At 69.6% G+C, this 55,896-nt stretch carries 50 protein-coding genes, 1 tRNA gene, 1 other RNA gene and 1 pseudogene; 29 read left to right on the top strand and 24 right to left on the bottom strand.

Going from position 1 to position 55,896, the window contains the following annotated elements; all coding sequences use genetic code 11:
• Positions 1–9 precede the first annotated feature (9 nt).
• The 3 genes from ABD269_RS28875 to ABD269_RS28865 all read right to left on the bottom strand — a co-directional run bounded on the left by ABD269_RS28875 (position 10) and on the right by ABD269_RS28865 (position 8,177).
• On the bottom strand, positions 10–519 hold the full coding sequence (locus tag ABD269_RS28875; protein ID WP_344122601.1) for a plasmid mobilization protein: 510 nt from the start codon (positions 517–519) through the stop codon (positions 10–12).
• 746 nt (positions 520–1,265) lie between these two features.
• Positions 1,266–3,260: an ATP-binding protein gene (locus ABD269_RS28870; RefSeq protein WP_344122599.1), complete on the bottom strand. Its 1,995-nt coding sequence runs from the start codon at positions 3,258–3,260 to the stop codon at positions 1,266–1,268.
• Positions 3,261–3,353: 93 nt separating this feature from the next.
• Entirely contained in the window at positions 3,354–8,177 is a 4,824-nt protein-coding gene (locus tag ABD269_RS28865; RefSeq protein ID WP_344122597.1) for a DEAD/DEAH box helicase, read from the bottom strand.
• A gap of 599 nt (positions 8,178–8,776) precedes the next feature.
• Between ABD269_RS28865 and ABD269_RS28860 the strand changes: the two genes are divergently transcribed.
• On the top strand, positions 8,777–11,176 hold the full coding sequence (locus ABD269_RS28860) for a 2OG-Fe(II) oxygenase (protein ID WP_344122595.1): 2,400 nt from the start codon (positions 8,777–8,779) through the stop codon (positions 11,174–11,176).
• Positions 11,177–11,316: 140 nt separating this feature from the next.
• On the opposite strand, the gene ABD269_RS28855 is transcribed toward ABD269_RS28860, so the two are convergent.
• The 3 genes from ABD269_RS28855 to ABD269_RS28845 all read right to left on the bottom strand — a co-directional run bounded on the left by ABD269_RS28855 (position 11,317) and on the right by ABD269_RS28845 (position 15,816).
• Positions 11,317–12,831: an AAA family ATPase gene (locus ABD269_RS28855; RefSeq protein ID WP_344122593.1), complete on the bottom strand. Its 1,515-nt coding sequence runs from the start codon at positions 12,829–12,831 to the stop codon at positions 11,317–11,319.
• 376 nt (positions 12,832–13,207) lie between these two features.
• Positions 13,208–13,981, bottom strand: coding sequence for a DUF2637 domain-containing protein (locus ABD269_RS28850; RefSeq protein WP_425573003.1), 774 nt, complete (start codon positions 13,979–13,981; stop codon positions 13,208–13,210).
• A gap of 299 nt (positions 13,982–14,280) precedes the next feature.
• Positions 14,281–15,816, bottom strand: coding sequence for a DnaB-like helicase N-terminal domain-containing protein (locus tag ABD269_RS28845; protein ID WP_344122589.1), 1,536 nt, complete (start codon positions 15,814–15,816; stop codon positions 14,281–14,283).
• A 277-nt stretch (positions 15,817–16,093) separates the two neighbouring features.
• On the opposite strand from ABD269_RS28845, the gene ABD269_RS28840 reads away from it, so the two are divergent.
• The 3 genes from ABD269_RS28840 to ABD269_RS28830 all read left to right on the top strand — a co-directional run bounded on the left by ABD269_RS28840 (position 16,094) and on the right by ABD269_RS28830 (position 18,305).
• The gene (locus tag ABD269_RS28840; RefSeq protein WP_344122587.1) at positions 16,094–16,639 is read left to right on the top strand and encodes a helix-turn-helix transcriptional regulator; all 546 of its coding nucleotides are present in this window, start codon (positions 16,094–16,096) and stop codon (positions 16,637–16,639) included.
• Between the two features lie 131 nt (positions 16,640–16,770).
• Positions 16,771–17,070, top strand: a complete 300-nt coding sequence (locus ABD269_RS28835; protein ID WP_229328444.1) for a helix-turn-helix domain-containing protein — start codon at positions 16,771–16,773, stop codon at positions 17,068–17,070.
• A gap of 11 nt (positions 17,071–17,081) precedes the next feature.
• On the top strand, positions 17,082–18,305 hold the full coding sequence (locus tag ABD269_RS28830) for a tyrosine-type recombinase/integrase (protein WP_344122584.1): 1,224 nt from the start codon (positions 17,082–17,084) through the stop codon (positions 18,303–18,305).
• A 379-nt stretch (positions 18,306–18,684) separates the two neighbouring features.
• On the opposite strand, the gene merB is transcribed toward ABD269_RS28830, so the two are convergent.
• Complete coding sequence (gene merB, locus ABD269_RS28825; protein ID WP_344122582.1) at positions 18,685–19,674, bottom strand: organomercurial lyase; 990 nt, start codon at positions 19,672–19,674, stop codon at positions 18,685–18,687.
• Positions 19,675–19,758: 84 nt separating this feature from the next.
• Here merB and ABD269_RS28820 point away from each other — a divergent pair, with 84 nt between their 5' ends.
• Positions 19,759–20,157, top strand: a complete 399-nt coding sequence (locus ABD269_RS28820) for a heavy metal-responsive transcriptional regulator (RefSeq protein ID WP_344122580.1) — start codon at positions 19,759–19,761, stop codon at positions 20,155–20,157.
• An 83-nt stretch (positions 20,158–20,240) separates the two neighbouring features.
• Here ABD269_RS28820 and ABD269_RS28815 read toward each other — a convergent pair whose 3' ends face one another.
• Genes ABD269_RS28815 through ABD269_RS28805 form a run of 3 tightly spaced genes read right to left on the bottom strand, consistent with a single transcriptional unit; the run spans position 20,241 to position 22,136 of the window.
• Entirely contained in the window at positions 20,241–20,651 is a 411-nt protein-coding gene (locus ABD269_RS28815) for an arsenate reductase ArsC (protein WP_229328448.1), read from the bottom strand.
• On the bottom strand, positions 20,644–21,750 hold the full coding sequence (gene arsB, locus ABD269_RS28810; protein ID WP_344122577.1) for an ACR3 family arsenite efflux transporter: 1,107 nt from the start codon (positions 21,748–21,750) through the stop codon (positions 20,644–20,646). The genes ABD269_RS28815 and arsB overlap by 8 nt, the downstream gene beginning before the upstream one ends.
• Complete coding sequence (locus ABD269_RS28805; RefSeq protein ID WP_229328449.1) at positions 21,747–22,136, bottom strand: ArsR/SmtB family transcription factor; 390 nt, start codon at positions 22,134–22,136, stop codon at positions 21,747–21,749. The genes arsB and ABD269_RS28805 overlap by 4 nt, the downstream gene beginning before the upstream one ends.
• A gap of 101 nt (positions 22,137–22,237) precedes the next feature.
• Between ABD269_RS28805 and arsM the strand changes: the two genes are divergently transcribed.
• The gene (gene arsM / locus ABD269_RS28800; RefSeq protein WP_344122572.1) at positions 22,238–23,113 is read left to right on the top strand and encodes an arsenite methyltransferase; all 876 of its coding nucleotides are present in this window, start codon (positions 22,238–22,240) and stop codon (positions 23,111–23,113) included.
• Positions 23,114–23,275: 162 nt separating this feature from the next.
• Here arsM and ABD269_RS28795 read toward each other — a convergent pair.
• Positions 23,276–23,363 (bottom strand) — tRNA-Ser (locus ABD269_RS28795).
• A gap of 110 nt (positions 23,364–23,473) precedes the next feature.
• Between ABD269_RS28795 and ffs the strand changes: the two genes are divergently transcribed.
• The 5 genes from ffs (at position 23,474) to ABD269_RS28770 (ending at position 27,748) form a co-directional block, all read left to right on the top strand.
• An RNA gene (gene ffs / locus ABD269_RS28790) (signal recognition particle sRNA small type) lies at positions 23,474–23,568 on the top strand.
• A 76-nt stretch (positions 23,569–23,644) separates the two neighbouring features.
• Complete coding sequence (locus tag ABD269_RS28785; RefSeq protein WP_344122570.1) at positions 23,645–25,882, top strand: DNA polymerase III subunit gamma and tau; 2,238 nt, start codon at positions 23,645–23,647, stop codon at positions 25,880–25,882.
• A gap of 181 nt (positions 25,883–26,063) precedes the next feature.
• A complete protein-coding gene (locus ABD269_RS28780; RefSeq protein WP_344122568.1) occupies positions 26,064–26,402 on the top strand; it encodes a YbaB/EbfC family nucleoid-associated protein in 339 nt (112 codons plus the stop codon).
• 97 nt (positions 26,403–26,499) lie between these two features.
• A complete protein-coding gene (gene recR, locus ABD269_RS28775) occupies positions 26,500–27,099 on the top strand; it encodes a recombination mediator RecR (RefSeq protein ID WP_301893753.1) in 600 nt (199 codons plus the stop codon).
• Complete coding sequence (locus ABD269_RS28770) at positions 27,092–27,748, top strand: DUF5063 domain-containing protein (RefSeq protein WP_301893752.1); 657 nt, start codon at positions 27,092–27,094, stop codon at positions 27,746–27,748. The genes recR and ABD269_RS28770 overlap by 8 nt, the downstream gene beginning before the upstream one ends.
• Before the next feature lie 7 nt (positions 27,749–27,755).
• On the opposite strand, the gene ABD269_RS28765 is transcribed toward ABD269_RS28770, so the two are convergent.
• Entirely contained in the window at positions 27,756–28,526 is a 771-nt protein-coding gene (locus ABD269_RS28765) for a hypothetical protein (protein ID WP_344122565.1), read from the bottom strand.
• Between the two features lie 295 nt (positions 28,527–28,821).
• On the opposite strand from ABD269_RS28765, the gene ABD269_RS28760 reads away from it, so the two are divergent.
• The 5 genes from ABD269_RS28760 (at position 28,822) to ABD269_RS28740 (ending at position 34,267) form a co-directional block, all read left to right on the top strand.
• Positions 28,822–30,093 carry an aspartate kinase gene (locus ABD269_RS28760; RefSeq protein ID WP_116213049.1) on the top strand — a complete coding sequence of 424 codons (1,272 nt, stop codon included), beginning with the start codon at positions 28,822–28,824 and terminating at the stop codon, positions 30,091–30,093.
• The gene (locus ABD269_RS28755) at positions 30,090–31,190 is read left to right on the top strand and encodes an aspartate-semialdehyde dehydrogenase (protein WP_301893749.1); all 1,101 of its coding nucleotides are present in this window, start codon (positions 30,090–30,092) and stop codon (positions 31,188–31,190) included. The genes ABD269_RS28760 and ABD269_RS28755 overlap by 4 nt, the downstream gene beginning before the upstream one ends.
• Positions 31,191–31,564: 374 nt before the next feature.
• On the top strand, positions 31,565–32,143 hold the full coding sequence (locus ABD269_RS28750) for a SigE family RNA polymerase sigma factor (RefSeq protein ID WP_301893747.1): 579 nt from the start codon (positions 31,565–31,567) through the stop codon (positions 32,141–32,143).
• Entirely contained in the window at positions 32,140–33,270 is a 1,131-nt protein-coding gene (locus tag ABD269_RS28745; RefSeq protein WP_344122561.1) for a hypothetical protein, read from the top strand. Before ABD269_RS28750 ends, ABD269_RS28745 begins: the two co-directional genes overlap by 4 nt.
• A gap of 109 nt (positions 33,271–33,379) precedes the next feature.
• Positions 33,380–34,267, top strand: coding sequence for an SURF1 family protein (locus tag ABD269_RS28740; RefSeq protein ID WP_344122559.1), 888 nt, complete (start codon positions 33,380–33,382; stop codon positions 34,265–34,267).
• Here the strand turns inward: ABD269_RS28740 and ABD269_RS28735 are convergent.
• Both ABD269_RS28735 and ABD269_RS28730 read right to left on the bottom strand, forming a co-directional pair.
• Positions 34,194–35,996 (bottom strand): S9 family peptidase, encoded by a 1,803-nt coding sequence (locus tag ABD269_RS28735; protein WP_344122720.1) that lies wholly within the window; start codon positions 35,994–35,996, stop codon positions 34,194–34,196. The genes ABD269_RS28740 and ABD269_RS28735 overlap by 74 nt on opposite strands.
• Positions 35,997–36,079: 83 nt before the next feature.
• The gene (locus tag ABD269_RS28730) at positions 36,080–37,018 is read right to left on the bottom strand and encodes a phenylalanine 4-monooxygenase (protein ID WP_344122557.1); all 939 of its coding nucleotides are present in this window, start codon (positions 37,016–37,018) and stop codon (positions 36,080–36,082) included.
• A 465-nt stretch (positions 37,019–37,483) separates the two neighbouring features.
• On the opposite strand from ABD269_RS28730, the gene ABD269_RS28725 reads away from it, so the two are divergent.
• From ABD269_RS28725 to ABD269_RS28715, 3 genes are all read left to right on the top strand, one after another.
• A complete protein-coding gene (locus tag ABD269_RS28725; protein WP_301893741.1) occupies positions 37,484–38,362 on the top strand; it encodes a DUF4190 domain-containing protein in 879 nt (292 codons plus the stop codon).
• A gap of 204 nt (positions 38,363–38,566) precedes the next feature.
• Entirely contained in the window at positions 38,567–39,931 is a 1,365-nt protein-coding gene (locus tag ABD269_RS28720; protein ID WP_344122554.1) for a sugar porter family MFS transporter, read from the top strand.
• Positions 39,928–40,911 carry an aldo/keto reductase gene (locus ABD269_RS28715; RefSeq protein WP_344122552.1) on the top strand — a complete coding sequence of 328 codons (984 nt, stop codon included), beginning with the start codon at positions 39,928–39,930 and terminating at the stop codon, positions 40,909–40,911. The genes ABD269_RS28720 and ABD269_RS28715 overlap by 4 nt, the downstream gene beginning before the upstream one ends.
• A gap of 13 nt (positions 40,912–40,924) precedes the next feature.
• Here ABD269_RS28715 and ABD269_RS28710 read toward each other — a convergent pair whose 3' ends face one another.
• Both ABD269_RS28710 and ABD269_RS28705 read right to left on the bottom strand, forming a co-directional pair.
• Positions 40,925–41,179 (bottom strand): hypothetical protein, encoded by a 255-nt coding sequence (locus ABD269_RS28710; protein ID WP_301893738.1) that lies wholly within the window; start codon positions 41,177–41,179, stop codon positions 40,925–40,927.
• Positions 41,180–41,256: 77 nt separating this feature from the next.
• Complete coding sequence (locus ABD269_RS28705) at positions 41,257–41,523, bottom strand: hypothetical protein (RefSeq protein ID WP_344122550.1); 267 nt, start codon at positions 41,521–41,523, stop codon at positions 41,257–41,259.
• 236 nt (positions 41,524–41,759) lie between these two features.
• Between ABD269_RS28705 and ABD269_RS28700 the strand changes: the two genes are divergently transcribed.
• On the top strand, positions 41,760–42,227 hold the full coding sequence (locus ABD269_RS28700) for a DUF5994 family protein (protein ID WP_344122548.1): 468 nt from the start codon (positions 41,760–41,762) through the stop codon (positions 42,225–42,227).
• 54 nt (positions 42,228–42,281) lie between these two features.
• A complete protein-coding gene (locus ABD269_RS28695; protein WP_344122546.1) occupies positions 42,282–42,704 on the top strand; it encodes a YjbQ family protein in 423 nt (140 codons plus the stop codon).
• Here the strand turns inward: ABD269_RS28695 and ABD269_RS28690 are convergent.
• The 4 genes from ABD269_RS28690 to ABD269_RS28675 form a co-directional block, all read right to left on the bottom strand.
• On the bottom strand, positions 42,697–43,695 hold the full coding sequence (locus tag ABD269_RS28690; protein WP_344122718.1) for a PP2C family protein-serine/threonine phosphatase: 999 nt from the start codon (positions 43,693–43,695) through the stop codon (positions 42,697–42,699). The genes ABD269_RS28695 and ABD269_RS28690 overlap by 8 nt on opposite strands.
• 246 nt (positions 43,696–43,941) lie before the next feature.
• Positions 43,942–44,943: a dihydrouridine synthase gene (locus ABD269_RS28685; protein ID WP_301893734.1), complete on the bottom strand. Its 1,002-nt coding sequence runs from the start codon at positions 44,941–44,943 to the stop codon at positions 43,942–43,944.
• A 164-nt stretch (positions 44,944–45,107) separates the two neighbouring features.
• Entirely contained in the window at positions 45,108–46,016 is a 909-nt protein-coding gene (locus ABD269_RS28680) for a hypothetical protein (RefSeq protein WP_301893733.1), read from the bottom strand.
• A gap of 65 nt (positions 46,017–46,081) precedes the next feature.
• Complete coding sequence (locus ABD269_RS28675; RefSeq protein WP_344122542.1) at positions 46,082–46,963, bottom strand: GntR family transcriptional regulator; 882 nt, start codon at positions 46,961–46,963, stop codon at positions 46,082–46,084.
• Between the two features lie 105 nt (positions 46,964–47,068).
• Between ABD269_RS28675 and ABD269_RS28670 the strand changes: the two genes are divergently transcribed.
• Complete coding sequence (locus ABD269_RS28670) at positions 47,069–47,335, top strand: hypothetical protein (RefSeq protein ID WP_344122540.1); 267 nt, start codon at positions 47,069–47,071, stop codon at positions 47,333–47,335.
• The gene (gene dapF / locus ABD269_RS28665) at positions 47,332–48,339 is read left to right on the top strand and encodes a diaminopimelate epimerase (protein WP_344122538.1); all 1,008 of its coding nucleotides are present in this window, start codon (positions 47,332–47,334) and stop codon (positions 48,337–48,339) included. Before ABD269_RS28670 ends, dapF begins: the two co-directional genes overlap by 4 nt.
• Here dapF and ABD269_RS28660 read toward each other — a convergent pair.
• Positions 48,297–48,668, bottom strand: a complete 372-nt coding sequence (locus ABD269_RS28660; RefSeq protein WP_344122536.1) for a hypothetical protein — start codon at positions 48,666–48,668, stop codon at positions 48,297–48,299. The genes dapF and ABD269_RS28660 overlap by 43 nt on opposite strands.
• A gap of 79 nt (positions 48,669–48,747) precedes the next feature.
• On the opposite strand from ABD269_RS28660, the gene ABD269_RS28655 reads away from it, so the two are divergent.
• Together ABD269_RS28655 and ABD269_RS28650 are read left to right on the top strand one after the other, a co-directional pair.
• Positions 48,748–49,422, top strand: a complete 675-nt coding sequence (locus ABD269_RS28655; protein WP_344122534.1) for a hypothetical protein — start codon at positions 48,748–48,750, stop codon at positions 49,420–49,422.
• A gap of 639 nt (positions 49,423–50,061) precedes the next feature.
• Positions 50,062–50,361, top strand: coding sequence for a hypothetical protein (locus ABD269_RS28650; protein ID WP_344122532.1), 300 nt, complete (start codon positions 50,062–50,064; stop codon positions 50,359–50,361).
• 131 nt (positions 50,362–50,492) lie between these two features.
• On the opposite strand, the gene ABD269_RS28645 is transcribed toward ABD269_RS28650, so the two are convergent.
• Positions 50,493–50,663: a hypothetical protein gene (locus ABD269_RS28645; protein WP_344122530.1), complete on the bottom strand. Its 171-nt coding sequence runs from the start codon at positions 50,661–50,663 to the stop codon at positions 50,493–50,495.
• A gap of 312 nt (positions 50,664–50,975) precedes the next feature.
• Here ABD269_RS28645 and ABD269_RS28640 point away from each other — a divergent pair, with 312 nt between their 5' ends.
• The gene (locus ABD269_RS28640; RefSeq protein ID WP_344122528.1) at positions 50,976–51,299 is read left to right on the top strand and encodes a Tn3 family transposase; all 324 of its coding nucleotides are present in this window, start codon (positions 50,976–50,978) and stop codon (positions 51,297–51,299) included.
• 162 nt (positions 51,300–51,461) lie between these two features.
• On the opposite strand, the gene ABD269_RS28635 is transcribed toward ABD269_RS28640, so the two are convergent.
• Entirely contained in the window at positions 51,462–51,899 is a 438-nt protein-coding gene (locus ABD269_RS28635; protein WP_301893709.1) for a hypothetical protein, read from the bottom strand.
• 151 nt (positions 51,900–52,050) lie between these two features.
• Here ABD269_RS28635 and ABD269_RS28630 point away from each other — a divergent pair, with 151 nt between their 5' ends.
• The 3 genes and pseudogenes from ABD269_RS28630 to ABD269_RS35450 all read left to right on the top strand — a co-directional run.
• Positions 52,051–53,310, top strand: a complete 1,260-nt coding sequence (locus tag ABD269_RS28630) for a sensor histidine kinase (protein ID WP_344122524.1) — start codon at positions 52,051–52,053, stop codon at positions 53,308–53,310.
• The gene (locus tag ABD269_RS28625; protein ID WP_344122522.1) at positions 53,295–53,942 is read left to right on the top strand and encodes a response regulator transcription factor; all 648 of its coding nucleotides are present in this window, start codon (positions 53,295–53,297) and stop codon (positions 53,940–53,942) included. The genes ABD269_RS28630 and ABD269_RS28625 overlap by 16 nt, the downstream gene beginning before the upstream one ends.
• Before the next feature lie 121 nt (positions 53,943–54,063).
• A pseudogene (locus ABD269_RS35450) lies at positions 54,064–54,438 on the top strand (LacI family transcriptional regulator); the annotation flags it as partial.
• Between the two features lie 533 nt (positions 54,439–54,971).
• Here the strand turns inward: ABD269_RS35450 and ABD269_RS28615 are convergent.
• Positions 54,972–55,790, bottom strand: coding sequence for a GIY-YIG nuclease family protein (locus tag ABD269_RS28615; protein ID WP_344122520.1), 819 nt, complete (start codon positions 55,788–55,790; stop codon positions 54,972–54,974).
• Positions 55,791–55,896 lie beyond the last annotated feature (106 nt).

The following is a 55,896-nucleotide window of genomic DNA, read 5'->3' as shown; positions in this document are numbered from 1 at the left end:
GCCGGCGGCTCAGCCTCCGACGAGATGTTGGACGGCGGCGTCGATACGCGCTATTGCCTGGCGCGCAGACGATAGACCGGTTTCCGCCTGCGGGGCATCACTGCCTGAATTCAGCACCTTGGCCACCTGGTTGAGGTTATTGCCCATGTAGCTGAGGTGGCGCCGCGCGGCGAAGAGCTCGATGACGATCTCGCGTCGGCTCGCGATCTCGGCGGTGGTGTGTTCGAGGTCGCGGGCGGCTGCCAGAGCGGCGTGGGCGAGGAAGGCGGCGACGGTGATGCCGGCGGCGTTCGCGCCCGCGGTGATCAGCGCGATTTCCTCGTCGTTGAAGCGGGCGGTACGGCCGTGGAGGCGTCTGCCGCGCTGGTAGGGGCGGCGGCGGATGCGCGGCTTGGCACGCTCGGCGAGGTGCCCGCACGAGGTCGCGTGACAGGTGTGCTCGTCCCCCTGTGGCTGCGGTCCGCCTTCGGCTGCGGCCTCTCCGGCTGGCGCCCCCTGGCGCCGGTCGGCCTCCGCCACCCCTGGGGCGGAGGTTCCTTTGTGCACTCCTCCCTGGGAGGAGTGCACAAAGCTCCAACTTGCTCGCCCTCGGGCGGCCCGGCGAAGAGTGTCTTCGCCGATAACTTGCTCCGCCTGGGGCAGCGGGGTGGTCATTTGCTGCTGGTCGACGGCGGGTTCGTGATGCTGGTCGTGCATGCGAGTGTGCTCCGTGAAACGTTCGTGAGGCGAGGTGGTGCCAGGGAGGATGGGACCGCGTACTCGCCGACTGTCCGGCCTGGGGGCGCGGCGCGGCGTTCGGTCCGCTGATCTGCTGGTCGGGTCTCCGCGGTCCCGGGGACGGTGAGCAGAGTTGGTCTGCCTTCCGTCTCGGAGCGCGGGCCGGTTGTCCGCTCGGAAGTCGGTTCGCCGACGGGCTTGGTCCTAGGAGAGTCGAACCCAAAACTGAGACCCATCTCACCTGCGGTTTTGCGGAAAACCCGGACTTTTCCGTCCTCCTCGATCCGCCCGAATCCGGCTCGATCCGCCTCCGCCGGAGAAGTGTGCCCACTCGTGGGCACACCCGCCCCCTCCGTTGCTAAAGCGATCACAGGAAGCGCAGAAGCATAGAAATTCGGGGCTTCTCGGCACGACTCCACTACATTTGCGCAAAGTCCGGGTGATCCGAACAGGGTATCGACTGCGCGGCTCTTGGGACGTGAGCAACAGACTGGGCACAGTAGACGCAATCGCGCCGCCGACCGCCGTGCCCCTGAGGCCAAGAGCGATCACTGCGTGGTAGCAGGGGCACTCGGGCTGGTGCCTTCCGTTCTGGCAACTGGCACTGTGCCGTCACCTACCAAGTCCACAACGGCATCGGCGTGCTCTCGGATCAGGTAGTCCATGGCGTGCTCAGTCGTGGACTGGTACTCCAGCTGTTCGCTGTAGAAACGGAGTCGCTCCTGGCAATCCTCAATAATCTCGCCCCAGGTACGCACCCAGATCCGGAAGTTCGGCTGCGAGACGGCACATCCAGGCATCCGATCCGGCTGATGGGCAAGCTGGCGGAGGCTCTCGTCCATGGCGTTACCCACCAGCCAGAAGTCCCAGGTCACCTTGGGGTCCCGGAACCTGTCATCGTTCATGACAGCTTGGGCATAGCTGCTCACCTGTGCGAACTCGGTCATGCCGAGAACAACACTCGACCTCTTGAGTTCGATCACGAGATGATGACGCTCGCCCTTCCTGTGCCGGGCGGCACGAGACAGCATCAAGTCGACGATGCCTCGCCGTCCGTCCTCCCGCAGGACAGGGTCTGGCGCTGGCGTCTCCCGCCCGAGGAGGCGGCAGTGCTGGTTCAGCACTTCGTTCAGGCTGCGGTCGCTGACATGTAGTCCGTACTCCTCACCGAAGATCCAGCACTCGTTCTCCAGGATGCGGTGCAGTTCGGTGCGCTCCTTGACCCGGCCCCTGGCCTCAGGATCGAAGACGAGGTGCTCCAGCGCAGACAGGAAGTCCAGACGCCCGGTCGTGGCCGTCGAAGCCTTGATCAGGGCCGACAGTGGGGTGCGGTCCAGGAGTCGGCTGAGATCTTCCTGCTCCTGCTTGGAGAGAGCAAAGAGCTCTTCAGCGATACGGAGCACATCACCGGGTTCATGGGTCAGGACAGAGCGCAGAAGCGCGAAGGACACCTTCTGCGCACGTTTACTCGCCGGCAGGTGCCGGAAGACCGCAGTCGCTACTGCGTCGAAAGTCTCCCGCTCCGCGCGTTCCTGATCATTGACCGGGTCACCCACATAGGGGTAGAAGCCCTCCGCCCGCCATGCGTTGACGAGTTCCTGGCGCCGCTGATCAGCTCGGGAGCGGAAGTGCCCACGCATGCGCTCGCGAGCCGCTGCCAGCACATCGCCAGCAGGCCCGTCCGGCGTCCAGTCGGCGAAAGCGAGATCGCCGACCGAGTCGTCCTCGAACCCAGCCCAGGACAGGTACGCCGTGAAGTGGAAGCCCGGGGCCTGGATCTCCGGCTTGAGCTGGGCCAATGACATACCTCGGCCGTCACATAGGATCAACGCCCGGGAGAACGGCCGCGACCACTCGATGATCTTGAGTTGGGCGGGGGGGTGCGCGCTGCCAGGCGGGCCAGCCACCTCGTATGTATCGACGTGGAGTTGCTCCGATGATGGGTCGAGCAGAGTCCCGTCATAAGTGATGCGAATATCCGGGTAGGCCTCCAGGTGCAGGGCGAAGGCGGCGGTGAGTGTCGAGCGGGCTGCGTCCTCGGTCAGCTTCTGTAGGTCCTCGCCGCCGAACGCCTCGAAGACCGTTCCCGACGGGTCCGTCGTCGGTTCGGGGTCGCTGACGTCGAACTCGTCCATGGAACTGCGGTCAGACTCGATGACCACGCGACGACGACTCCGCGGGCCCCCACTCACGCTGGTCCAGCGCACCTCGCTGCCGAGGGCGAAGGCCCGTACCCGGCCTCGCCCGTTCTTTCCGTGCAGTACGCGCTTCTTGACCGCGCTCGTCTGCGCGCGCTTCTTCCAGGATGTGCCGATCTGCTCGAAGTAGTCACCACACTGCTCCGCAGCGATCCCTGTGCCGTCGTCGATGACCGCGACCCGGTCGACACCGCCGAGGTCATTGCGTTCCAGTTCGACGGTGACGTTCTCGGCATCTGCATCCAGAGAGTTCCAGATCAGTTCCTCCAGGGCGCCGACAGGATGGCGCAGCCGTGCGAGCTCTTCAACATGTCCCCGCCCTACCGTCAGCCGAAGCTTCGCCATGAGCCCGCGCCTTTCCCACTGTGTCTCTGAGAATTCTGGCGGGAAGACCAAGGGCCTTCCCGCCCATGCTTTAACTCGGTTGTCTGAACGAAGTCACTCGATGATGTCGAGGGGCGGGAGCCCATCCACGATCTTCATCGTCTCCAGGCTCACGGTCACGATCTTCAGGAGGAGGTCGACGATGTAGCGCGGATTGTCCGACCAGTCGTTGGGGTCGTTGACGATGCCGCTGGCCTTGTCGACCTTCACCTGATATCGGTCGATGATCCACTCGATCGCAGAGCGCGCACCGAGCTGGTAGCGGTACGCCTCCCCCGGGATGTTGGAGAGGGTGACACGGCTGTTGTAGACGATCGTCGACTTGTCCGCTTCGCCGCCCTTCTTTGGAATCTTCATCTTCGTCACCCGGAACAACTCCGAGGGCGGGGTGTCCGCGCTGCTGCCGCTGATCTGCTCCACGATCCCGGCGTACGGGGCCGCCGACTCGTAGTTGATGTGCAGGTCGGCGAGCGCGCGGCCAGCGGATGCGAAGCCGTGGAAGTCGCGCACCTTGGGGATGCGGGGCAGCGACTTCTTCAAGTCTGCGGCAAATTGAGCGCAGTACTGCGGGGAGTGCAGCAGGCCGTAGGCGTGGTAGAAGATGTCATCCTTGGTGATCGCAGAGTCGACGTACGTCTTGCGGTAGTCGCGGAGAGCGGCGTCGGTGATGTTGTCTACGCGTTCGTAGGCGTCGCCGTCACCTCCGGGGGTGGTACTGAACAGGTCATCGCCGGTGGAGAGCTCGCGGTAGGTGTAGCGGGCGAAGAGTTGACCATTCGTCTGTGCGCCGAAAGTGGATAGATCTGGCACTGAGTCGACTGCAAGTACGGAGAATTCCATAGCTGCACCAACACCCGTCACGTAGAAGCCGAGGTTCTCGTGCTCCGGCGTCGGGAACAGGCGGGGTAGCTGAGAACGCTCGTGGTTCATGTGACGGTCGTAGTAGACGGACTCCTTCATGAACGGCCTGTATATGGAGCGTCCTACCCGGTCTGCGCCGAAGGTAGTGCTCTCCCCCTTGGCGAGGTACGCCTTGAGACTGCGCGACCAACTGATCTTCGTAGAGTCCAGATCGATGAAGTCATCGACATGGTCACGAGGGGACACGACTGCCCGCTCCTCGCAGTACCTCTTGAAGTCGACAACCTGCGAGTTATAGAAGTTGATCATTGACTTGACGTTCTCACGTACCCGATCAGTCGAGTAGTTGTAGACCCAGGCATCGCGGTTGGTCTGGAGTCCTGCCGAGTAGATGCCAAAAAGCGTGGTGGAACCACTCTTGTCAGACTTGTCACCGATGGCTCGGAAATTCGCGAACCGCTCGTCCCGCTGGTTGATCCAGTCCCCCTCGGGGCTCGGGTTGATCTGCTGCCACTGCACCGTGTCGAGGTCCTGGCCTGCCACGAGGCGGAGCTTGTCCTCGCGGGTGAGGTAGTCGCCGATGTCCCGGTATCGGAGCTGGCAGCCCGGACCCGCACCGGCGGCTCCCCCCTTGACCAGGATCAGGACGGCGACGGTGCTGCGGCTTCCCGAGCCGAAGACCTTGCCGCCTTCCTTGCGGGAGAGTTCTCCGGCTGTGCGCTGGTTGCCCCGGAAGTTGTAGCAGTAGATCGCGTCGAACTCGTCCACCAGGGACAGCCTCAGGCCGTCTGCGGTGTTGCTGTCGATGTAACCGCCGTTGGAGACGTAGGCGATGATGCCCTCATCTTTGATGCGGTCGGAGGCCCAGCGGATCGCACGGATGTAGGAGTCGTACAGCGAGTTTTTGTTAGTGGCCGTGGACCTGGCCGCATAGGTGGCCTGAATGCGCTGGTCCAGGGCCTCGTACTTCACGTTCTGGTTGTCATCGTTCTGGCTGTCCTGTTTCGCCGAGTACGGCGGGTTGCCGATGATGACGCGGATGTCCTGCTCCCGCTGTTTCGCGACGCGTTCGCTGTTGCCCTCCAGTCCGCCGAAGAGGCGGTCCGCGTTGCCCTCGGCGAGTTGGAAGGTGTCGGTCAGGACGATGCCCTCGAAGGGCTCGTAGCCCTCGCCGCGTACGTCTTCGAAGGCTGCCTCGATGTTGACGGCGGCGATGTAGTAGGCGAGCAGCACGATCTCGTTGGCGTGGAGTTCGCTGACGTACTTTCGCAGCAGGTCTTCGGGTTTGATGAGGCCGGACTGAAGGAGGCGGACGATGAAGGTGCCGGTACCGGTGAAGGGGTCCAGGATGTGGACGCCTTCGTCGGACAGGGAGGTGCCGAAGTGCTTGGCGAGGGCCTGATCGGTGGAACGGAGGATGAAGTCGACGACCTCGACAGGGGTGTAGACGATTCCGAGAGCGTCGGCGGTCTTGGGCAGGGCGGTCTTGAAGAACTTGTCGTACAGCTCGATGATGACGCGCTGACGCCCCTCATGGTTGTCGATGCCCTCGGCCCGGACCCGTACGGAGTCGTAGAAGCCCTGGAGGGTTTTCGCTTCGTCGTCGAGGCTCTGGTCGTCCAGGACGTCGAGCATGCGCTGCATGGCCAGGGAGACCGGGTTGCGCTCGGCGAACGCGTAGCCCTTGAAGAGAGCGTCGAAGACGGGCTTGGTGACGATGTGCTGGGTGAGCATGTCGAGGGCGTCGGCTTCGGTGACGCCTGGGTTTATGCTCGCGCGCAGCTCGCCGAGGAAGGTGTCGAAGGCGGCCTTCTTGTCCGGGAGGTCGAGGGCGGCCTGGATGCGGGTCTTGTGGCGTTCGGCGATCTGGGCGATGTCTTTGGCCCAGTCCTCCCAGTACTGGCGCTGGCCGACCTTCTTGACGATCTGGGCGTAGATCGCGTCGCGCCAGTCTTCCATGTGGAGCATGGTCTGGACGTACTGGGCTGCGTTGGCTTCGCCCTGTCCATCGCCGCCGCCTTCTCCTTCGGTGGAGAGGGATTCACGGTCGTCCGTGGCATCGGCGACCATGATGTTGTCGGGGCGGCGGTTGTTCAGGTCGAGCTGGTTGACGGTGGCGTTGAAGCGGTCGTCGTGGGCGCGTAGGGCCTGGAGGACCTGCCATACGGTGCGGAAGCGCCGGTTGTCGGCCAGAGCCCGTTCCGGGGGCATGCCGGCTGGCACAGCGACGGGCAGGATTATGTAGCCGTACTTCTTCCCCTCAGCCAGGCGCATGACGCGGCCGACGGACTGGACGACGTCGACGACGGAGTTGCGGGGGTGGAGGAAGAGGACGGCGTCCAGGCTGGGGACATCAACGCCCTCGGACAGGCAGCGGGCGTTGGAGAGGATGCGGGCCTTGCTCGGGCCGGGGTCCTGCTTGAGCCAGTCGAGGAGGTCGTTGCGACGCAGGGTGTTGAAGGTGCCGTCGACATGGTCGACGTCGCACTGCAGGATCTCTTCGTCGGCACCGTCGTACGCCTGGACGACCTCGCGGAAGCGCTTGGCGAGTTCCTTGGATTCGTTGATGTTGCGGGCGAAGGCAACGGCTCGCCGCATGGGCGCTTCGCCAGGTTCGAAGCCTGAGCCGTCGGCGAGTTTGCCGGTGCGCTTGGCCAGTCCGTTCCAGCAGCCGACGATCTTCGCGGCGTCGTCGAGGGAGAGCTCGTTGTTGTCGTCGGCGAGCTGCTGCTGAAGGGACTCGGCAACCTTGCCCTCGTCGATGGTGAGGATGAGGACCTTGTAGTCGGTCAGCAGGCCCTGCTTGACGGCCTTGCCGAAGCCGAGGCGGTGGAATTCCGGGCCGTAGAGACTCTCGTCGTCCATCGAGCACAGGACGGTCTCGGTGTTCCGGGCGTCGGTCTTGGCCTCTTCGCTGAAAAGCCGCGGGGTGGCCGTCATGTACAGGCGGCGGGTGGACTGGATGTAGTCGTTGTCGTGGACCTTGACGAAGTTCGACTCGTCGCCGACGGTGAGTGTGGCACCGGTGGTGCGATGTGCCTCGTCACACAGGATGAGGTCGAACTCGGGCAGTCCGGTCTTCTGCGCCTGGGCGATGGTGTCGATGGACTGGTAGGTCGAGAAGACCACGGTCAGTCCGGCGCCGGCTTCCACGCTCGCGACCTGCTCGATGAGCTTGGCGGGGCTGGTGGTGGCGGGCAAGGCCAAGTCGTGCGTCGACATGTCCGTGCTGTCGGCGTCGGCCTTCTTCTGCTTGCCGACCTTGATATCGGAGCAGACGGCGAAGCGCCTCATCGGCGTCTCGGTTTCGTACGACCACTCCCGCAGGGTCTGTGAGAGCAGCGCGATGGAGGGCACAAGGAAGAGCACGTTGGTGTGCTCGCCCTCGCCGCGCTTCGCGCGTTCCTGCTGAAGCCGCTCGACGATCTTCAGGCCGGTGAAGGTCTTACCCGTGCCGCAGGCCATGATCAGTTTGCCGCGCGGGTGGGAACCAAAGCCTTCGAAGACCGCCTCGATAGCTTCGCGCTGATGCGGACGCGGAGTCTTCTTACCGCGTAGACGGAGCTCGACCGGATGCTCGGGAGCAGCGGGAACGTGCCACTCGACCGGGCTGGCCTCGATGTCGGCCAGCCCGATACGGGTGACGGGGATCTGCTGGTTGTCCAGGGCGGACTCGGCGTTCGGGCCCCACTTCTCCGTCGTCGAAATGATCATCCGGCGGGTGAAGCCGCCCTTGCCGGAGGCCGTGAAGAAGGAGTCGAGGTCAGCTTTCTGGACGGTGTGGTCCGGCTCGTAGAACTTGCACTGGATCGCGCAGAAGCCGCCCGTCTCACGGTCCTGTGCCACCAGGTCAATGCCGACATCCCGCTTGTCGCTCTCCGCGCCGGGCCAGTCGTGGTACATCCATACCCGGGTGAACTGCTCGGACCAGTCCGGGTCCGCCCCCAGGTACCGCACCATGAGTTCCTCGAAGCGCGTGCCCCGGTCACGGTTCGTGGCCGACTCGTTGCGGATCATTCTGAGGACGTCATGTACCGAAGTGGCCACTGCGAGTCGCTTCTCTCTACTTCACGGACGGTCGGCTGTATGAGCGCTGCCCGATCACTTTAGTCAGGCGATACCACAGCCGGAGGCGCATCGCCCATTGACGCCACAAATCCGTTCTCGCGTTCCGGGCGTCCTCTTCTGAGCCTCCGGCCCACGGCAACGGTCATGGCTGCCGCTACTCACATGGTCGGCATTCCGACTGATCCAGACGCTCTCCTCGCACTCCCGCAGCGAGAACGGTGGCTCAGCGGGCCTCGCTCGGAACGAAGAGGTTCAAGTCCTGCTTTCTCTCTGCGGGGCACGACCCGCAGCGGCGAGCATGGCGGGGTAGTCGAGATCCAGGGTTTGGATGGCATCGAGCTGCCCGACGTGCTCCGCTCGAATGCGACCGAACGTGCCGGGCCTGCGTGCACACGATCGTCCGTGACGCCCACGCCCCGCACTCCCTGTCGCTGCGCGTGTCCCGGGTGTCAAGTCCGTTCTGCCATCCGTGTGCAGGGACTTCCCGCAGTACTAGGGTTTTTGGGACAGCCGGAATGGCACGCTGCCGACCAGGGAGACGGAACACCATGGGGCAAGGGGCACGGAAGCAACTGGCGGAGCTGCTCGACGACTCGGAGCGGCGCGGGGACTTCAGTACGCGCGTCGAGATGCCCGCCCACGCGCTGCGTATCGAGGTCGACGGCGTCGGCGAACTGCCCCTGCCGTTGCGCGCCCCGGTCACCAGGAAGCTGATCGCCCAGGCCCGGCAGGCCCGCTTCGGCCTCGGTGAGCAGACTCTGGCCGACACCAGCGTGCGCGACACCTGGGAGATCACTCCGGACCGGATCACCCTGGGCGGCCCCGACTGGCAGCGAACCCTGAGCGGCGTCCTCGACGCTGTCCGTACCGCGCTCGGCCTGCCGCCCACCACCGTCCTGCGCGCAGAGCCGCACGCGCTGCTCGTCTACGGCAAGGGCCAGTTCTTCCTGCCGCACCAGGACTCCGAGAAGGACGACTCCATGGTGGGCACCCTCGTGGTCTCGCTGCCCTCGCACCACACCGGCGGCGAACTCGTCGTCGAACACGCCGGGCGCAGCATCACCTACCGGGCGTCCCGGGAGCGGCTGACCTTCGCCGCCTTCTACGCGGACTGCCGTCACGAGGTCAAGCCCGTCACCTCCGGGTACCGCATCACCCTCACCATGAACCTGCTCGCCGAGCGCGTCCGGCCGGCCGACGAGACCGGCGGCGGCCCGGTGGCCGATCTGTCCCACTGCCTCACCGAGCACTTCGCCCAGTCGGCCGAGCAGCGCTACAGCTACGGCCACCCCAAGGCCACGCCGCCCAACCGGCTCGTCTACCTCCTCGACCACGAGTACACCCAGCGCGGCCTGGGCTGGGACCTCCTCAAGGGGGCCGACGCCACCCGCGCCGCGCTGCTCCGCCAGGCCGCCGGGCAGGCAGGCTGCGAGGCGGTCCTCGCGCTGGCGGAGGTGAGGGAGACGTGGGACGCCGTACCGCCCTACGACCGCTACGACTACTACGGCGACGTCGAGCACTTCGACGACTGCGAGGACGAGGAATGCGAGGGTGAGTGCCTCCTCGACCCCGACGGCGAGCCCGGAGCCGAGCGCCGCCGCAGTGGCGACTTCTCCGACTACGAGCTGGGCGACCTGATCGACGACGAGATCACCCTCGGCTGGTGGACCCGCCCCGACGGCAACGGCGGTGAGCAGATCTCCCTGCCCGTCCCGTATGCCGAGGTGTGCGCCAGCACCGACAACAAGGACCTCACGCCCTACCAGTCCGAGTACGAGGGCTACATGGGCAACTACGGCAACACCCTGGACCGCTGGTACCGGCGGGCCGCAGTGGTGCTCTGGCCCCGGCAGCGTTCGTTCGCGGCACGTGCCGAGGCAGGCTCCGAGGGAGCCCTGCGGGAGCTCCAGGGCCACCTGGACACCGGTGAGTTGGAGCTGGCGCGTACGCGCGCCCGCTCCCTCGCCCCGTTCTGGAAGCACCAGGGTTCGGGTGCGGCGGCCGCTCCGCTCTTCACCGCCGCCCTGCGCGTGGCGGTGGGGCTGGGGGAAGCCGATACCGCCGCGATGCTCCTCGCGCCTTTCGGGGTGGAGACCCTGAGTGAGCGGCACGCCCCCGATCTCGCGGAAGTGGCCGCACAGTACGGGCGGACGTGGGCGCGCGGGGCCGTCGGCAACTGGTTCGGCCCGGTCGGCGCCTACACCGGGGCCGACCGCGCGACATGGCTCGAATCCTTGCCCGGCCTCTGTGCCGTGCTGCGGGCCGCCGACGGCGACGGGGACGCGGTGGCCACACCGCTGGTCGAGGAGGCCTGGCAAGCGACCGAGGAACGGCTCACCGGCTGGCTCGGCATAGGCCGGGAGCCGGAACGCCGCGCGGGCATGGAGCGGCTCGGCACCACACTGGCCCACATCCTGCGGGCAGCAGGCCCCGAGACCGCCGACACCCTCACCACCGCCCTGCGCGGGTTGCCGGACACCGCCCTGGAATGCCTGCTCCCGGCCTTGCGCACCGCGGCCCGCCGACCGGCGGCCGTACGCGACGGCACGCCTGTGGGCCGCGCCTTCCGGTCGCTCGCCGACCACTGCGAGGCCCGGCTGACCGCAGCCGTCGCCCGTCCCGTAAGGGCGGCGGACGACTGGTCACTCGCCCCGGCCGGTACCTGCCGGTCCGGCTGCGACCTCTGCCCCGACCTCGACGCCTTCCTCACGTCCCGCACCCGCCGGGACATGGAGTGGCCGCTCGCGAAGGACAGGCGCCACCACATCCACAGCCGTATCGACCTGGCCGACCTGCCTGTGTCCCACACCACCCGGCGTCAGGGACGCCCCTACACCCTGGTCCTGACCAAAACGAACGCGGTGTTCACGGGTGAGCAGGCGACCCGGGTCCGCGCCGAGACCGACCTGGCGTGGCTCCGGGAGAAATGGCCCCGGCCCCGCGGCTGAGAGGTGACAGGCGAGCCCGCAGTCGGCACGCCTGGAAGATGCCGTCTACAGCTGGGGCGCGGATGTTGTCGCGTCCCGGCCCCTGTCTGGCTGCCTGGCCGACAACTGTGCCGGAACCCTGGAGCACCGACGCTCTCATCTCACGATGTCGTCGCCCCGTAGAGAGTGGGCAAGTCGACCAGAAGAAGGTCATCACGCTGGTCGGCGAGCTCGACCAGGTCGGGGTAGAAGCCGTGCAGGGAGTACAGGGCCAGGGTGGTGCCGGTGGTGTCATAGCCCTGGTCGGTGAGCAGGGCGCGGATGTGTTCCAGGCGTTGCAGGTCGCCGGTGCCGCGGCGGGCGGCGGTCGCCTTGGCCTCGCCGATGAGCGCGATCTTGGCGCGGGGGGCTTGCGGGCGCTCGCCGCCGGCCAGGGCGATGACGTCGACCTCGTGCTTCGTACGAGCCTGCGGGTCGGCGACCTCGGTGGTGCCGACCGGCCCGGGAAGCCCACCGGGCAGCAGGGTGTGGGCGTAGCGGCGGGTGAAGGTACGGGCCAGGTCCTCGAAGTGCGGGCCGAGGATCTTGGAGTTGAAGGTCGGGGCGGCCTGCTGCCACACCTGCTCGGCGAAACCCTGCTCCACGGCGGCCGCCTGCGGCAGCGTGATCAGCTGGTTGAAACGGATGACCGGGTCCGCGAGCGTGATGACCGGATGCCGGGTCCGCAGGATGTCCTGCTCGCGCCGGATATAGCCGGTCGACTCCAGCACGCCGAGCGGGTGGGCGACAGCATTACGCGGGCGCTCCAGGGCGGCGCCGATCTTGCTCGGGGTGGTGGCGCCCTGGGCAATCGCGGTGAGGATGTCGTAGTACAGGGTGTGCTGCGTGATCCGCGGGTCCTCCCGCAACAGGTACTCGGTCTCCATACGGGAGTAGACGGCACGGCCCGGGTCGAGGAGGGTGCGGGCCAGCCAGACGTCGAAGCCGTCGTCGGGGTGCGGGCGGGCGGCCACCGGCCGGTATCCGGGCGCGCCGCCGAGGACCGCGTGCACCTTCAGCGCGGTCAGCGGGTCGGCGATCTGCCAGAAGGTGCGGCTGCCCCGGTAGTCGAACGGGCCCAGCCGTAGATCGACCACGGCCCGGCCGCGCAGCGGCTTCGTCCCCGACAGCAGCTCGTGCATGACACTCATCGCGGAACCGCACAGGATCAGCCGCGGTCCCGGCCCGGACCCGGGCCGCGTACCGCGCTGGCGCTCGTCGTAAAGCTGCTGGAGCAGGCCCGGGATCTCGGGCGAATGCTGGAGCAGGTACGGCAGCTCGTCAATCACCAGGAGCGGGTGCGGTGAACGGGCCGTCACATCAAGGGCGTTGGACAGCACATCGCGCCAGTCCGTCAGACGCAGACTCCCCGGGCGCAGACCAGCGTGGGCGGCGACAGCGTCACTGAACCGCTGGATCGCGGGCAGCCGCCCCTCCTCCCGGACCGCCGTGACATACAGGCCGCCAACCTGCTCGGACAGCGCCTGCAGAAGGTACGACTTCCCGTGCCGCCGACGCCCCGACACGATGCCCAGCCGCATCGCCGGATCCGGATCGGCCAGGAACTCCGCAAGCAGATCCCACTCCCGGTCCCGGTCGACCACGTCCCCCGGCTTGGCCAGCAGACCTTCCTTCACCGGACCTCCCACAGGCCGACTACGGCGGATTCCGTCTAAGTCTACTTCGACACAATCTGCGGCACTGGGTTTCACCACGACCGCTGCAGCAGTAGGGCCTAGGGGATCGACCAGGAGAGGACACGATCGAGCAAACCCCCGGACTCACGGGCCTCTGCCGCTCCCGATGGGCACGGACGTGCCCACTGATGGGCACAAAAAATGCCCTCTGAAACCGCGTTTCCGCAGGTCAGAGGGCATTTACGGAGTGGAGCCTAGGGGAGTCGAACCCCTGGGATCGTCCGGCGGGCCGTGGGGACCGGTCCGCAAGGTCGGTCCCCGGTTCCGGTCGGTCCCCGGGACGGTCCGGTGGGCGGTGACCTGCGAAGACTTCCGGTCAGTCGGTGGCGAGCGCTCCGGTCGGTGCTGAGGCCGGCGGACGGAGGACGTTCATGACCTGGGTGAGCCGGTCCTGGCTGATGCGGTGGCCGGCGGTTCGTATCGTCTGGCGGACGGCATCGCGGGTGGGGGGTTCGTCCGCTGTGAACAGGGGCCGTGCGAGCTCAACCAGATCGTCCAGATCGGCAGTGGTCGGTCGGCCGATACGGCGTGGGCGGTTGGGCAAGGTGTCGTCGCTGAACAGTTCCCCCTGACCCCGCTGCTGAAGATCGTCTCGATCCGTCTCGACAACGGAGTCCTCGTCGGCGTCTTCCCGTGGCTCGGGGTGCGCTTGACCACCCGCGTGGTCGCCGTGGTGGGGAAGCGCCCGGATGGTGTGGCGCGCGATGAGGATATGGAGGTGGACGGCTCCGGCGAGGGCGAGCGGGGCAAGGGTGGAGAGGATGCCGACGGCGGCGTCGCCGAGGTGCAGACCGTCCGGTACGGCTTGCTGGTTGAGGCGTACGGCGTGCAGTGCGTTGGCCCAGATGCTGGTGGCGGTGGCGGTGCCGAAGAGCGTCCATACGTAGAGGCGGGCGCCGAAGGACGCGGTCCGGAGGACGAGCAGGGCGCGGACGCCGTAGGCGATGAAGCCGTCGATGACGAGGGGGAAGAGGTAGGTGAGCAGTCCGCGGACGTGGATGGCGATGGCCATCTGCTGAAGGGCGTCGTAGGAGAGGGCGCATCCGGCGGTGGCGAGGGCCGTGATGGCGGCGCGGTCCCAGCCGGTCACCTGACGGCTGGAGGTGTGCGTGCTGAGGGCGAGTGAGGTCACGAGGTGGTGCTCCGGGCCCGGTTGGGGCGGTCGTGGGGTGTTGGCAGCGGCGTTCACGGAGGGGCGTACACGCGAGCCCCCTTCTAAAGGGGGGCTCGCGCGTGATCGCTCGGCGCGTGTACGCCGTGTGCGGTGGCGTGATCGTCTGACCTGCGGTTTTGTCGCGAGCGTGATCGGTGTGAACGGATTTCGGTCCGTTGCTCCATGAGGGGCGCGTGTACGGTCCCGTGAACGGTCAGCCCGCTCGCCCAGTGAGGTCAGCAGACGGCGGCGATGTGGCGTGCGGACGCGTAATAGCGGGCTTGCTGTCCGCCGCCGCTGCCGCCCGCGAGTCCGTCCGCCTTGGTGGCCAGTCCCGCCTTGACCAGGCTGTCCAGGGCTCGGCGCGCCTTCTCGACGGCAGCTCGGCCCGGGTTGCCCTCGCCGGTCTGGGCGGTGGCGAGATCACGGACGCTGAGGCCGCCGGGGGCGGCGCGCAGGATGGTGATCGGGTCCAGGGCGGGGTCGAGGGTGGTGGTGCCGTGCACATGGTCGTGGATCAGCTGCAGCGGGCCGATCTCGCCGGTGGGCGTCTTGAGGTGATGCAGGGTGACGGCGGGGTCGCCCGCCTCCCCGGAGACGAACAGGACGCTGCCCGCGCCGGAGGTGATCCAGGTGGAGCCATAGACGCGGTCGAGGGAAGGCCGAGTGTCCTTCGCGGTCCCTTCCTGGGACTTGCGCTGATGGTGCAGCTCCATGACCTCGACGCCATTGCGGATGGCGCGCTGGCGGGCGTTGTTGAAGGCCACGGCGAGGGCGTCGTCGACGAGGGTGCTCACGGCGTCCTTCAGGCTGTCGATCACGATCGTGTCGGCCTGGTGGGCGGCGGCGAGATCCATGAGGAGGTCGGGCTCCCTGTCGAGGCTCGCGGGCAGCGGGCCCTGCCACACCACGAGCCGGTCACGCAGGATCGCCTCGTCGTGCGGGCCGATACGGCGGGCCATGGCCTTGGCGATCTGCTGCGGACGGTCCATGGCCAGGTAGAGCACCCTCTTGCTGGGTGCGACCGGCATGTCGAGCACGGTGCCCTGGAAGCCGATGCGGGCGAGGATGACCTGGTGGGCCAGGGTGGTCTTGCCGACGCCGGGAGCTCCGACGATCATCAGGCTTTCGCCGGAAGCCCATGCGGTTTTCTCGCGGGTGCCCCACAGCGGCTCTTTGTCCGCGCCGGTCTCGGTCACGAACCGCCAGCCGTCGACGAGGTAGCGGGAGAGGCGCCCGCCGCCGGAGGCGAGTGCCCGCTCCCGCTCGGCGCCGAGATCTGTCTCGATCTCCGAGCGGATCTCGTCGGGGTCGGCTCCCGGTTCCTGGGCACGCTGCACGGTGCGGATGCCGTGTTCGCGCAGGCGGCGGAGGGCGGCTGTCCGGCGCACGATGTCCGCGTAGTAGGCGGCATGGCTGGCCGAGGGCGGGGCGCCGTAGAGCTGGTGGACGTAGGCCACTCCGCCGACCCGGGTGATGTCGCCCTGGCGCGTGAGGAAATCGCTCACGGTGATCGGGTCGGTTGGTTTGTCCTCGCCCCGGAGAGCCAGCAGCGCTCGCCAGATCGTCTCGTGCTGTGGCCGGTAGAAGTCGGCCGCGTCCAGCATGGGGCGGACTTCGTCGATCACGTCGGGGCCATGCATGCAGGAGCCGAGGACGGCCTGCTCAGCGACCGCGTCATGCGGAGGCTGAACGGTCATGTCGGTCGGCGACACGGGCCCTGCTGCCCGCCGGGATGGCATCTCCGGCGGCTGGGCCGTACCCTTTGGCAAGGAAACTCCTCACCCGGCAGGCCATATGGGGCGGCAACCCCGGCCAGGCCGGTCTGGATCGTTCAGGGATGGGCGGTCATGAGGTTTTCTTCTTCGGCCCCCGGTGTTCGTAGCACCGGGGGTTTCTTTATGTCCGACGCCGTTCAGCGGCGGCCGCGACCACATTACCCCATCTGATGCGCTCCCGAATGAGTTGCATTCGTATCCGAAATGGAGTTAGCTGTTCACCCCGGGCCGCGCTGGTCCGGCGGAGGTATGTCGCAAGGAGGCGCGAGCAATGAGCAGTGAAGAAGGTGCCGCCCGCGCCGGCCCCGAGCGGCCGCTGCCGGAGAACAACGTGGCCGAGCGCATCAAGCTCGAGCGCGAGTTCCGCGGCTGGAGCACGCAGAAGCTGGCCGAGCGCATGGCCGAGGTCGGCCACCCGGTGAACCAGGCCGCGATCTGGCGCATCGAGAGCGGCAAGCCCCGCCGCAGGGTCAACCTCGACGAGGCCCTCGGCTTCTGCAAGGTCTTCGACATCCCCCTCGACGACCTGGCCAGCCCGCCGGGCCATGTCTCCAACGCCGAGGTGCGCAGGCTCGTCGGCGAATATGTCGAGCGGTGGAAGGACTGGCGGGCCACCCGCAAGCCCCTGGACCGGGCCAAGGCCGACATCGACGACTACATCAAGGCCCACCCTGACCAGGAGGGCATGGTCAAGGGCCTGCTCACCTACGAACTCGCCGGCGCCGCCGGTAACGACTTCACGCGCTACGACTCCGTGCCCGCCCGGCACCGGAGCCTGCTCGGCGACGCCGCTCCTGCCAAGCCCGTCACCGAGTAATCGGTTCACCTGACGCCCTGGTGCTACGAACACCGGACGCCGGACAGCACATCAACGCCCATCCCTGAACGATCAACACGGCATGGCCGGGGTTGCCGCCCCGTAGTGGCCTGCCGGGACGAGGACCACCCTTGCCCAAGAACGCCCTGCCCGTTTCCCAGATCGCCCATCTCCTCGGCGTCCCGGAGGAGAACCTCCGCACGCTCATGGAGGAGCGGAACGGCTCCCACGGCGACCCCACCCTCGTCGGGCTCACCGTCGCCGAAGCCGCCCGTCGCGTCGGCATCGGCCGCACCAAGATGTACGAGTACGTCTCCTCCGGCGAGATCGCCTCCGTGAAGATCGGCAGCTTGCGCCGAATACCCGCCGAGGCGGTGAACGAGTTCCTCGCCCGGCGCCTCGGCGCGGCCGACCTCGCCACTGCGGCTTGAGGGCGGCGGACATGGCCAAGTCCCGCCAGCCCAACGGTGCCTCGTCCATCTACCTCGGCAAGGACGGCCGTTGGCACGGCCGCGTCACCGTCGGCATCAAGGACGATGGCACCCCCGACCGTCGTCACATCGGCCGCAAGACCCGAGCCGAGGTCACCAAGGCCGTACGCGAGCTGGAGCGGCAGCGCGATGCCGGCGGTGTCCGCAAGGCCGGTCAGACCTGGACGGTGACGACCTGGCTCACCCACTGGGTCGAGAACATCGCCGCCCTGCACGTCTCCGAGAACACCATCGACGGCTACCGCGTCGCGGTCTACCACCACCTCATCCCCGGCGTCGGCGCCCACCGCCTGGCCAAGCTGGAGCCCGAACACCTGGAGCGCTTCTACAAGGAGATGCAGGACAACGGGAGTTCGGCGGGCACCGCCCACCAGGCCCACCGGACTGTACGAACCGCGCTCAACGAGGCCGTTCGCCGCCGCCACATCACCGTCAACCCCGCCACCATCGCCAAGGCGCCACGCCTCGAAGAGGAAGAGGTCGAGCCCTACTCGGTCGAGGAGGTCCAGCGGATCCTGTTGGAGGCCGAGCGGCACCGCAACACTGCCCGCTGGGTCATCGCGCTCGCCCTCGGCCTCCGCCAGGGCGAGGCCCTCGGCCTCCAGTGGACGGACGTCGATTGGGAGGCCGGGGTGATCCGGGTCAGCCGTGGGCGGCTGCGGCCGAGGTACAAGCACGGATGCGGCGACCGCTGCGGGCGCAAGCCCGGCTACTGCCCGCAGAAGATCAACACCCGGCGGGAGACGAAGGAGACCAAGTCGCGGGCCGGTAAGCGGCCCATCGGCGTCCCGGAGGAGCTGATGAAGCTGCTGCGGCGGCATAAGGAGGAGCAGGACCGTGAGCGACGGCTTGCGCGGGACCTGTGGGTGGAGAAGGGCTACGTCTTCACGTCGCCGACTGGTGAGCCCCTGAACCCCAACACCGACCACCACAAGTGGAAGGAGCTGCTGAAGGCGGCTGGGATCCGTGAGGGTCGCCTCCACGACGCCCGCCACACCGCTGGAACGGTCCTGCTGATCCTCGGCGTCCCGGACGTCGTCGTCGACGCGATCATGGGATGGGAGCCCGGCAAGTCCGCGCGGATGCGGCGCCGGTACCAGCACCTGACGAGCCGGGTCCTCCAGGACACTGCCGACAAGGTGGGCGGTCTGCTGTGGGGAGCCGCAGGCGGCTGAGAACAAGAAGCAGGGAACCCCGGCCTGTTCAAAGGTCGGGGTTCCCTGCGTCTGGGCATCGGTGCCGCCGCAACGTCATCGGGAGTGCCGCGTGCTTTCAGCGTGCGGGACATCGCCGGTTGAATTCGGTGGGCAGCATGACCGTCGCGTACGGCGCCGTCGGAGCAGGTGCCACGCCGCGGTACCTGTGGCAAGTAGCGCGGCTCCGGCGATCACGAGCGGATTGGCGAACGCGGCACCGAGCACGCCGAGGGCGCCGGCGGCGATGAGCGCCGGTCCTGCGCAACACGCGACGGCCAGCACAGCGGCGCCGACCGCGATGAGGGCTGTGTGGATGCCACCGGGCTGGTGGCGGGGCATGGGCATCACGGCCTGCCCTTCAGCAGTCGCATGGCCGTACGGCGGGGGTCTCGCCGAGCAGAGGCCCGAAGACCCGGGTGCCGAGTTGTTCGGCCTGTGCGTGGTGGACCACCTCGCCGGTGACGTCCGGGTGCTGGGCGGCCCATGCCCGGGCGTTGGCGGCGTCGGTGAAGAAGTTCAGGGTGTCGCAGCACACTTCGGCGGCCGGCCCCGGCCCGGAGCGGCGGCCGACGAACACCACCGCGCTCTGCGGCTTCCACTCCATCCGCCCGCCGGTGACGGTCACCGTGACCGGAGTGCCGGTGACCGGGTCGGCGGAGGAGATCACGACGTCCGTGCCCAGCATCGCCGGGATGCCCAGCGCGTCGATGGCGCACATCGACCACACATCGGCCCCGCCGGCGACGCTCACCCGGTGAGCGGTGGGTACGGCGGAGAAGGGGTACGCGGCCCGGATCGCCCCGGTCTCGTCCAGGGTGAGGAAGTCTTCGGCGGCCAGCTCGGCCAGCACGTCGCGCGCCGCCCGCCTGAAGGGGGCCGCTACCGGCTCCAGCACCGCCAGGCCGGGCGCGCTGCCGGTGGTGGCGAAGTGTCGAAGGATCGCCTGCTGAGCTGCCCGAAGTCCTCGTTCGACCGGGGCGAGCCGGCCCCGACCGGCCCGTCCGACAGGGTCGAGGACATCTGCGGGCGGGGCTTTGCGGGTGGGCATGGCCGCCTCCTTCATCGCCTGCCGCAGGTCGTCCACGGTGGGTGATCCCTCCACGGAGCCGTCGCGGCTCCGGTACAGGCGGCAGGACACGCTGGGCGGTGCCCCCGGGGCGGCGAACGGGTCCACACCGTCCAGCAGGACCGTCGGCGATCCCGTCATGCCCCACCGCGCGGCCTCGGTCTCGTCCGTCACCTCGACCAGGTCCATGGTGGCGCTCCGCCCGACGAGTGCTGCCGTGATCCGCTCCTGGATCACCGGGGCGTTGGGGCAGTCGGGAACTGTCAGGACCGTGATCCGCATGATGTCGTCCTCCCAGGTCGGTCCTCCTGTCGCTGACGGTAGACCTTCCAGTGCACTGGAAGGTCAAGGGCTAACCTGGGTCGTATGCGTATCGGAGAGCTCGCCTCTGCCGGCGGGCTGAGCACCAAGGCCATCCGCTTCTACGAGCAGGCGGGCCTCCTGGCTCCGCCGCCGCGCACCTCTGGCGGCTACCGCGACTACCCGCCCCAGGCAGCCACGCGCCTGGCCTTCATCCGCGACGCCCAGAGCGCCGGCCTCACGCTCGCCGAGATCCGGGGCGTTCTCGCCCTGCGCGACAGCGGCGAGGCCCCGTGCGCGCACGTCGGCGATCTGATCGAGCAGCACCTCGCCGACATCGAGCAGCGTCTTGCCGAACTCCGCAAGACCCGCACCGCCCTGCGCGACCTCGCTCGCCGCGCCGCAGACACCGACCCCAGTACCTGCACTGACGCAGACATCTGCAGCATCCTCACCCGGCCTTGAGCAACGGCCGCGGTCGGCTGAGGGAGCGGCAGCGGCGAAAGCCCAGACCCGCGCGGTGATCCGGGTTTCCGCCGTACTGGTCCTCAGCCGTGGGCGGGAAGCAGCTCGGTGATCAGACTCCGGACCCGCTCCTCGATCGCGTCACGGATGGGGCGTACGGCGTCGACACCCTGGCCTGCGGGGTCGTCGAGTTTCCAGTCGAGGTAGCGCTTGCCGGGGAAGATCGGGCAGGCGTCGCCGCAGCCCATGGTGATGACGACGTCGGATGCCTGAACGGCCTCGGTGGTCAGGACCTTCGGTTGCTGGGTGGAAATGTCGATACCGGCTTCGCGCATTGCTTCCACGACAGCGGGGTTGACCATGTCGGCCGGGGCCGAGCCGGCCGAGCGGACCTCGATGCGTCCCTGACCGAGGTGGGTGAGGAAGGCGGCGGCCATCTGGGAGCGTCCGGCGTTGTGGACGCACACGAACAGGACGGAGGGCTTGTCAGACACGGGCGGTTCCTTCCGGGGACAGGGCGGCTGCCGCGGGGGAGCCGGGGAAGTAGCGGCGTGCGGCCAGGGCCACGTGGACCAGGCCGATCAGGACGGGGACCTCGATGAGGGGACCGACGACTCCGGCGAGGGCCTGGCCGGAGGTGGCGCCGAAGGTGGCGATGGCGACCGCGATGGCGAGTTCGAAGTTGTTGCCTGCGGCGGTGAACGCCAGCGTCGTCGCCCGGGGGTAGTCGAGGCCGACGGCCTTGCCGAGGGCCATGGATCCGGCCCACATCACGGCGAAGTAGACCAGCAGCGGCAGCGCGATCCGACCGACGTCCCACGGCTTGGAGGTGATCGCATCGCCCTGGAGGGCGAAGAGCACGACGATGGTGAACAGCAGTCCGTAGAGGGCGAACGGGCCGATGCGGGGGATCAGCTTCGACTCGTACCAGTCCCGGCCCTTGGCCTTCTCGCCCAGGCGGCGGGTGAGGAATCCGGCGGCGAGCGGGATGCCGAGGAAGATCAGCACGGAGCGGGCGATCTCCCACACGGACACGTCCAGGCCCGTGGTCTCCAGTCCGAGCCAGCCGGGCAGGACGGACAGATAGAACCAGCCCAGGGCGGAGAACGCGATCACCTGGAAGACGCTGTTGAGGGCGACGAGGACGGCGGCGGCCTCGCGGTCGCCGCAGGCAAGGTCGTTCCAGATGATGACCATGGCGATGCAGCGGGCCAGGCCCACGATGATCAGCCCGGTCCGGTACTCCGGCAGATCCGGCAGGAAGAGCCAGGCCAGAGCGAACATCACCGCCGGGCCCAGGACCCAGTTCAGGACCAGCGAGGGCACGAGCAGGCGGCGGTCGCGGGTGACGGTGTCGAGCCGGTCGTAGCGGACCTTGGCCAGCACCGGGTACATCATCACGAGCAGGCCGAGAGTGATCGGCAATGAGACGCCGGTGACGGTCACCTTCGCGAGCGCGTCTCCCAGGCCGGGGACGAGGCGGCCCAGACCGAGGCCGGCGGCCATGGCGGCGAGGATCCACACCGCCAGGAAGCGGTCGAGGAAGGACAGCCGTCCCGCGACCGGCCCCGCGGCGGGAGCCTGGGCGGTCACGAGACCGCCTCGGGCAAGGGCTGCCCGGCGGGGCGGGTGAGGATTCCCGCGAGCTTGTCCGTCATCTCCGGCAGCAGCCGGTAATACACCCACGTCCCACGGCGTTCGGAGTCGATCAGTCCGGCCTGCTTCAGGAGCTTGAGATGGTGGGAGATCGTCGGCTGGGACAGATCGAAAGCCGGGGTGAGGTCGCAGACGCAGACCTCGCCGCCCGCGCGTGACGCGATCATCGACAGCAGCCGCAGCCGCACCGGGTCGCCCAGGGCCTTGAAGACCTTCGCCAGCTCGACCGCCTGGTCCTCCGCGAGCGGGGCCGCCAGCAGGCCGGGGCAGCAGGCGTCGGCGGCAGCGTCCTGGCCCAGTACCTCAAGCTCTTGTTTCGACATGTCTCTATGTTGACGTTCTTCGATCCAAGGCGCAACCTTGCATCCAAGAACATCGATACAGCCGGTTCACGGGCCCGGCTCGGCGAGAGAGAGGCACGATCATGAGCGAGCAGTCCGCTGACCTGCGGGAGACCGTCCGCCAGCGCTACGCGGCCGCCGCCGTCCAGGTCGCCGAAGGCGGCAGCGCATGTTGCGGGCCACAGGCCATCGAGGTCGACGAGAACTTCGGCTCCACCCTCTACGCCTCCGCCGAGCGGGAGGTGCTGCCCGCGGAAGCCGTTGCCGCCTCGCTCGGCTGCGGCAATCCGACGGCCGTCGCCGACCTCCATGAAGGTGAGCGCGTCCTGGACCTCGGTTCCGGCGGTGGCATCGACGTGCTGCTCTCCGCCCGCCGGGTCGGTCCGACCGGCAAGGCGTACGGGCTGGACATGACCGAGGAGATGCTCGCTCTGGCGCTGGCCAACGCGGCGAAGGCGGGCGCGACGAACGTTGAGTTCCTCAAGGGCGCCATCGAGGCGATCCCGCTGCCCGCGAACGCGATCGACGTCGTCATCTCGAACTGCGTGATCAACCTGTCCACCGACAAGCAGGCCGTCTTCGCCGAGACCTTCCGTGTCCTCGTCCCCGGCGGTCGCATCGGCGTCTCCGATGTCGTCGCCGCCGACGACCTCACCACCGAGCAGCGGGCCGATCGCGGCGACTACGTCGGCTGCATCGCCGGCGCCCTCTCCCTCGCCGAATACCGCCAGGGCCTCGAAGTCGCCGGATTCATGGACATCGAGATCACCCCGACCCACCAGGTCGCCGACGGCATGCACTCCGCCATCGTCCGCGCCACCAAGCCCACCGCCGCCGATCCGGCCCGGCCGGAGACCTGCTGCGGTGTCGCCGCCTGCTGCGCGGACTCCGAAGAAGCCGCCGACCCGGCGGTCACGGCCCACGAGGCGAAGTCGGCTGCCGGCTGCGGCTGCCGGTGACGAGGGCCACACGGCCAGCGGGGGTGGCGTCGTGCGTCAATCCGTCCTCCCGCGACCGGTGAACGGAGCCTCCCGGCCAACTGAGACCAAAACTGAGACCACGGAACGCAGAAGACCCCGGCCGGTTTCCCGGTCGGGGTCTTCAAGTGCCCGGTGAGGCACTGGCGGAGGATACGAGATTCGAACTCGTGAGGGGTTGCCCCCAACACGCTTTCCAAGCGTGCGCCCTAGGCCTCTAGGCGAATCCTCCGCCGCAAACAATACAAGACGTGGAGGGGTGCTCGCGAACACGTTCTGCCGAGGTGGGGGAGAGGTGGGGGGAGGGGCACGAGCAGGGGTGGGGATCGGCTAGGCTGGGGGCAAGCCCCTCACGTGGCGCTATCTCACCGAACTCCCCCAGGGCCGGAAGGCAGCAAGGGTAAGTGGGCTCTGGCGGGTGCGTGGGGGGCCCTTGTGTTTCCCGGGGGTGTGCGGGTGCGCGCTCTCTGTGATCGAGACCACTTGTCAGTGGGGCCCGATATCGTCGTAGGTGTGTCGTCCCTCGCGCTTTACCGCCGCTACCGCCCCGAGTCCTTCGCCGAGGTCATCGGGCAGGAGCATGTCACCACCCCGTTGCAGCAGGCGCTGCGCAACAACAGGGTCAATCACGCATATCTGTTCAGCGGGCCGCGCGGCTGTGGCAAGACGACCAGCGCGCGCATCCTCGCCCGCTGTCTGAACTGCGAGCAGGGCCCCACGCCCACGCCCTGCGGTGAGTGCCAGTCCTGTCAGGACCTCGCGCGCAACGGCCGGGGCTCGATCGATGTCATCGAGATCGACGCCGCCTCCCACGGCGGTGTGGACGACGCCCGTGAGCTGCGGGAGAAGGCGTTCTTCGGCCCCGCCTCCAGCCGGTACAAGATCTACATCATCGACGAGGCCCACATGGTCACCTCGGCGGGCTTCAACGCTCTGCTGAAGGTGGTGGAGGAGCCCCCGGAGCACCTGAAGTTCATCTTCGCGACCACGGAGCCCGAGAAGGTCATCGGGACGATCCGGTCGCGTACGCACCACTATCCGTTCCGGCTCGTGCCCCCGGGCACCCTGCGGGAGTATCTCGGCGAGGTGTGCGGCCGGGAGGACATCCCCGTCGAGGACGGCGTGCTGCCGCTGGTCGTCCGGGCGGGCGCGGGGTCCGTGCGTGACTCGATGTCCGTGATGGACCAGCTCCTCGCCGGCGCCGCCGAGGATGGTGTGACATACGCCATGGCGACGTCCCTCCTCGGCTATACGGAGGGCTCGCTGCTCGACTCCGTCATCGACGCCTTCGCGGCGGGCGACGGTGCCGCGGCGTTCGAGGTCGTCGACCGTGTCATCGAGGGGGGCAACGACCCCCGCCGCTTCGTCGCCGACCTGCTGGAGCGGCTGCGCGACCTGGTGATCCTCGCCGCGGTGCCGGACGCCGCGGAGAAGGGGCTCATCGACGCCCCCGTGGATGTCGTGGAGCGCATGCAGGCGCAGGCCTCCGTCTTCGGCGCGGCGGAGCTCAGCCGCGCCGCCGACCTGGTCAACGAGGGGCTGACCGAGATGCGCGGCGCGACCTCGCCGCGGCTCCAGCTGGAGCTGATCTGCGCGCGCGTGCTGCTGCCCGCGGCGTACGAGGACGAGCGCTCGGTGCGGGCCCGGCTCGACAAGCTGGAGCGCGGGGCCCTCGCGGGTGCCTCCCTCGGGTACGTCCCCGGGCCCGAGGGGCATGGGGCGCCCGTCCCGGGGCTCTCCGGGCCCGCGGCCGCGCGGGCGGCGGTTTCCGGCGCCCCCGTGGCTCCTCCGGTGACCCCCGCTGCCGCACCGGCCCCGACGGCCCCGGTGCCTCCGGCAGCCGCACCCGCCCCGGTGGCCCCGGCGCAGCCCGCGCCCGCCGCTCAGGTGAGCGCCCCCGCGGCCCCCGCCGGAGCCTGGCCCTCCGCGGCCGCGCCCGGTTCCTCGCCGCAGGCACCTGCTCAGACCACTCAGGCCGCCGCGCGCCCCGCGGGCGCCTGGCCGTCCGCCGCCGCTCCCGGGCAGGGAGGCGCCGCGAAGCCCGCCGCCGGTGCGTGGCCGTCCGCCGCCTCGCCCGGTCAGGGGGCCGCCGCTCCGGCCGCGCCCGCCCCGGCGTCGTACGGCGCTCCGCAGCAGGCCGCCCCGCAGGCGCAGCAGCCCTCCGGGGACGCGAGCCAGGTGCGGCAGATGTGGCCGACGATCCTGGAGGCGGTCAAGAACCGCCGCCGTTTCACGTGGATCGTGCTCAGCCAGAACGCGGACATCGTCGGCTTCGACGGCACGACGCTCCAGGTCGGCTTCGCGAACGCCGGGGCGCGGGACAGCTTCGCCAACAGCGGCAGCGAGGAGGTGCTGCGGCAGGCGATCAGTGACGCGCTCAGCGTGCAGTGGAAGGTCGAGCTCGTCGTCTCGCCCGGTGGCGGCGCCGGCGCCGGCGGGCCGGTGGTGAATTACGCGGGTACGCACGGCTCCGGCGGTGGCCAGGCGATGCCCGCTGCCGCGCCCCCGGCGGCCCAGGGTTTCGCGCCGCGGCCCCCGCAGGCGCCCGCGGCGCCTCCCGTGCAGGAGCAGCGCCAGGGCCCGCCCCCGGCGGCACCGGTCCACCGGGAGCCGGAGCCGCCGCCGGTCGCGCCGGAGGACGACATGCCGGAGGAGGACGACCCGGATCTGGTCGACTCCGCGCTCACCGGCCACGACCTGATCGTCCGCGAGCTGGGGGCGACGGTGATCGAGGAGATCGCGAACGAGTAGGGGCGGTGCCGGGACCCCCGGGTTCCGGCCCGCGAAGGCCGGGCAGGCCTGAATTCGCCCGGCCCGTGGTCAAGGCGCGGATCGAACAGGATGCGTAGCCGTAGACCATAGGGCGCAGCAAGCGGCGAACACGTAGGCTCGGGCTACCGAAGGTTTGACGTCGACAGCCAGGAGCGAAACCGTGATCCCCGGTGGTGGCCAGCCCAACATGCAGCAGCTGCTCCAGCAGGCCCAGAAGATGCAGCAGGATCTCGCCGCGGCCCAGGAAGAGCTCGCGCGTACGCCCGTGGAGGGCACCGCGGGCGGTGGCCTGGTGAAGGCCACCGTCACCGGCGCCGGTGAGCTCCAGGGCCTGGTCATCGACCCCAAGGCCGTGGACCCCGAAGACACCGAGACGCTCGCCGACCTCGTGGTCGCCGCCGTCCGCGACGCCAACGCCGCCGCGCAGCAGATCCAGCAGCAGAAGCTCGGCCCGCTGACCGCGGGCCTGGGCGGCGGCCTCCCCGGGCTGCCGTTCTAGCACCGGCCCGAGCCCTTAAGGCCCGGATCCTTACGGCCCGGCCCCTTACGACAACCGAAGAAGCAGAGACCGCAGAAGCAGAAGGAGCATTCGATCCGTGTATGAAGGCGTGGTCCAGGACCTCATCGACGAGCTGGGCAGGCTGCCCGGCGTCGGTCCCAAGAGCGCGCAGCGGATCGCCTTCCACATCCTCCAGGCCGAGCCCGCCGACGTCCGCCGGCTCGCGCACGCCCTGACCGAGGTCAAGGCGAAGGTCCGCTTCTGCGCCGTCTGCGGCAATGTCGCCCAGGAGGAGCGGTGCCGGGTCTGTCAGGACCCGCGCCGCGACCTCTCGGTGATCTGTGTCGTGGAGGAGTCCAAGGATGTCGTCGCGATCGAGCGGACCCGCGAGTTCCGCGGCCGCTACCACGTCCTCGGCGGGGCCATCAGCCCCATCGAGGGCATCGGCCCCGACGATCTGCGCGTCCGTGAGCTGCTCGCGCGGCTCGCGGACGGCACCGTCACCGAGCTGATTCTCGCCACGGACCCCAACCTGGAGGGGGAGGCCACCGCCACGTACCTCGCGCGCATGGTGAAACCCATGGGTTTGAAGGTCACGCGGCTGGCCAGCGGTCTTCCTGTGGGTGGAGACCTTGAATACGCCGACGAGGTCACGCTCGGGCGTGCCTTCGAAGGGAGACGACTTCTCGATGTCTGACGCAACGCTGCATGACGCCAAACGCGATCCCGATGATTTCGCCGTCCAGATCGCGGATTCGATCGAGAGCTTCATCGTCGCCGTCGCCGAGGTGTCCCGTGGCGACGAGCCGGACAGCGCCGTGCCCTTCCTGCTGCTGGAGGTCTCCCAGCTCCTCCTCACCGGCGGCCGGCTCGGCGCGCACGAGGACTTCCTCCCCGACGAGCGGTACGAGCCCGATGTCGGCCCGGAGCCGGACGTCGACGAGCTGCGCGAGCGGTTCGCCCTGCTGCTGGACCCGGTGGACGTCTACTCCGAGGTCTTCGACCCGTATGTGCCGCGCAGCGCGCCCGTCGCCTGCCGGATCTCCGACGACCTCGCCGACATCATCACCGACTTGCGGCACGGCATGGCCCACTACCGCGACGGCCGCGTGAGCGAGGCGCTGTGGTGGTGGCAGTTCTCGTACCTGTCCAACTGGGGCCCCACGGCCTCCGCGGCGCTCCGGGCGCTCCAGTCGCTGGTCGCGCACGTCCGCCTGGACCAGCCGCTGGACGAGCTGAACGGCCTGGACACGGACGCGGCGGCGACGGAGGAGCAGCTGGCCGAGGAGGCGGGGCGGGTGATGGCCGAGGAGATCGCGGCCCCGCTGGGGATCCGCCACTCCTAGCCGCGGCTCACGGACCCGCGGCGAGGACCTCCTCGCCGCCGGGTACGCGCGCGGCGGCCGCGTCGTCGTTCCGCGGGCGGTCGCGGCGGGCGGCCAGTACGACCCAGGCCAGCAGCGCGGCGGTGCCCGCGCCGGTGATCAGCAGGGGTGTCCACACGCTGCGGAGGAACCACGGCATGGCGGCGCCGAGCACGCCGAGGAGGAGGGCCGCGGCCGACGGAAGCGCGATCTGCCGGAGCGAACGCCGCGGCGAGTCCGTGGAGCGGCGGCCGAACCGGTACGCGGCCCAGAGGAAGCCCGCGGCCACCGGCAGCAGGCCCAGGGCGATCGCGTACGGCAGGCGGTAGCCGCCCCGCGGGTCGTCGTCCGTGGGCTGCCGCCGGTTGTGGAAGTCGACAAAGCGGCTCTTGTGATGCCAGTGGGTGACCGTGACCCGGTCGCCGGGCCTGACCTTGCCGACGACGGAGGGCCGCCCGGCCATCAGAATGCGGTGGCGGGTGCCGTCGTCCTCGGTGACCGAAAGCCACCGCTGCACCGACTTCCCCGAGGTGACCGTCTCGGTCCCGTTCACGGTGGCCGCCGCCGGCCGCAGGCACTTCTTCGACACCGCGTCGGACCGGCACGGGTGCGCGGCCTTGAAGGCGCGCTGCTCGGCCCGCGCCCCGGGCACGGTGACCAGCAGCAGATACGCCGCGGCGATCGCGCAGACCACGCCGGCCACCGCTGTGACCAGCGTCGACCGCCGTTGCGCGCGGGCCGTCGGGGACGCGGCGCTCATCGCGGGCCCAGCAGCATGCGCATGCTCCGCAGGGCGAAGCAGAAGTGCTTGATTGTCATGCGCACATTTTCCCCAGGCCCCTCCGGGCGGCGACGGCGCCCCGGCACCCGCGCGCGGGCGGCAAGGTGGTGCCGGAAGGGGTGTGAGCTGGGTTACCTTCGAGCGTGAGGGCCGGTACGGCGGGCAGGGGGACCGGCGACGGCGAAACCGTCTCAGCATGCGGTATCCGCATGGCCGAAAGCAGTCGCTCGTTAGACTGAGCCGACCGCATTACACATAGCTGCGAGGAGCGCACGTGGGCCTTGTCGTGCAGAAGTACGGAGGCTCCTCCGTTGCCGATGCCGAAGGCATCAAGCGGGTTGCCAAGCGAATCGTGGAAGCCAAGAAGAACGGCAACCGTGTGGTTGTCGTGGTTTCCGCGATGGGTGACACGACGGACGAGTTGATCGATCTCGCCGGGCAGGTTTCCCCGATCCCTGCCGGACGCGAATTCGACATGCTGCTGACCGCCGGGGAGCGCATCTCCATGGCGCTGCTGGCGATGGCGATCAAAAACCTCGGTCACGAGGCGCAGTCGTTCACCGGTAGCCAGGCCGGGGTCATCACCGACTCGGTCCACAACAAAGCGCGGATCATCGATGTCACGCCGGGGCGGATCCAGCAGTCCGTCGACGCGGGCAACATCGCGATCGTGGCCGGCTTCCAGGGTGTGTCCCAGGACAAGAAGGACATCACCACCCTGGGGCGGGGCGGCAGCGACACCACCGCCGTCGCCCTGGCCGCCGCGCTGAACGCCGAGGTGTGCGAGATCTACACCGACGTCGACGGGGTCTTCACCGCCGATCCGCGGGTCGTGAAGAAGGCCCGCAAGATCGAGTGGATCTCGTTCGAGGACATGCTGGAGCTGGCGAGCTCCGGCTCCAAGGTGCTGCTGCACCGCTGCGTCGAGTACGCACGCCGTTACAACATCCCGATCCACGTGCGCTCGTCCTTCTCGGGGCTCCAGGGCACCTGGGTCAGCAACGAACCGCGAGGGGACCAGCCGATGGAGCAGGCGATCATTTCGGGTGTTGCCCACGACACCTCCGAGGCCAAGGTCACGGTCGTCGGGGTGCCGGACAAGCCGGGTGAGGCGGCGACGATCTTCCGGGCGATCGCGGACGCCGAGATCAACATCGACATGGTCGTGCAGAACGTCTCCGCCGCGTCCACCGGCCTGACCGACATCTCCTTCACCCTGCCGAAGACGGAGGGGCGCAAGGCGATCGAGGCGCTGGAGCGCACGAAGGACCGGGTCGGCTTCGACTCGCTGCGCTACGACGACCAGATCGCCAAGATCTCGCTGGTCGGCGCGGGGATGAAGACGAACCCGGGGGTCACGGCGACCTTCTTCGAGTCGCTGTCGAACGCCGGGGTGAACATCGAGCTCATCTCGACCTCCGAGATCCGCATCTCGGTGGTCACGCGTGCCGACGACGTGAACGAGGCCGTGCGCGCCGTGCACACCGCCTTCGGCCTGGACACCGAGAGCGACGAGGCCGTCGTCTACGGAGGCACCGGTCGATGACCGGCGCCGGCTCTGCGGCCCGTGTCCCCTCGGGGGGTACGGGCCGTAGGCCGACCCTCGCCGTCGTCGGCGCCACGGGCGCCGTCGGGACGGTGCTGCTCGGGATCCTGTCGCAGCGCGCGGACGTGTGGGGCGAGGTCCGCCTCGTCGCGTCCGCCCGCTCGGCGGGCCGGAAGCTGATCGTCCGGGGCGCGGAGACCGAGGTCGTCGCGCTGAGCGAGGAGGCGTTCGAGGGCGTCGACGTCGCGATGTTCGACGTGCCGGACGAGGTGGCCGCGCAGTGGGCGCCGGTGGCCGTCGCCAAGGGCGCGGTCGTGGTGGACAACTCCGGCGCGTTCCGGATGGACCCGGACGTTCCGCTGGTGGTGCCCGAGGTCAACGCGCACGCGGCGCGGGTGCGACCGCGCGGGATCATCTCCAACCCCAATTGCACCACGCTGTCGATGATCGTCGCGATGGGCGCGCTGCACGCCGAGTTCGGGCTGAGCGAGCTGATCGTGGCCTCGTACCAGGCAGCTTCGGGCGCGGGTCAGGCGGGCGTGGCGACGCTGCGGGCGCAGCTGGCCGCGGTCGCGGGCACGGATCTTGGCGAGAAGCCGGGCGACGTGCGGCGGGCGGTCGGGGACGACCTGGGGCCGTTCCCGGCTCCGCTGGCGCTGAACGTGGTGCCCTGGGCGGGGTCGCCGCGGGAGGCCGGCTGGTCGTCCGAGGAGCTGAAGGTGCGCGACGAGTCGCGGAAGATCCTGGGGCTGCCGGAGCTGCGGGTCAGCGCGACCTGTGTGCGCGTACCGGTGCTCACCACCCACTCGCTGGCCGTGCACGCGCGCTTCGAGAACGAGGTGACCGTCGAGCAGGCGCACGAGATCCTGGCCAACGCTCCGGGCGTGGTGCTCGTCGACGACCCGGGCGAGGGCGAGTTCCCCACCCCCGCGGACGCGGTGGGGACGGATCCCACCTGGGTGGGCCGCGTACGGCGCTCGCTGGACGATCCGAACGCCCTGGAGCTGTTCGTCTGCGGCGACAACCTGCGCAAGGGTGCCGCGCTCAACACCGCCCAGATCGCCGAAGTCGTGGCGGCGGAGCTGACGGCTCCCTAATCTGGAGGACCCGTGAAGGTCCTGTGATCAAGTCGTTGGTCCAGACCTCTTGAGCTGGGTGAATGGTGTGTTCGACTATTCACACCCCGTTCGGCGGGTGCGGCCGTGGCCCCGCGCCGCAACCGCCGTCCGGCCGGGGAGCGTCTTTGTTGCCGTCTCTCGGGGTGGCGCCAAAATCGGGGCATCGAGGAAGAGCTGGTACGCATGAGGGCATATGACGCACCGTCGAGCGGTGTCGTGTCACACGGGATGCCTCGCGCGTACAACCCTGACGGGGGGAAGCGTGTCCAACAGGCGTGGCAGAGGTCATCAGCATCGCAACCGCCCCGCGGCGCAGCAGTGCAGTGCGTCCGCGTCCGCGCACGCCGGGCGGTATGCCGGTGATCGCTCCCTGGCCCACCACCCGTCCCGCCGCCCAGCTGCCGCCCCAGCGCGGGGATGCTGACGAGGCGATGGCAGCGGGCACCACAGTCGACCACCTCACCGAGACCTACCGCGCCCATTACCGGTCGCTGCTCGGCCTGGCGGCGCTGCTTCTCGACGACACCGCGTCCTGCGAGGACGTGGTGCAGGAGGCATTCATCCGGGTGCACTCCGCGCGGAGCCGCGTCCGGGAGCCGGAGAAGACCCTCGCCTATTTGAGGCAGACTGTCGTCAATCTGTCCCGATCAGCGCTCCGCCGCCGCATCCTCGGGCTGAAGCTGCTCTCCAAGCCGATGCCCGACATGGCGAGCGCCGAAGAGGGTGCGTACGAACAGCTGGAGCGAGACCAATTGATCACCGCGATGCGCGGACTGCAGCGCCGCCAGCGTGAGGTGCTCGTCCTCCGCTATTTCGCCGACATGACCGAGGCCCAGGTCGCCGAGACCCTGGGCCTCTCGCTCGGGTCGGTCAAGGCCTACGGCTCCCGGGGCATCGCGGCGCTCCGTGTCGCCATGGAGGCTCCGGCATGAACCAGCAGTTTCCCGGCGGACCCCTGCGCGGTGAGGGTCCGGTTGATGGCGGTTCGGGCGAGGGCGGGAGCGACGGTACGCCGCCCGGAGCGCCGGAGTCCGGGGCGCCCGGGCCGCTCGACGAGCAGGCCCTGCGACAGCTGCTGCGCGGCGCCGTCGACGAGCTCGAACCGTCCGCCGACGCGCTGGAGCAACTGCGGCGCGCCGTGCCCGCCCGGCGTACGCGCCGCCGCCAGGCCCTCGTCGGGGTCGCGGCCGCGGTGATCCTCGGCGGCACGGCGCTGCCCGCGCTCCTGCACGTCGCGGGCACCGGCATCACCACCGAGGAACGGCACGCCAACACCGCCAGCGCGCAGAACAGCCAGCAGGAGGCCGACGAGGGCCTGAGCGACGGGGTCGTCGAAGGCGGGCGGGCCCGCCCGGACAACCCCCCGGTCGGCAAGGACCGCGAGGCCGACGAGGGCCGCAGGCCCGAGGGCAACAAGCCGGACAACGAGATCAAGCCGTCCGGCTCCCCGGGCGGCAGCATCCCCGACCCCGCGAACACCTTCGCCGCGATCTCGCCCACCTGCGACCGCGACCAGCTGGGCAAGGGCACCGGCACGGTCGGCGCCGCCGACAAGGACGGCCGGGTCTACGGCGCCTTCCGCGTCGTCAACATCTCCCGCGCCGTCTGCACGGTGGCGGGGCCGGGCACGGTCGCCGCCAGCGCGCGCGGCAGTGCCGACAGCGCGCGCGTCTCCGTCGTGGACCACACGCCCGGCGACGCCGCGACCGGGCTGCCCAACCCGACGGCCGAGCCCAGCGAGGTCATCCTCCAGCCCGGCCAGGCGTACGAGGTGAAGTTCGCCTGGATCCCGGCCCCCGACGGCGGCCGCAGCGGATGCGCGAAGAGCACGGGCGGGGCGACGCCCTCGCCGGCCGGCAGCGCGGCAACTCCGGCGGCGGGCGCGTCCGCCGCCGAGAACCGGCCCACGGCCACCGACCCCGGTCCGCCCCCGCCTCCGGCGAGCGTGGTGCTCAGCCACACCCCGGACGTGGGCGAGCCCGCGATAGCGGACACGAAGATCGGCGACGCGTGCGCGGGCACCGTCTACCGGACCGGTCCTCTGCCGACGGCGCCCTAGCCGTCCCGGACGGCGCGTCAGCGCGGTACGGACCCGCACTCTCCAGCGCACCCGGACGAGTTCCGGGGCCGCCCGCCGCGGGCGCCGCGCGTGCCCGTACCGTGGGGGTGTGTATCGGTTCCTGCTGACTTCCCGCTGGTGGGGGATCAACGCCTTCGCCGTGCTGTCGATCCCCTTCTGCCTCTTCATGGGCAGCTGGCAGCTCAGTCGTTTCGAAACCCGCGTCGACTCGCACCGCGCGGCGCAGACACAGGCCGATGACGCCCGTACCGCCACGGCCGAGCCACTGGCCGACCTGCTGCCGGTCAGCACCGAGACCTCCGGCCGGCAGGCCGTCGCCGGCGGGCGCTACGACACCGAGCACCAGCTGCTCGTCCCCGACCGGGATCTGGACGAGCGCAAGGGCTTCTACGTCCTCACCCTGCTGCGGACCGACGGCGGCAAGGCCCTGCCCGTCGTCCGCGGCTGGCTGCCCGGCGACGCGGACTCCAGGACCGACGCCGCCGCCGTGCCCGCGCCGCCGGCCGGCCACGTCACCGTCACCGGTGCCCTGCAGTCCTCGGAGAGCCCGGGCTCCAGGGGCGTACAGGCCGGCGGCCTGCCCAAGGGGCAGCTCGGCATCATCAGCGCGGCCACGCTGGTCAACCTCGTGCCGTACGAGGTGTACGACGCGTGGATCACCGCGCCCGGGGCGCAGGGCGCGATGACGCCCGTGCCCCCGGCCGCCGCGCCCGGCAGCGGCCTGGACCTCAAGGCCTTCCAGAACCTCGGCTACACCGGTGAGTGGTTCGTCTTCGCCGGCTTCGTCGTCTTCATGTGGTTCCGCCTCTTCCGCCGCGAGGCCGAGGCCGCGCGGGACCTCGCGCTCGGCATCGCACCGGACGAGCCCGCCGGACCGGCCGGCCCCGCGGGCACCGAAGGGCCTACCCCTCCGAGCGGTCCGGACGACGGCCCAGGTGACGCTCCGCAAAAGCGATCTCCAGCCGGAGCTGCTTGACCCGCTCCTCCACCACCAGTGAGCCGTGGCCCGCGTCGTAGCGGTACACCTCCAGGGGGTGGGCGCGGTCCTTCAGCCGGTCGACGTAGTTCTCGATCTGGCGGATCGGGCAGCGCGGGTCGTTCATGCCCGCCGAGATGTAGACGGGCGCGCGCACCTCGTCGACGTACGTCAGCGGCGACGACGCCGCATAGCGCTCCGGCACCTCCTCCGGGGTGCCGCCCAGCAGCGTGCGGTCCAGGGCCTTCAGCGCCTCCATCTCGTCGTGATAGGCCGTCACATAGTCGGCGACGGGCACGGCCGCCAGGCCCAGCGCCCAGGCGTCCGGCTGGGTGCCCAGGCCCAGCAGGGTCAGATAGCCGCCCCACGAGCCGCCCGCGAGGACCAGCCGCCCGGGGTCGGCGAGGCCGGACGCCACGGCCCAGTCCCGCACCGCCGCGATGTCCTCCAGCTCGATCAGGCCCACCCGGTGCTTGAGGGCGTCCGTCCAGGCGCGGCCGTAGCCGGTCGAGCCGCGGTAGTTGACGCGGACGACCGCGAAGCCGTGGTCCACCCAGGCCGCGGGCCCGGCGGCGAAGACGTCGCTGTCGTGCCACGTCGGGCCGCCGTGGACCTCGAAGACCGTCGGGAAGGGGCCCTCACCCTCCGGCTTCTGCACCAGTGCGTGCACCTTGCCGCCCGGCCCCTCCACCCAGGCGTCGGAGACCGGGACCGAGTGCGGGGCGCGGCCGATGCCGCCCGGCACGCGCGGCGGCTCCAGCACCAGCTGCCCGCTCGTGGAGCGGACGGCGGGCGGCGTCGCCGCCGATGACCACACGAACTCCACCGTGCCGTCCGGACGCGGCAGCGCTCCGGAGACCGTGCCCTCGGGGGTGTCGAGCCTGCTGAGGCCGCCGCCGGCCAGGTCGTACCGCCACAGCTCGCTGCGCGCCCGGTAGCTGTGCTCGACGAGCAGCGCGGAGCCGTCCGGATACCAGTCGGCGTGCAGGTCGCCGGGGAGGTCGAGGGCCAGCGCGGTCTCCTCGCCGGTCGCCGCGTCCCACAGCATGGGCTCCCAGCGGCCGCGCCGCTGGTGCCCGACCAGCAGCCGACAGTCGCCGTCGACCGGTGCGAAGCCCATGGCGGTCAGCCCCAGCTCCTCGGTGCCGCCGCGGGTGTCGTCCAGCTCGGCGACGGTGGTGCCGTCGGTGCGGACGATCCGGATCGCCGAGTGCATGGCGTCGCCGTGCTCGGTGTGCTCGATGGCGATCAGGGTGCCGTCGTGGGAGAGGTCGCCGACGCCAGCCGACTCCTCGTGGTGGTAGATCTCGACGGGCTCGGCGCCGGGGCGCGCCACATGCACGGTCGAGCCCCCCTTGTCCGTGGACCGGCCGACGACCGCGGTGCCGTCCCGCCCCAGGGCCAGGCCGCTGGGGTAGGAGGGGGCCAGGCCGGGCGCGGCCGGCTCGTCGGCCCCGCCGTGGAAGGGCTGGCGCATCCAGACGCCGAACTCGTCGCCGTCCGCGTCGGAGAACCACCAGATCCATTCGCCGTCCGGCGACAGCACGCCGCCCGTCGTGCCGTTCGGCCGGTCGGTCGCCTGGCGCTGCTCGCCCGTCGCGCGGTCCCACGCGTACAGCTCGAAGGTGCCCGTCACGTTCGAGACGAACAGCGAGCGGTCCGGGGCGTCCTCGGCCCACTGCGGCAGCCCGACCCGCGGCGCCCGGAAGCGCTTCTCCCAGTCCGGCATGGCCGCCTGTGCCGCCGCCTCGCCCGGCGCGGCCCCCTCGTCCTGCGTGATCCCGCCGGTCTGCTCGGCCCCGTTGCTCTCAGTCATGGCCCCATTCTGCGCTGCAGGTCGGACAACGTGCCGCGGGGTGCCACAGCCTGTGGATAACTTCCCGGGCCGAAGCGCTCCACCGGTGCCGTCCAGGAGTCGTCGAAGCCGTCCAGGAAGGCCGCGAGCGTGTCGGTGAGGTGCTCGGGCGACCGCGCGCGGAACAGCACCGGCTGGTACCCCGAGACGCGGTAGTGCGTCCGCATCATGGCGTGGGGGTCCAACTCGCGGATCTCGCACCGGCCCAGCTGTGCGAGCTCCCCGGAGGAGGAGAGCAGCGCCGCGCCGTACGCCTTGGTCTCCCCGCGGTCCGCCATGACGCCGAACTCCAGCGTGAACCAGTACACCCGGCTGATCAGCTCCAGGGCCCGGCGCGTACGGACCCGCAGGGCCGCCCGCCCGAAGAGGCGGTAGAGCTCGGCGAAGCGGGGGGAGGACAGGTGGATGCCGTGCCCGAACACGTCGTGGATCACGTCCGGTTCGGGTGTGTACAGCGGTATCGAGGGGTGCCGTACGAACTGCACGGCGTGGAAGTACCCGCGCTCCATCGAGCCGAGGAAGCGCCGGTTCTCCACGAACCCTCCGGCGAGCGTGAACGCGAACCCCGACAACTCCCGCATTCTGGCGCTCACTTCCGCGTGCTGCGGAATGTGGTCCGCGGGCATGGGGGCGTCCTCGGCGGCCTCCAGGACCGCGCGGTGCGCGTGCTCGCGGTGCGCGCAGGTCAGCGCCGCGTGCGCCGTGCGCCAGGTCGCGTGCTCGCTCTCGGTGTACGTCACGTGCGGCGAGGGGTCGCCCACCCGGTGCCCGCGGGCCAGCCGCACCAGCGACGCCCGCCGCTCCAGGTACCGCCTGTCGTGCCGCCCGGGGTGCTCCGCCGCACTCCCCAGGTGCCCGTCCGGCGTGACCGGTGTCCGCATCCGCGCATCGCTCATGACACACAGGGTGCCCATGTCGATCCGGGCGGTAACCACTGTGATGGCTGGGTCCGCGAGGTGTACCGGGGTGCCGTTGTCGCGCGGCGTGCGGGATACGCTTCGTCAACATTTGCCTAAAAGTTGACAAAGATCCGCAAGATCGTTCGCACTGCCTCAGCCCTCTCCGTACCGCCTCAGAAAGCCGCGTGCATGACCACCCCGCCGCCGATACCTTCTCCGCCGCCGTCCGGTACGGAGCCGTCTGGAACAGAGCCGTCCGCTACGGAGCCCACCGGAACGCAGCCGTCCGGAACGGAGCCCCCTGCAACAGAGGCCGCCGCGACGGAGCCTCCTGCGACGGAAGCCCCCGCAACAGAGCCGCCCGGAACGCAGCCGCCCGGAACGCAGCCGCCCGGAACGCAGCCGCCCGGCATGCCGCCGGGCATGCCCTTCGGTGCGCAGCCGCCCGGCATGCCTCCACACATGCAGCAGCCGGGAATGCCGGGCATGCAGCCGCCGGGAATGCAGCCCCCTCCGCCCCACTGGGGGATGCCGCCGGCGCCGCCGCTCGGCTTTCCCCCGCCGCCGCCCGGGCCGCCCAGCAACGGTGCCGGGGTCACGGCGCTGGTGCTCGGCGTCATCGGCGTGGGCTGCGGATTCGTGCCGTTCCTCTTCTGGCTCACGGTGCTCCTGGGCATCCTCGCCCTCATCTTCGGCATCGTCGGCTGGAGCCGCGCGCGCAACGGTGTGGCGACGAACAAGCCGATGGCGATCGCGGGCACCGTGCTCGGCGGCATCGCCTGCGTCCTGTCCGTCGTCGGCCTGCTGCTGACCGTCAGCTTCGTCCGCGACGTGAAAAGGGACTTCGACAAGGAGACCAAGGAGCTCGAGTCGTCCGCCAGCGCGGATCCGTCGCCTTCCGAGGAGGAGGACGACGGCCGGACGAAGGCGGACAGCCACAGCCTCGACTTCGGCAAGACGGCCCGCTACGCCAACGGCCTCAAGGTCACGGTCGCGCAGCCGGAGAAGACTGAACTCAGCGAGCACAGCGCCAAGGAGGGCTACGTCGCCTACATGGTCGTCGTGACCATCGACAACGGCACCGACAAGACCGTGGACCTCGACCTGACCACGGTCAAGGCGCGCGACGGCGACGGCGCGGGCCTGGAGCGCACCTACGACTTCCGCAAGGGCGTCAGCTTCAACCAGGGCATCACCGGCCGCCCGCACGCGGGCAAGTCGCTCACCGGCACGTACGTCTACCTGGTGCCCGAGAAGAAGGCCGGCGACCGCATGGAGATCAGCGTCGAACCGGGCTCGATCACCTACAAGGAAGCCGCCTGGAGCGGCCCGGTCAAGTGACGGGGCGCGGCGTCTGAACGCGCGGAGGGCCGGAGCGGCGACATCGCTCCGGCCCTCCGCGTTTGCCCGCCCGCGCGGACCCACCCGCCGAAGCCGTAAGCCGTACGGCACCCCCCCGACGCCATCTGTGAATTCCCCGCCGGATCTGCCCCAATGGCCCCATGGACGCGTCCCCGTGAGGCCGAACGAGGCCGAGGAGGTCCCGTGGCACAGATCAGGCTCGGTGAGGGAGCGGCGGCCAAGGGGGCCGGGCGGGAGGCGGTGCCCAGGCGGGTGCACCTGGTGGCCGTGCTCGGCGGGCTGTCCGGAGTGCTCTACGGCTACGACTCCGGCGCGATCTCCGGCGCGCTCGACCCGCTGACCTCGCGCTTCGGTCTGAACTCCACCGAACAGGGGCTGGTCACCAGCCTCATCCTGCTCGGCGCGCTGCCCGCCATCGTCGGCGGCGCGCTGGCCGCGCGGCGCTGGGACAGCCGGCAGCTGCTGATCGTGGCCGGCGGGATCTTCGTCGTCGGCTCGGTGGGATGCGGCGTGGCACCGAACGCGGCGGTGCTGATGGCCTCGCGCTTCGTGCTCGGCTTCGCCGTCGGCCTGGCCAACATGTTCGGCCTCATCCACCTCAGCGAGCTCGCGCCGAAGCAGCTGCGAGGGCGGATCACCGCGCTGTACCAACTCGCCGTCAACATCGGCATCCTGCTCGCCTACACCGTCGACGACGCCCTCTCGGCGGCCGGCGCCTGGCGGTGGATGCTGGGGCTCGGCGCGCTCCCCGCGGTCGTCTTCCTGGCCGGGATGGCGGAGAGCCCCGCCGGACCGCGCTGGCTGATGACGCGCGGGCGCGAGACCGAGGCGCGGCGGGTGCTGGGCCTGCTGCGCCCCTCCGGGCGGGCGGCCGACGACGAGGTGCGGGAGATCCGCGAGAGCCTCGCCGAACAGCACGCGGGGCCGCGCGAGTTGCTCGGCACCTACCGCCCGGCGCTGCGCATCATCCTGACGCTGACGTTCTTCCAGGTCTTCACCGGGATCAACGCGGTGGTGTACTACGCGCCGGTCATCTTCTCCCACGTCGCCGGGGGAGGGGAGGCCGAGGCGGGCACCATGGCGAACTACGGCGTCGGCGCCGCGCTCGTCCTGTCGACCGCCCTCTCCCTCCCGTTCATCGAACGCGCCGGACGCGTCAAGCTGTTGACGCTCTCCCTGGCCGCGCAGGCGCCGCCCATGGTCGCCCTCGCGGCCTTCCCCGACGTCACCGTGCTCGCCGTCGCGTGCGTCTTCCTCTACACCTTCGCCTTCGGGTTCGGCCTGGGCCCGGTCTTCTGGCTGTACTGCCCCGAGGCGCTCCCGCTGCGGGCCCGCGCGATCGGCATGGGCGTGGTGACCTTCGCCCAGTACCTCGGCAACTTCGCCTTCTCCCTGGCCTTCCCCGACACCCTGGACGCCATGGGCAGTTCGGTCTTCCTGGTCTTCGCCGCGCTCTCCGCGGCGGGCGCGTGGTACGTCGCGAGGCGGGTGCCGGAGACGGCGGGACGGTCCCTGGAGGAGATCGAACGGCACTGGAGGCACACATGAGCACCGCCGTACCGGGCGGCCCCACCGGCCGCGGCATCCTCGGCCGGTCCGGCGTGCCGGTCACCCGGCTCGGCCTGGGCGGGGCGGCGCTCGGCGGCCTCTTCCGGCCGGTCTCTCGGGCGCGGGCGGTACGGACCGTACGCGCGGCCTGGGAAGCGGGCATCCGCTACTTCGACACCGCCCCGCACTACGGCGCCGGACTGTCCGAGGAACGGCTCGGCGCGGCCCTGTCCGGGCTGCCCCGCGGGGAGTTCACCGTCTCCACCAAGGTCGGCCGCCTGCTCGCGCCCGGGTCCGGAGCGGACGGTACGGAGTTCACCGGCGCCCCGGACCGGGCCAGGGTGCGCGACTACAGCCGGGACGGCGTGCTGCGCAGCGTCGAGGAGAGCCTGCGCCGGCTCGGCCTCGACCGGGTCGACGTGCTCTACATCCACGACCCGGACGAGCACTGGGCGCAGGCGGTCGGGGAGGCGTACCCCACGCTGGCCCGGCTGCGCGACGAAGGCGTCGTCGGGGCGATAGGGGCCGGCATGAACCAGACGGCGATGCTGGCCCGCTTCGTCGCCGAGACCGACGTGGACGTGGTGCTGTGCGCGGGCCGGTGCAGCCTGCTCGACGGCAGCGCGCAACGCGACCTCTTCCCCTTGTGCGAGCGGTGCGGCGTCGCGGTGGTGGCCGCCGGGGTCTTCAACAGCGGGATCCTCGCCGATCCCGGGGCGGACGCCCGCTACGACTACGCCCCGGCGCCCGCGGCGACCCTGGCCCGCGCCCGCCGCATGGCGGCACTCTGCGAGCGCCACGGCGTCCCTCTCCCGGCCGCGGCCCTGGCCTGGCCCGCCCGTCACCCGGCGGTGGCATCGGTCCTGGTGGGAATGCGCAGCGCGGCCGAGGTGGCGGCGAACACGCGATGGGCGGCCACCGCCGTCCCACCGGCCCTGTGGCGGGACCTGGCGGAGGCCGGGCTGCTGCCGGGGGAGTGACCGGGGGAGCGCGTCAGCCGCGCTCCTCCTCCGCTGCCGGAGACCGGCTTGTCGTCAGCCAGGAGCGCGCGGGCTCGGCGGGCTGCGTGGTGTCCACGGTGAGGTGGAGCCGGGTGCCGCCTTCACGACCGGCCGGGTAGCTGCGCTGCTCGGTGGAGTCGAAGCAGCGCCGGAGCACTTCCGCGACGCGGCGGGCGGTGTCGGGGGAGGCGGAGACGATGCGGACGTCGGCACGTCCCGCCGGGGGCACTGGTTCCGCAGGTTTCATGCCGTCCTCGTTCTCGCGATGTTCTCGGGGTGCCCCGGTGTGAGGCGATGTGTCGGCGGGGGTGACGCGTTTCGCCGTCACCCCCGTCGCCCCCAGTCGGAAAAGAGTCCGTGTCGTCCGCGGCCCCGCTGCGGCTGCTCGCCGCGGGCGCGGACGAAGAGGGGCCCGGCGGGGTCGATCTCCGACCGCGGGCGGTTCCGGCTCCGGCTGTCGCGCCACGGCAGGACGCCGCTGTAGTGGAAGCCCGCGATCCGCCGGTCGTGCTGGGCATTGAGCAGATGGATCAGGAGCACTCCCACGGCGACCACGGCGAGAGCCACGACCAGGGTGACGACGATCTCCACGGTCCTCACATCCCTACCCGGACGGAGCGGAAGCCGGTGTGCGCGGTGGCCCCGGTCCTTTCACCCTACTCCGGGCCGCGCCCCACGGACCGTGCGCGACCAGGCATTTTCCCGGCTACGGGCGCGCGGCCGGTGTGCGGCGTACGGTGGGAACACCGCGGCGCTCCGCCCGGCGGCCGCCCCTTGCGGTCCCGGCGGAACCGATGCGCCGGATTCTCGGAGACGGGCGAACCACCATGGCCGATTCCGACAGCCCGCACCTCCCGCCGGAGGCGGTCCACCGGGCCGTGAGACCCGGGACGGCCCTCCTGCGGCTGGAGACGACGCGGACCCGCGAGGGCATTCTGGACGGCGCCTGGTGGCCCCGCTCCCGCGACATCGCAGCCGAGCTCCCCGTCCTGATCAGCGCGCTGACCGAGCACCTCGGCCCGGTCACGCGCGTCGGCCTGGACGCGAGCGCCTGGGAGGAGCTCCCGGTGCGCCTGGTCATCGACGGCCGTGTCGTGCACATCGACTCCTTCCCGGTCGGCGACGACACGGTGCTCATCACCCGGGGCGACAACGACCACTTCGTCCTGCTGGTCGTCCCGCCCGGCACGGAACCCGACGCGGCACACGCCGCGATGGCCAGGGCCGTACGGGCCGACAACGTCACCGAGGCCGAACAGATCCTCATCGACACGCATGCGGACGGGCGGGCCTGAACAACAACCCGTCCGGCCGTGACGCCTCCGCTCGGCAACGGGTACGGATGAGCCATGGCTGGCACCTTCACCACCCGCACGATCACCATCACGACCGGCTCCGCCGAGACCATGCACGATCTGACGAACGCCTGCTCCGCGTTCCTCCGGGAGGCCGCTCACGGGCGGAACGGACTGCTGAACGTCTTCACTCCCCACGCGACGGCCGGCCTGGCCGTCATCGAGACCGGCGCGGGCAGCGACGACGACCTGCTGGCGGCCCTCCGCGACATCCTCCCCGCGGACGAACGCTGGCGGGACCGCCACGGCGGCCCGGACCACGGCCGTGGCCACGCGCTGCCGGCCCTGGTCCCGCCACACGCCACCTTGCCCGTGGTCGACGGTGAGCTGGAGCTGGGGGACTCGCAGTCCGTGGTGCTGGTGAACACCGACCGGGGCAACCCCGACCGCCAGGTCCGGCTGTCCTTCCTCAGCTGAACGGTCTCCGGTCGTCCCTCGGAGGCTCCCGCAAGCGCACGGCGAGGGCGGCGATGTCGTCGTCGAGGCCCCCTCTGCTGTAGCGGAGGAGGTCACGGTGCAGGGCGTCGAGCAGCCGGCGGGGCCGTGCCGGGGGCTGCCGGCGCATCCAGTCCGCCAGCGGGAAGAGCTCGCCGCTGTGGTTGCGGGCCTCGGTGACGCCGTCGGTATAGAGAAGCAGCAGGTCGCCGGGGGTGAAGCCGAAGGTGTCGGTGCTGTAGTGATCGCCGATCAACGCCGCGAGGTTGAGCAGCGGCGAGGGGGCGGTGGGCTCCAGGACGCGCAGTCCCCCGCGGCCCAGGAGCAGCGGCGGGGGGTGCCCGCAGTTGAGGATTCCGATGTGGCTGCCCTCGTGCGGGATCTCGACGAGAAGGGCGGTGGCGAAGCGCTCCATCAGGTCCTCGGGCGGAAACGCGGCGCTGTAACGGGTGCTGCTGGCCTCCATGCGGCGCGCGACGCAGCCCAGGTCGGCCTCGCCGTAGGCCGCCTCCCGGAAGGAGTTGACCATCGCCGCGGCCGCCCCCACCGCCGGCAGCCCCTTGCCCCGCACATCGCCGATGAGCAGCCGGACCCCGTACTGCGTGTCGGCCACCTCGTAGAAGTCGCCGCCGATACGGGCCTCCGCCGCGGCCGCGAGATACAGCGACTCGACCTCGACGTCCCCGAACCGGCGCGGCATCGGGCTCAGCACCACCTGCTGCGCCGCGTCGGCGACGAGCCGGACCTGGAACAGCGTCCGCTCCCGCTTGAGCCGGACATGACTTCCGTACGCGGCGGCCACGGTGACCGCGACGATCCCCGCCGCCGTGTACCCCGTCCCCAGGTCGGGGAACACGATGCCGAGCCCGATCATGAGGAAGAGGCAGACCGTCCCCAGCAGAACGGTGGGGAGCACGGGCCACATGGCGGCGGCGAGCGCGGGCGCCGCCGGCAGAAGGCGGCTGAAGGCCATGCTTCTGGGAGTGGTGTACGCGAGGCTGGCGATCACCACGGTGAGGACCACCGGTGACAGCACAGTAAACGGCCCCCGGCCGAGGCTGTCGCGGAGCCGCCCAGGCTTGATCACATTTCATAGCATATCCACACGAGGTGGACGCGGCGCCTTGGACTGACCCGAGGCCGGACCGGAGGGCCCGCTTCCTTGATCCACTCCTCACTCGGGCGGGGCCGCGACCTGCGCGCCTGTCATTTATGCAGGTCAGGGCGCGGTGAGGGCATCGAGGTGCCGTCGGGCCACGGACCGGCCGCCGAGGAGGAGTCCGTCGGGGGCGAAGTGGGGCGGCCCCAGGTGGCGCTCGAGGGCCGTGAGGTAGTTCCAGCGGACGGCGGGGTGGGCGGAGTGCGCGTAGTGGTGGAGGTCGCCGTACGGCAGCCAGGTGGCGGCGGCGATGGCGGCCAGGGCGCGGTTCCGCGGGTACAGGCGCAGGCAGCGGCCGGCCTCGACCCAGGCCGGGGAGCCGGTGCGGGGGTCGGGGTCGAACCAGGTGTGTTCGACGAGCAGGCTGAGCCAGGCGAGCTGTGGGTAGAGCAGGATCCGTGGGACGAGCGCGCCGCAGATCACGGCGGTCCATCCGCCTGCCAGGTATGCGGTGCCGAGTACGGCGCCGACGGCAGCGGCCCGGCCGGGGGAGCGGCGCAGGTTGGCGATGAGCGTCGCCGTGGTGGTCCGGATGCCGCGCGGAGTGAGCGGGTGCAGGAGCGCGGTGGCGAATCCTGCGCGGGTGGCGCCTGGGCGCAGTCCGGCCTGGCGAAGCTCGGTGAGGTTGGGGTCCACGCCGACGAGGGTGGCATTGGGGTGGTGACCGCGCACGTGTCGTTCGCGGCGTGCGACCGCCGGGCCGAGTGCGAGCGGGTGATGCGCGAAGAGCTCGGCGAGCAACAGATTGGCGCGGGCCGTGCGAGCGAGAACGCCGTGGACGGCGAAGTGGCTGATCTCCTGCAGATGGCGGAAGTTGGCCGCCACGCCCATGGCGGCTGCCGTCGCGCCAAGGGGGCCCTGGCCGGCCAGCATCCACCACCCGAGTATCTGCAGCCACTGTCCTGTCAGGAGAAGGACCGGTGTCCAGTTGTTGGCGTGGGCGCGCTGGAGGGCTATGAGTTGGGAGGAGCCGGCGGCATGGGGGCGTCTTCGCGCGAACCAGGCCCGGTCGGGCTGGCGGAGCGCGACGCCGACGGCGATGACGGCTAAGGAGAGCAGCATGGACGGTTCCCGAGCAGGCGGAAGGCGGGCGAACGTTTCCGCATGATCGTGACCCACGGTGCATCTAGTCAACTAGCTTCTTGTGTCGACCGATACGGGAAACGGCTCCTGCCCGGAGGCAGGAGCCGTTTCGTGTGCGAGGTTCGGCAGGGTGGCTCCGGGCTTTACAGGGCCTCGACGGCCGGCTTGACGCGGTCGCGGTCCCAGGTGCCGGAGTCCAGCATCGGCCGGGCGAGGGTCTCGTAGGTCTGCAGGGCCATGGGCGCGGAGTCGGCGCCGTGCCCCCACACCGACTCGAACCGGCCGGTCCAGCGCTCGACGCCCTTGAAGTAGACGCTGCTGCGGCCCCTGGTGTAGTCGGCGTCCCCCTGCTCCTCCTCCACCAGCACGGCGGCGGAGGCGATGATGACGACGTCCACCGCCTGGTCGGCGCGCAGCCGGTCGCGGACGGCGAGCCCGCAGGTGACGCCCAGCTGGCGGTGGTGGTCGACGAGCTGGAGGAGGGGACGTGCGTAGTCCTCGCGGATCAGGTCGTCCTGGTAGGCGATGAACAGCCGGTCGATGCTTCCGCCGGCCTCGATCAGGCGCCGGTTGGCGGTCAGGTATTCGCGGCGGCGGGTGAGCAGGGACGGGTTGGTGGTGAGGTCCGCCGCCAGAATCTTCTTGGGCAGCGACTGTGAATCGATGAGCGTCTTGACCAACAGGACGGACAGGCGCGGGACTTCGCTCGCGTAGACCCGCAGATGCCCGTCGGCGATCTCGCCGTAGTCGGAGATCAGCTCGTTCTCCAGCTGGGCGCGTACCAGATCGTAATAGTGCGCGTCATCCATGGTCTTGAGGTTGGTGACCCGCCGCAGAGTGATGAATGCCTTGCGCAGCCACAAGTGATTGGCCGTCATCACGATGACGATCACGGTCTCCGCCATCAGGAGGCTGTTCTTGACGCTGGAGCGCGCGTTGACCCAGGCGATGACCGGGACGGCGATCCCTGCTAATCCGATGAGCGCGTTCAGTACGGGCGATGCCAGCGCGTCGACAACGCGGGTCGCCGGATCGCGGCGTGGTGCAGGCATGACAGGGTCCCCTCCCTCGAAATGTTCGCGAACACCGGGTCGCCGGAGCTCTCTTCGAGCGCCGGTCACACGGTGCGTGGCGGCCCCCCGGTCCGCCTGACCTGTCCCGGGCGTGCCTCGCGGCCGACACCGGATCGCAGCCCGCGGGGAGCCCGTTCCGGCGTCGCGTGCACCTCCGGCTCCGCAACCAGCGGGATGTCGTAGGTGATGTCCCATCGCTCGGCCGGGACGAGAATGTCCGCGGTCTCCACCGGACGCCCGCCGGTGTCGTAATGGGTGCGTTCGATCAAGGTCGCCTGTGAGCCGGCCGCGATCCCCAGCAGGTGGGCCTGGTCGCGGGTGACCTGGACCGGACGAGGCACTTCCGCCACCCGCCCGACGGTGATCCCGATGTGTGCCATCCGGGCGACGACGCCACGCCCCGCGAGGGGTCCGCCCTCGGGGAGGACCACCATGGTGCCTCCGGTCAGCGCCATCGGCTCCCAGCTGGTGCACAGCATCACCGGCTGCCGCTCGGAGAGGAACTCGTAGGCGGTACGCACGCATTGGGCGCCTGCCTCGATGGACAGGCGGGCGGCGACGGCCGGAGGCGCGGGGATCTTGGCGATGCTCTCCGACTCCCACGTGCCGTGGAACCCGGCCGGTGCGAGTCCGGGGCGGCCGAGGCCGGCGCCCGGCCCGTGCGAGGGGGTGCGCAGCATGGGGCGGCGCTGGTACGGCGCCCGGACGTACGTCCCCGAGCCCGGCCGGCCTTCGAGCAAGCCCTGGGCGATCAGGAGCTCCTGCGCGCGCCGGATGACGTTCTCCCCCACGCCGAACTCGCGCCCCAGCTCTCCGCGTGAGGGCAGCCGGTCGCCGGGTGCCCAGGTGCCCACGGCGACACGGTCACGGAGCGTGGCAGCCACGCGCAGGTAAGGAGCCGGGGACGTCGGATTGCCGCCAGCCATTCCCTCTCCTCACCCGCAGTGCTGACCTGTACGGATTGACAATCTAGCCCGTTAACTAGAAGCTAGTTAACTAGAAGTCACTTTGAGTGACCGAAGGCTGATCGAATGGTGAATGCAGTGGGCTATGACGGCCAGGTCGCCGCGATCCACTCGGCGATCGCACAGCTCACTGCCCTGACGGGGGCCCGGCCCCGCGTGACCGAAGAACCTCACGCGGTCCTCATCGAGATCGACGTGACCGAGCCCGCCGCTCGCCACTGGTCCAGCTTCGTCGCCATTCTCGACCTGGGCACCACGTTCGGCCTGACCGATACCCAGACCGGGCAAGTCGCCTGGCTGCGCTTCGAGTCGGGAGAAGACGCCCGTCCATGACCACTCGAGTGCCGGACGTCACCGCACACCCCTTCGCCAAGGGTCACGGAGCGGGAAACGACTTCATCGTCCTGCCCGACCCCGATGGACAGCTCGTCCTGTCCGCCGGTGACGTGACGCGCCTGTGCGACAGGCGCACGGGCATCGGCGCCGACGGCATCCTGCGAGCGGTCCGCTGCGCGGCCGACCCGGAAGCCGCCGCCATGGCCGCACAGGCCGAGTGGTTCATGGACTACCGCAACGCCGACGGCAGCAACGGCGCGATGTGCGGCAACGGCATCCGCGTACTGGCCCGTTATCTCGTGGACGCCGCTCTGTGCCTGCCCGGGACGCTTCCGATCGCGACCCGCGCCGGAATCCGCCGGGTGCACGTGCCCCACCGAAGCCCCGCCTTCCAGGGGCCGGTGACCGTCTCGATGGGACACCCCGAACTGCCGGACACCGCAGGCGCCGAAGTCGCCGTGGCGGAGCGGCGCTGGGCCGCGTGCCATGTCGACATGGGCAACCCCCACGCCGTTGTCTTCGTCGACGACCTGGCCCACGCAGGAGACCTCCGGGCTTCCCCCACCGTCGGGCCGGCCGACGCCTACCCTCTCGGCGTCACCGTCGAATTCGTCGTCGACCGCGGCCCGGGCCATCTCGCCCTGCGAGTCCACGAGCGCGGAGTGGGAGAAACCCAGGCCTGCGGCACCGGCGCTTGCGCCGCGGTCGCAGCGGCCATGAGACGGGCCGCGCGACCAGCCCCCGCCCATTACATCGTCGACGCCCCCGGCGGCAGGCTCTCCGTGGAGGTGCTCCCCGACGGCGCCATGAAACTCACCGGCCCTGCCGCGATCGTCGCCCAAGGCACGACCGGTTTGACGCTCAGCCGTAGCGCGTGGGGGACCGACAGTCCCTACCCGCAGTCGCCCAGAACGGGACCCGACTCGACGGGCGCGTACGTCGCGTACAGCAGGAACAGCTACAGCGGAATCGTCAGCACACCGGGCCACACACCGATGTAAGCCACCAGCCCTCGCTTCGTCTCCCAGAGCGGGACGCCGTACTGCCGGCGGATCCGCCTGGCGAGCAGTACGCAGGCAACGACCGCGGAAATGCCGAGGACCGGCCCTGTCCATGCAGCGACATGTTCCGCTTTCGGGAAGGGCATGTGCCGACATGCCGCCTGTTGTCGTTCGACCCAGTCGCGGTCGATGCTCTGCACCTGCCAGGAAGTGAGCACACCGACAACGGTCGCGAGCGGCACCCACAGCGCGGCGATCAGTGTGCCGGGCGTGAACGGCCGATTCTGTGCGGGGTGGCCGGAGGCGGTGGACGAAGGTGAAGTGGCCATCAGTACCAATTCGGATGGGGCGGATGATCTGGCCCTGCAGGAGACGCAACGAACTCCGCCAAAGCTCGTTGCTCACAGCATGAAGAACGTCATCGTGCGGCGGCAGCTGCGGATCCTGGTCATGGTCTCCGCCCTGACGCTGGGGGTTGCGGGCGCGGGAAGCGCCCAGGCGAGCGCGGCGGGACGTGGTTGCCCAGCGGGGGAGATCTTCGCTACCAACAACACCGCGATCATCACGGATCCGGCCGACCACCGGCTCAAAACCCGCCTGACGCGCTTCGACCGCGAGGTGCGCCAGATCATCCACACCAACGGCGCGAGGCCCGGCGCCTCGAAGCTGCTCGACGGCGTCTTCTGGTCGGGCGACCTCAAGCAGGCAACCTACGAGCGCTCGCGCGAGTTCGACGTCAACAAGGTCGGCCGGGAAGGGTTGCACCACATCGCCGGCGTCATCGCCAAGCAGTACCACCAGGAGTCGGTGCTGACCTTCCGCTGCCTGCCGCGTACCTCACCGGAAACCGACGCGGTCGAGATCCACGCCTCCGGCGTCTCCGCGACCAGGCTCCACGACGCACTGCTCGCGAACCCCGAGGCCCGCGACGAGCTCGGCGGCGGCTCGGTCACCCTCGACAAGCGACTCATCCTGGTCGCCCCGCTCGCCGACCTCGCGCTGGCCCAGAAGTTCACAAAGGCCCTCGGCGTCGACTGGAACAAGGCCGAGGTGCGCTACGGCCACGAGGAGTTCGTGAGCTGAAGCGGTAGCTATGCGCGCGGCGCTCTTCCTGGGGGACGGGGGCCCACCCCCTGGCGGTCGGGGTGTGCGACCTGGGCGCTTCAGTCGGCTGCTACGGGCTGGTACAGCCGGTCGCCGCCAGGAGGAGCGCAGACACCGGCGGCGGCCGGACGCTGGAGCGTTGGGCTCCTTTCTCTCTCGGTGACAGCGTGGATCCGCCCTTCCTGGCCGAGAGGGACACGGAGCGATCGGAAGCCCCTGACAGACAGGCCGGGAAGGGCGGGACCGGGGAGCGCGCGCAGCGGGGCGCAGTCTCCGGTCGTCCTTGTGTGGGCACTGTGGCTTCGGGGTCCGGGAGAGCCGGGCCGGCAGCGTGGCTGCCTGGCCTCGTGGGGGAGGCTAGGCGCCTCTGTGGGCACGGGCAAGCATCGGATTCGGCCAGCGACGTCTGTGCCGCGGCGAGCCGGACGCGCAGCCGGCGACCATGACCGAAGCGGAGTCGACTTCCCCAAGTGGGCAGATTTCAGCCTGTGTTCGGTGCATGGCTCGGTTCCGGCCTACTTCCGGCAATCTCCTGGATTCTTACCCGTTCGCAGCCCTTGCGCGGCAGACTCGGCCTCCGGACAGACCCGACAGAACGGGGAGAGAGAAGGCATTGCCATGACGGCAGCCACGCACGCTTCTCATGTCCTGCACACTCATGCGCACGGAGCTGGATGCGGTCACGTCGCGATACCGCACGGCGACCACACCGACTACGTGCACGACGGGCACCTGCACCGCACGCACGAGAACCACACCGATGCGTGCGAGCCCTCGGCTCACACCATCCACCAGAGCCACGACCATCAGCACCGTCCCGGCTGCGGCCACGTCGCGGTACCGCACGCGGATCATGTGGACTACATCCATGACGGACACCGCCATGCCCAGCACGATGGGCACTGGGACGACCACTGACTGCGCGACCGCAGCCAGCCACGTCGTCAGCATGGGCCGAACGGTATCCGTCGACTGAAGCCCAGCCCTCAGGCGTCTTTGTCCGGCGGGTTGCCGTTCGCAGCGCCTGACGGAAGCCTACGAGCCCAGAACTACGTGGCTGCCGCCAGGAATTGGACGGTGGAGATGACAGCCGCGTAGATGAAGTCCGTAGCGCCGCTGCCCGCCGTATGGTCGGCAGCCAGAGCCTGGGCCGGAACTGCCAGGGCGATGACTCCCAGGCCGGGCACTGCGGCGGTGGCGGCACGGCGGAGGGTTTTCACAGAGGCACTCCTCGACAGGGCTGGTGTCCGGTGCTTTGGATCGTGAGGGAGGCTTGCCCCACCCGCCGGGAAGCACGCCGCCGCCCGGGGGCGCACGGAGGCTGCTGGGGGAGCCTCCCGCAGGGCAGTGATCTGCGCCCTCGCCCCGTCACCTGACGCGCCGGACAGGCCCTTTCGAGTTCTCGCGAATGTGCGGACCGATGCCGGTGCCTCTCAGCGTCTAGTGCCCGCCGCACGCATTGACAGCTTCTGAGCTGCGACTCTGTGGACCCATGCGCTTGAATCTGCCATGCGGTCCCGCCACGCACTCGGGTGTTCGCGGCCGCTCGCGAAGGCAAGGTCACCCGCCGCCAGCCCGAGCAGCAAAACGAACAGGCGTGGTGCCTGACCGTCGTGACGAACGCAGTGGTCTGCTGGCACACGGAGTACATGGGCCTGGCCGTCGGCGAACTGCGTGCCGCCGGGCGCGGGGTGGACGCCGAGGTGTTGGCGCACATCTCCCCGGCGCGCAGTTCGGTGGTCAACTACTACGGCTCGATCACCGTCGACTACGAACGCGAACTCGCCCAGCTCGACGACCAGGGACACCGGCCGCTGCGGACCGCTGGCATGGACGAGCCCGGAGCCGGGCTGTAGCAGCCGGACACGGGGGCCTGTTGTCCGCTGCGCGCCCCGGATGTATCAGACGATGTCGACGACGGGGAGTGGACCAGCGCGGTGGCTGGTGTAGTCCGCCTGGTTCACTGTCGCCTCCCTTGCCGTTGGTGCAGAGTCAGGAAGCACGCGGGAGCTGAGGGGTCAGCGTGACTTGCAGAAGGCGGCGCGCAGTGCGGAGCCGCGGGTGATGAACGCGACTCGGATGATGGGCAGCATGCAGACGGCCTGCATCACGGCGTACCACGGCGGGCAGACACCCGGGATCAGGTCGACGCCGATGATCGCGATCGGCATGATGACGGCGAGGGCGCTCACGCGCTCGAAGGTCCTCCGAGATCCCCGGGAAGCAGAGACGGTCATCCGGTAGATCAGCACGGCGACTACAGGCAGCAGGGCTGCCCGGACCCACATGAACGTGTTCACCATGTGACCGCTGCTCGACACCACGATGACCGCCAGGAGGGCGACGGCGCTGAGTGCGCCGTAGACCTTGACGCTGTTCTTCGCCGTGTCGAAGGCTTCTTGGGTGCGGGGGCTGTTGAGGAGTGCCGCTTCAGTCGTGTGCTTGTTGGTTTCCATGCTCACCGACGCTAAAAAGCGCCAGGCCGACGCGGTATCCGCCTGGACCCACGGGCGGGTGGGGCTAGCCCCACTCCCCGGCTGACCAGGACGGTAGCGGGCTCCGCGCGGTGCACAGTGGGAGCACCGAATGGAATGCGAAGGAAGAATCATGAGACAGCTGGGTTCGTGGCTGGCGCGCGCCGGCGTGGGGTTCGTACGGGCGTGCGTCGTGGCGGTCATCAGCATGCTGGTCCCGGCCATGTGGGCCGCCGCCGTGGCGCTGGGGATCTGGTGGGGAGCGGGAAACCCGTGGTCGTGGGTTGCGCCGGTCGTGCTGGTGTGCGGGTGCACGCTCGCCCTGTCCCGCCCGGTCTGCCGGATGGTCCGCTTCCTCGTCGCGAGGTGGACGGCCACCGTCATCCCCGCCGGATACCGGCAGGCCGGGCCGGTGACGCGGATGTCCACCGGGTATTGGTGGAACGGCTTCAGCTACGAGCGCACCCGCCGCGATGCCCTCTTGGATCAGAAGTGGCGGGTCCGGTGGAGCGACCCCGCCAACTGGCGCGACCTGCGGTTCACGGCGATCGCGCCGCTCACCGCGGGTGTGGTCGCGTCCCTCCCACCGGCCGGGGTGGCCGTAGCGGTCCTCGGGCTCGGCCAGCCGGGACCCGCCGCGCGCGTCGTCGGGGCGCTCGGCCTGATCGTGGCCGTCGCCAGCGCCCCGTACGCCTGGCGGTGTGTCGAGCCAGTGGCCGTCCGCTTCCTGCGCCCGACACCCGCGATGGCGCTGGCGGACCGGGTGGACGAGCTGACCGCCCAGCGCGCGGATGCGACGGTCGCCCAGGCCGCCGAGATCCGCCGGATCGAGCGGGACCTGCACGACGGGGCGCAGGCCCGCCTGGTCGGGCTCGGGCTCTCTTTGGCGACTGCGGAGAAGCTGATGGAAACCGACCCTGACCAGGCCAGGACGCTGATGCGGGAAGCGCGGGCCGGTGCCACCGCGTCACTGACCGAGCTCCGCGAACTGGTCCAGGGAATCAACCCGCCCGTGCTGAGCGACCGCGGGCTCATCGATGCCGTTCGCGCTCTTGCCCTGGACAGCCCGCTCGAAGCGGCTGTCAGCGCCGACCTTCAACTCAGCCTGGACCCGCCGATCGAGTCCGCCCTGTACTTCGCCATCGCCGAACTGCTGACCAACGCGGTCAAGCACGCCCATGCGACCCAGGCCCGGATCTCCATCACCCAGGACGACACCGGCATCGTCATCGATGTCGAGGACAACGGCCGCGGCGGAGCCGTCCTGCGAGCCGACGGCGGACTCGCGGGGCTGCGCCGCCGCCTCGCGGTCTTCGACGGCGCCCTGGAGATCACCAGCCCGGAAGGCGGCCCGACCCGGGTGAGGATGATGGTGCCGTGCGAATCCTTGTAGCCGAAGACCTCTACCTCCTGCGTGACGGGATGGTTCGCCTCATCGAGGCATATGGACACCAGGTGGTGGCGACCGCAGCCACCGGACCCGAGACGCTGCACGCGCTGTTGACGTGGCGGCCGGATGTTGCCGTCGTCGACGTCCGCATGCCACCGACCCAGTCGGACGAGGGCCTGCGGGCGGCTCTTGCCGCTCGCAGCGAACTGCCCGGACTGCCGGTCCTCATCCTTTCCCAGTACGTCGAGCAGTTGTACGCCCGCGAACTCCTGACCGACGGCGCCGGTGGCATCGGCTACTTCCTCAAAGAGAGCGTCTTCGACGCCGATCAGTTCATCGACGCCCTGGAACGCGTCGCCGCCGGCGGGACCGCCATGGACCCGGCCGTCATCGCCAAACTACTGTCCAGCGGATCCTCGCATCGACGGCTCGAACGGCTCACCGAACGCGAACACTCCGTGCTCGGCCTCATGGCCGAAGGACTGTCCAACCAGGCCATCGGCCAACGGCTTTTCCTCAGCGAAAGCGCCATCAGCAAGTACACCACCTCCCTGTTCGGCAAACTCGGCATCACCGATGACGACAACAACAACCGCCGCGTCCTTGCCGTTCTCACCTACCTGAACAACCCCTGACGCGCCTCGGCCCCACCGCAAGTCGGTGTTTCATAGGTGGTCGGCTGCGGCCTCGAAGGAACCCACGCGCTGACCTGCGGCTCAGTCCTTAGCGTTGTTTTTCGGCGAGAACTGCTGAGACCCCAAGAAGGCGCCGCAGGAGGCGCACCCCGTGCCTGTGCTCGCTGCACCCTGGCCCGGGGTGCCCGCGCGGGGGAGAGGCGCCTCCGATCGGGCGGAGGCGTGCTGGACGCCGATCGCGCGCGGGTTTACCGCGCATGGGTCCCGCCACTCGAACAAGGCGATCATGGAGGAGCTGGGGACACCGCCGAAGCTCATGGACGAGCGGTTGGGTCATGAGGACGGATCGATGCAATCCCGCTACTCGCACATCACGCCGAAGATGCGCAGACGGCTCATGGACGGGCTGACCACGACGTGGCAGGCATCGCTGGAAGCGCGGCGTGCGATGTGTCCCAGATCACCCGTGCGAGTTCTCGATGAACTGCTGAGGGCGCTCCGGTGGGAGCCTCCCCGCTGGAGCGACTTTCTTGATCCACTCCAGGATCACTCCAGAAGCGCCGTCCGGGCGTGCAAAAACACTTCAGCCCTGGTCTTCTCTTCCGAGAAGACCAGGGCTGAAGTGCTGTTTCAGCTGTCGGGGTGGCGGGATTTGAACCCACGACCTCTTCGTCCCGAAGCAACTCGGATGGGTGTCCGACTTTGGGCCGCTATCCCTCTCACCTGCTGCGATGGTCCGCTGACGTCCGCGCTTGTCCGCCGCTGTACGTCGGCGTTGTCACGCAGTTAGACACTCGCCGTCGGTACTGCCCCCTCGCAGCGAGGGGGCAGTGGATGTCAGCCGCGGAACGGCTGCGGATGCAGCCAGGGTTCCAAATGCATCGCTGGGCCGATCCGGCGACGTCCACCGGGGATGCCGATCCGGGCAGGCTGGCGCCGTGCGACAGACCCGCCGGCCGTCATCTTCATAACTTGGATAACACATTCCGACGTGTTGCTGTACTTCGCTGTTGTCCTACGACGGCTCAGTTAGTCCACGCCGGGAACGATGCTCGGCTCAACATTAGAGGACCGGCCACCTACGCCGTACTTTGCAAGGATGTTACGCCACTCTACTTCTGGTCCCATCATGTCGTAGGCCGTGTCAACGACGTTCCATTTAAGGCGAACAGGGGAATGAATTTTGCGCTCTTCCCAGAGGTGGGCGACGTAGTCGGACGCCTCCTCCGTCAGGATATTTAGACCTGTAAAGATCATTGAATACGAATCAAGTTCGAGGAACTGTTTGAAGTTTTCTTTCGGCGGATTGTGGCTCGGGCAGAAGAGTTCTTCGTGATCACAGTCGCCATCACCGAAAACTCCGAGGTCGAAAATATTCTCGTACGCGGCAAGCTCCCGAAAGTCTGGCTGGATCACCCATTTAATCAAGCACAGGTCTGAGAACTGCACGAACTTGACTGATACGAGGTCGCGGCGTAGCCATCGCCGCATGCGATCCTCCAGTGCGGGCAGGGCGTCAAATTCAACTGACTCTTGAGCTTCATCTATTGGGTAGCGTGCGGCTATGTCTTGGACGACGTGAATGGCTTCGCGAACCGAGGTCTGGAAAAATTCCTTCTGCGGGTTTATGCGGTGAGGTCGGAGCAGGGTGTGTATCTCCTTTTCCGCTGCATGGGCGTCGCCCACAACCTGGTCGTAGATCACTTCGTAATCTGCGGGCACCCCAGTGGGACGGGATATCTCGCGCACCCTCTCCGTTACGCTTCTGGCGGTGCGGCCAATCTTCACAATTCCGGGAATGAGTGGATTCGTGAGAATGTAGATTACGCCGCGCCTTGCCTGGGTCATGGAACTTCCCCCTAATGGAATTTCGGGTCATCGCATATGGCTTCCATTAAGGTACCTTGCCAGGTGGCGTCCGTGTGTTGAATTCGAAAAGCTTGGTGGAGTGGAT

The sequence above is a fragment of the Streptomyces blastmyceticus genome (assembly GCF_039521185.1).
Taxonomy (GTDB): Bacteria; Actinomycetota; Actinomycetes; order Streptomycetales; family Streptomycetaceae; genus Streptomyces; species Streptomyces blastmyceticus.
The sequence above is the reverse complement of the archived record's forward strand: the minus strand, read 5'-3'. Positions and strand labels throughout refer to the sequence as shown.

What these genes read in the sequence shown, in the direction of transcription:
- ABD269_RS28870 (WP_344122599.1), bottom strand. Translation starts at nt 3,260, where the DNA reads ATGGCGAAGCTTCGGCTGACGGTAGGGCGGGGACATGTTGAAGAGCTC.
- ABD269_RS28865 (WP_344122597.1), bottom strand. Translation starts at nt 8,177, where the DNA reads ATGATCCGCAACGAGTCGGCCACGAACCGTGACCGGGGCACGCGCTTC.
- ABD269_RS28860 (WP_344122595.1), top strand. Translation starts at nt 8,777, where the DNA reads ATGGGGCAAGGGGCACGGAAGCAACTGGCGGAGCTGCTCGACGACTCG.
- ABD269_RS28840 (WP_344122587.1), top strand. Translation starts at nt 16,094, where the DNA reads ATGAGCAGTGAAGAAGGTGCCGCCCGCGCCGGCCCCGAGCGGCCGCTG.
- ABD269_RS28830 (WP_344122584.1), top strand. Translation starts at nt 17,082, where the DNA reads ATGGCCAAGTCCCGCCAGCCCAACGGTGCCTCGTCCATCTACCTCGGC.
- merB (WP_344122582.1), bottom strand. Translation starts at nt 19,674, where the DNA reads ATGCGGATCACGGTCCTGACAGTTCCCGACTGCCCCAACGCCCCGGTG.
- ABD269_RS28820 (WP_344122580.1), top strand. Translation starts at nt 19,759, where the DNA reads ATGCGTATCGGAGAGCTCGCCTCTGCCGGCGGGCTGAGCACCAAGGCC.
- ABD269_RS28805 (WP_229328449.1), bottom strand. Translation starts at nt 22,136, where the DNA reads ATGTCGAAACAAGAGCTTGAGGTACTGGGCCAGGACGCTGCCGCCGAC.
- arsM (WP_344122572.1), top strand. Translation starts at nt 22,238, where the DNA reads ATGAGCGAGCAGTCCGCTGACCTGCGGGAGACCGTCCGCCAGCGCTAC.
- ABD269_RS28770 (WP_301893752.1), top strand. Translation starts at nt 27,092, where the DNA reads ATGTCTGACGCAACGCTGCATGACGCCAAACGCGATCCCGATGATTTC.
- ABD269_RS28765 (WP_344122565.1), bottom strand. Translation starts at nt 28,526, where the DNA reads ATGAGCGCCGCGTCCCCGACGGCCCGCGCGCAACGGCGGTCGACGCTG.
- ABD269_RS28755 (WP_301893749.1), top strand. Translation starts at nt 30,090, where the DNA reads ATGACCGGCGCCGGCTCTGCGGCCCGTGTCCCCTCGGGGGGTACGGGC.
- ABD269_RS28750 (WP_301893747.1), top strand. Translation starts at nt 31,565, where the DNA reads ATGCCGGTGATCGCTCCCTGGCCCACCACCCGTCCCGCCGCCCAGCTG.
- ABD269_RS28745 (WP_344122561.1), top strand. Translation starts at nt 32,140, where the DNA reads ATGAACCAGCAGTTTCCCGGCGGACCCCTGCGCGGTGAGGGTCCGGTT.
- ABD269_RS28735 (WP_344122720.1), bottom strand. Translation starts at nt 35,996, where the DNA reads ATGCCGGACTGGGAGAAGCGCTTCCGGGCGCCGCGGGTCGGGCTGCCG.
- ABD269_RS28730 (WP_344122557.1), bottom strand. Translation starts at nt 37,018, where the DNA reads ATGAGCGATGCGCGGATGCGGACACCGGTCACGCCGGACGGGCACCTG.
- ABD269_RS28725 (WP_301893741.1), top strand. Translation starts at nt 37,484, where the DNA reads ATGCAGCAGCCGGGAATGCCGGGCATGCAGCCGCCGGGAATGCAGCCC.
- ABD269_RS28715 (WP_344122552.1), top strand. Translation starts at nt 39,928, where the DNA reads ATGAGCACCGCCGTACCGGGCGGCCCCACCGGCCGCGGCATCCTCGGC.
- ABD269_RS28710 (WP_301893738.1), bottom strand. Translation starts at nt 41,179, where the DNA reads ATGAAACCTGCGGAACCAGTGCCCCCGGCGGGACGTGCCGACGTCCGC.
- ABD269_RS28700 (WP_344122548.1), top strand. Translation starts at nt 41,760, where the DNA reads ATGGCCGATTCCGACAGCCCGCACCTCCCGCCGGAGGCGGTCCACCGG.
- ABD269_RS28695 (WP_344122546.1), top strand. Translation starts at nt 42,282, where the DNA reads ATGGCTGGCACCTTCACCACCCGCACGATCACCATCACGACCGGCTCC.
- ABD269_RS28690 (WP_344122718.1), bottom strand. Translation starts at nt 43,695, where the DNA reads ATGGCCTTCAGCCGCCTTCTGCCGGCGGCGCCCGCGCTCGCCGCCGCC.
- ABD269_RS28685 (WP_301893734.1), bottom strand. Translation starts at nt 44,943, where the DNA reads ATGCTGCTCTCCTTAGCCGTCATCGCCGTCGGCGTCGCGCTCCGCCAG.
- ABD269_RS28680 (WP_301893733.1), bottom strand. Translation starts at nt 46,016, where the DNA reads ATGCCTGCACCACGCCGCGATCCGGCGACCCGCGTTGTCGACGCGCTG.
- ABD269_RS28675 (WP_344122542.1), bottom strand. Translation starts at nt 46,963, where the DNA reads ATGGCTGGCGGCAATCCGACGTCCCCGGCTCCTTACCTGCGCGTGGCT.
- ABD269_RS28670 (WP_344122540.1), top strand. Translation starts at nt 47,069, where the DNA reads ATGGTGAATGCAGTGGGCTATGACGGCCAGGTCGCCGCGATCCACTCG.
- dapF (WP_344122538.1), top strand. Translation starts at nt 47,332, where the DNA reads ATGACCACTCGAGTGCCGGACGTCACCGCACACCCCTTCGCCAAGGGT.
- ABD269_RS28660 (WP_344122536.1), bottom strand. Translation starts at nt 48,668, where the DNA reads ATGGCCACTTCACCTTCGTCCACCGCCTCCGGCCACCCCGCACAGAAT.
- ABD269_RS28655 (WP_344122534.1), top strand. Translation starts at nt 48,748, where the DNA reads ATGAAGAACGTCATCGTGCGGCGGCAGCTGCGGATCCTGGTCATGGTC.
- ABD269_RS28650 (WP_344122532.1), top strand. Translation starts at nt 50,062, where the DNA reads ATGACGGCAGCCACGCACGCTTCTCATGTCCTGCACACTCATGCGCAC.
- ABD269_RS28635 (WP_301893709.1), bottom strand. Translation starts at nt 51,899, where the DNA reads ATGGAAACCAACAAGCACACGACTGAAGCGGCACTCCTCAACAGCCCC.
- ABD269_RS28630 (WP_344122524.1), top strand. Translation starts at nt 52,051, where the DNA reads ATGAGACAGCTGGGTTCGTGGCTGGCGCGCGCCGGCGTGGGGTTCGTA.
- ABD269_RS28615 (WP_344122520.1), bottom strand. Translation starts at nt 55,790, where the DNA reads ATGACCCAGGCAAGGCGCGGCGTAATCTACATTCTCACGAATCCACTC.